Origin of the sequence: Amycolatopsis sp. cmx-11-51, assembly GCF_047608665.1 — a bacterium.
Lineage (GTDB): Bacteria > Actinomycetota > Actinomycetes > Mycobacteriales > Pseudonocardiaceae > Amycolatopsis.
In genome coordinates this window covers 230,685-286,406 of the sequence record NZ_JADNQO010000007.1, presented here as the reverse complement: position 1 = coordinate 286,406, position 55,722 = coordinate 230,685, and the positions used below count along the sequence as shown (strand labels likewise).

The 55,722-nt window shown below is 68.0% G+C and carries 55 protein-coding genes and 1 pseudogene (1 of these 56 cut by a window edge); 34 read left to right on the top strand and 22 right to left on the bottom strand.

What is annotated here, in order from left to right; all coding sequences use genetic code 11:
- Positions 1-111: the end of a formimidoylglutamate deiminase gene (locus ACM6LU_RS24725; RefSeq protein ID WP_414940134.1), read on the top strand. The gene continues 1,194 nt to the left of window position 1, outside the view; 111 of the gene's 1,305 nt are visible here — the last part of the coding sequence; its start codon lies beyond the left edge, outside the window; the stop codon is at positions 109-111.
- Positions 99-1,253, top strand: coding sequence for an imidazolonepropionase (gene hutI / locus ACM6LU_RS24720; RefSeq protein ID WP_414940133.1), 1,155 nt, complete (start codon positions 99-101; stop codon positions 1,251-1,253). The genes ACM6LU_RS24725 and hutI overlap by 13 nt, the downstream gene beginning before the upstream one ends.
- A gap of 76 nt (positions 1,254-1,329) precedes the next feature.
- On the opposite strand, the gene ACM6LU_RS24715 is transcribed toward hutI, so the two are convergent.
- Positions 1,330-2,088: a hypothetical protein gene (locus ACM6LU_RS24715; protein WP_414940132.1), complete on the bottom strand. Its 759-nt coding sequence runs from the start codon at positions 2,086-2,088 to the stop codon at positions 1,330-1,332.
- On the bottom strand, positions 2,085-2,294 hold the full coding sequence (locus ACM6LU_RS24710) for a hypothetical protein (RefSeq protein WP_181775064.1): 210 nt from the start codon (positions 2,292-2,294) through the stop codon (positions 2,085-2,087). The genes ACM6LU_RS24715 and ACM6LU_RS24710 overlap by 4 nt, the downstream gene beginning before the upstream one ends.
- Positions 2,295-2,419: 125 nt before the next feature.
- Between ACM6LU_RS24710 and ACM6LU_RS24705 the strand changes: the two genes are divergently transcribed.
- The gene (locus ACM6LU_RS24705) at positions 2,420-4,024 is read left to right on the top strand and encodes a histidine kinase (RefSeq protein WP_414940207.1); all 1,605 of its coding nucleotides are present in this window, start codon (positions 2,420-2,422) and stop codon (positions 4,022-4,024) included.
- Positions 3,999-4,673, top strand: coding sequence for a response regulator (locus ACM6LU_RS24700; protein WP_414940206.1), 675 nt, complete (start codon positions 3,999-4,001; stop codon positions 4,671-4,673). The genes ACM6LU_RS24705 and ACM6LU_RS24700 overlap by 26 nt, the downstream gene beginning before the upstream one ends.
- Here ACM6LU_RS24700 and ACM6LU_RS24695 read toward each other — a convergent pair.
- A complete protein-coding gene (locus ACM6LU_RS24695) occupies positions 4,618-5,739 on the bottom strand; it encodes an FAD-dependent monooxygenase (RefSeq protein WP_414940131.1) in 1,122 nt (373 codons plus the stop codon). The two genes, ACM6LU_RS24700 and ACM6LU_RS24695, sit on opposite strands and share 56 nt — an antisense overlap.
- A gap of 43 nt (positions 5,740-5,782) precedes the next feature.
- Here ACM6LU_RS24695 and ACM6LU_RS24690 point away from each other — a divergent pair, with 43 nt between their 5' ends.
- Positions 5,783-6,328 (top strand): TetR/AcrR family transcriptional regulator, encoded by a 546-nt coding sequence (locus ACM6LU_RS24690; RefSeq protein ID WP_414940130.1) that lies wholly within the window; start codon positions 5,783-5,785, stop codon positions 6,326-6,328.
- Positions 6,329-6,548: 220 nt separating this feature from the next.
- On the opposite strand, the gene ACM6LU_RS24685 is transcribed toward ACM6LU_RS24690, so the two are convergent.
- Genes ACM6LU_RS24685 through ACM6LU_RS24675 form a run of 3 tightly spaced genes read right to left on the bottom strand, consistent with a single transcriptional unit; the run spans position 6,549 to position 9,240 of the window.
- Positions 6,549-7,295, bottom strand: a complete 747-nt coding sequence (locus ACM6LU_RS24685) for an ABC transporter permease (protein WP_414940129.1) — start codon at positions 7,293-7,295, stop codon at positions 6,549-6,551.
- The gene (locus tag ACM6LU_RS24680) at positions 7,292-8,326 is read right to left on the bottom strand and encodes an alpha/beta hydrolase family protein (RefSeq protein WP_414940128.1); all 1,035 of its coding nucleotides are present in this window, start codon (positions 8,324-8,326) and stop codon (positions 7,292-7,294) included. The genes ACM6LU_RS24685 and ACM6LU_RS24680 overlap by 4 nt, the downstream gene beginning before the upstream one ends.
- Entirely contained in the window at positions 8,323-9,240 is a 918-nt protein-coding gene (locus ACM6LU_RS24675) for an ABC transporter ATP-binding protein (RefSeq protein ID WP_414940127.1), read from the bottom strand. Before ACM6LU_RS24675 ends, ACM6LU_RS24680 begins: the two co-directional genes overlap by 4 nt.
- 135 nt (positions 9,241-9,375) lie before the next feature.
- On the opposite strand from ACM6LU_RS24675, the gene ACM6LU_RS24670 reads away from it, so the two are divergent.
- Positions 9,376-10,164, top strand: coding sequence for an ion transporter (locus ACM6LU_RS24670; RefSeq protein ID WP_414940126.1), 789 nt, complete (start codon positions 9,376-9,378; stop codon positions 10,162-10,164).
- A gap of 31 nt (positions 10,165-10,195) precedes the next feature.
- Here ACM6LU_RS24670 and hrpB read toward each other — a convergent pair whose 3' ends face one another.
- Positions 10,196-12,586, bottom strand: a complete 2,391-nt coding sequence (gene hrpB / locus ACM6LU_RS24665; protein WP_414940125.1) for an ATP-dependent helicase HrpB — start codon at positions 12,584-12,586, stop codon at positions 10,196-10,198.
- Complete coding sequence (locus ACM6LU_RS24660; RefSeq protein WP_414940124.1) at positions 12,583-13,410, bottom strand: glutamate ABC transporter substrate-binding protein; 828 nt, start codon at positions 13,408-13,410, stop codon at positions 12,583-12,585. Before ACM6LU_RS24660 ends, hrpB begins: the two co-directional genes overlap by 4 nt.
- A 91-nt stretch (positions 13,411-13,501) precedes the next feature.
- Here ACM6LU_RS24660 and ACM6LU_RS24655 point away from each other — a divergent pair, with 91 nt between their 5' ends.
- Positions 13,502-13,990 carry a MauE/DoxX family redox-associated membrane protein gene (locus ACM6LU_RS24655; RefSeq protein ID WP_414940205.1) on the top strand — a complete coding sequence of 163 codons (489 nt, stop codon included), beginning with the start codon at positions 13,502-13,504 and terminating at the stop codon, positions 13,988-13,990.
- A 2-nt stretch (positions 13,991-13,992) separates the two neighbouring features.
- Entirely contained in the window at positions 13,993-14,787 is a 795-nt protein-coding gene (locus ACM6LU_RS24650) for a DsbA family protein (protein ID WP_414940123.1), read from the top strand.
- Between the two features lie 63 nt (positions 14,788-14,850).
- Here ACM6LU_RS24650 and ACM6LU_RS24645 read toward each other — a convergent pair whose 3' ends face one another.
- Positions 14,851-15,726: a LysR family transcriptional regulator gene (locus tag ACM6LU_RS24645; RefSeq protein WP_414940122.1), complete on the bottom strand. Its 876-nt coding sequence runs from the start codon at positions 15,724-15,726 to the stop codon at positions 14,851-14,853.
- A 276-nt stretch (positions 15,727-16,002) separates the two neighbouring features.
- Positions 16,003-16,710, bottom strand: coding sequence for an RraA family protein (locus ACM6LU_RS24640; protein ID WP_414940121.1), 708 nt, complete (start codon positions 16,708-16,710; stop codon positions 16,003-16,005).
- Between the two features lie 179 nt (positions 16,711-16,889).
- Here ACM6LU_RS24640 and ACM6LU_RS24635 point away from each other — a divergent pair, with 179 nt between their 5' ends.
- Genes ACM6LU_RS24635 through ACM6LU_RS24615 form a run of 5 tightly spaced genes read left to right on the top strand, consistent with a single transcriptional unit; the run spans position 16,890 to position 21,462 of the window.
- Entirely contained in the window at positions 16,890-18,080 is a 1,191-nt protein-coding gene (locus tag ACM6LU_RS24635; protein ID WP_414940120.1) for a lipid-transfer protein, read from the top strand.
- Positions 18,077-18,532 carry an SRPBCC family protein gene (locus ACM6LU_RS24630; RefSeq protein ID WP_414940204.1) on the top strand — a complete coding sequence of 152 codons (456 nt, stop codon included), beginning with the start codon at positions 18,077-18,079 and terminating at the stop codon, positions 18,530-18,532. Before ACM6LU_RS24635 ends, ACM6LU_RS24630 begins: the two co-directional genes overlap by 4 nt.
- Positions 18,529-19,374: a MaoC/PaaZ C-terminal domain-containing protein gene (locus tag ACM6LU_RS24625; RefSeq protein WP_414940119.1), complete on the top strand. Its 846-nt coding sequence runs from the start codon at positions 18,529-18,531 to the stop codon at positions 19,372-19,374. Before ACM6LU_RS24630 ends, ACM6LU_RS24625 begins: the two co-directional genes overlap by 4 nt.
- A 10-nt stretch (positions 19,375-19,384) precedes the next feature.
- Positions 19,385-20,254, top strand: coding sequence for an SDR family oxidoreductase (locus ACM6LU_RS24620; protein ID WP_414940118.1), 870 nt, complete (start codon positions 19,385-19,387; stop codon positions 20,252-20,254).
- Positions 20,251-21,462, top strand: coding sequence for an acyl-CoA dehydrogenase family protein (locus tag ACM6LU_RS24615; RefSeq protein WP_414940117.1), 1,212 nt, complete (start codon positions 20,251-20,253; stop codon positions 21,460-21,462). Before ACM6LU_RS24620 ends, ACM6LU_RS24615 begins: the two co-directional genes overlap by 4 nt.
- A gap of 199 nt (positions 21,463-21,661) precedes the next feature.
- Here ACM6LU_RS24615 and ACM6LU_RS24610 read toward each other — a convergent pair whose 3' ends face one another.
- Both ACM6LU_RS24610 and ACM6LU_RS24605 read right to left on the bottom strand, forming a co-directional pair.
- Complete coding sequence (locus ACM6LU_RS24610; protein ID WP_414940116.1) at positions 21,662-24,148, bottom strand: DNA gyrase/topoisomerase IV subunit A; 2,487 nt, start codon at positions 24,146-24,148, stop codon at positions 21,662-21,664.
- A gap of 29 nt (positions 24,149-24,177) precedes the next feature.
- Entirely contained in the window at positions 24,178-26,229 is a 2,052-nt protein-coding gene (locus ACM6LU_RS24605) for a DNA gyrase/topoisomerase IV subunit B (RefSeq protein ID WP_414940115.1), read from the bottom strand.
- Between the two features lie 278 nt (positions 26,230-26,507).
- Between ACM6LU_RS24605 and ACM6LU_RS24600 the strand changes: the two genes are divergently transcribed.
- The 3 genes from ACM6LU_RS24600 to ACM6LU_RS24590 all read left to right on the top strand — a co-directional run bounded on the left by ACM6LU_RS24600 (position 26,508) and on the right by ACM6LU_RS24590 (position 29,308).
- Entirely contained in the window at positions 26,508-27,401 is an 894-nt protein-coding gene (locus ACM6LU_RS24600; protein ID WP_414940114.1) for a hypothetical protein, read from the top strand.
- A gap of 246 nt (positions 27,402-27,647) precedes the next feature.
- Positions 27,648-28,727 (top strand): LLM class flavin-dependent oxidoreductase, encoded by a 1,080-nt coding sequence (locus ACM6LU_RS24595; protein WP_414940113.1) that lies wholly within the window; start codon positions 27,648-27,650, stop codon positions 28,725-28,727.
- Entirely contained in the window at positions 28,724-29,308 is a 585-nt protein-coding gene (locus tag ACM6LU_RS24590; RefSeq protein ID WP_414940112.1) for a CE1759 family FMN reductase, read from the top strand. The genes ACM6LU_RS24595 and ACM6LU_RS24590 overlap by 4 nt, the downstream gene beginning before the upstream one ends.
- A gap of 273 nt (positions 29,309-29,581) precedes the next feature.
- Here ACM6LU_RS24590 and ACM6LU_RS24585 read toward each other — a convergent pair whose 3' ends face one another.
- Positions 29,582-29,923, bottom strand: a complete 342-nt coding sequence (locus ACM6LU_RS24585) for a YciI family protein (RefSeq protein ID WP_414940111.1) — start codon at positions 29,921-29,923, stop codon at positions 29,582-29,584.
- A complete protein-coding gene (locus tag ACM6LU_RS24580) occupies positions 29,923-31,152 on the bottom strand; it encodes an MFS transporter (protein ID WP_414940109.1) in 1,230 nt (409 codons plus the stop codon). The genes ACM6LU_RS24585 and ACM6LU_RS24580 overlap by 1 nt, the downstream gene beginning before the upstream one ends.
- Before the next feature lie 145 nt (positions 31,153-31,297).
- On the opposite strand from ACM6LU_RS24580, the gene ACM6LU_RS24575 reads away from it, so the two are divergent.
- The 3 genes from ACM6LU_RS24575 to ACM6LU_RS24565 all read left to right on the top strand — a co-directional run bounded on the left by ACM6LU_RS24575 (position 31,298) and on the right by ACM6LU_RS24565 (position 33,370).
- Complete coding sequence (locus ACM6LU_RS24575) at positions 31,298-31,711, top strand: PGPGW domain-containing protein (protein ID WP_414940108.1); 414 nt, start codon at positions 31,298-31,300, stop codon at positions 31,709-31,711.
- 29 nt (positions 31,712-31,740) lie between these two features.
- Positions 31,741-32,424 carry a TetR family transcriptional regulator gene (locus ACM6LU_RS24570; RefSeq protein WP_414940106.1) on the top strand — a complete coding sequence of 228 codons (684 nt, stop codon included), beginning with the start codon at positions 31,741-31,743 and terminating at the stop codon, positions 32,422-32,424.
- A gap of 88 nt (positions 32,425-32,512) precedes the next feature.
- A complete protein-coding gene (locus ACM6LU_RS24565; RefSeq protein ID WP_414940105.1) occupies positions 32,513-33,370 on the top strand; it encodes an oxidoreductase in 858 nt (285 codons plus the stop codon).
- 235 nt (positions 33,371-33,605) lie between these two features.
- Here the strand turns inward: ACM6LU_RS24565 and ACM6LU_RS24560 are convergent, their stop codons facing one another.
- Together ACM6LU_RS24560 and ACM6LU_RS24555 are read right to left on the bottom strand one after the other, a co-directional pair.
- Positions 33,606-34,430, bottom strand: a complete 825-nt coding sequence (locus ACM6LU_RS24560) for an ABC transporter permease (RefSeq protein ID WP_414940104.1) — start codon at positions 34,428-34,430, stop codon at positions 33,606-33,608.
- On the bottom strand, positions 34,420-35,316 hold the full coding sequence (locus tag ACM6LU_RS24555; RefSeq protein ID WP_414940103.1) for an ABC transporter ATP-binding protein: 897 nt from the start codon (positions 35,314-35,316) through the stop codon (positions 34,420-34,422). Before ACM6LU_RS24555 ends, ACM6LU_RS24560 begins: the two co-directional genes overlap by 11 nt.
- A gap of 154 nt (positions 35,317-35,470) precedes the next feature.
- Here ACM6LU_RS24555 and ACM6LU_RS24550 point away from each other — a divergent pair, with 154 nt between their 5' ends.
- On the top strand, positions 35,471-35,929 hold the full coding sequence (locus tag ACM6LU_RS24550; protein WP_414940102.1) for a hypothetical protein: 459 nt from the start codon (positions 35,471-35,473) through the stop codon (positions 35,927-35,929).
- Between the two features lie 91 nt (positions 35,930-36,020).
- Here ACM6LU_RS24550 and ACM6LU_RS24545 read toward each other — a convergent pair whose 3' ends face one another.
- Both ACM6LU_RS24545 and ACM6LU_RS24540 read right to left on the bottom strand, forming a co-directional pair.
- A complete protein-coding gene (locus ACM6LU_RS24545; RefSeq protein ID WP_414940101.1) occupies positions 36,021-36,344 on the bottom strand; it encodes a hypothetical protein in 324 nt (107 codons plus the stop codon).
- Positions 36,345-36,384: 40 nt separating this feature from the next.
- A complete protein-coding gene (locus ACM6LU_RS24540) occupies positions 36,385-37,035 on the bottom strand; it encodes a hypothetical protein (protein ID WP_414940100.1) in 651 nt (216 codons plus the stop codon).
- 643 nt (positions 37,036-37,678) lie between these two features.
- On the opposite strand from ACM6LU_RS24540, the gene ACM6LU_RS24535 reads away from it, so the two are divergent.
- From ACM6LU_RS24535 to ACM6LU_RS24515, 5 genes and pseudogenes are all read left to right on the top strand, one after another.
- Positions 37,679-40,291: a CHAT domain-containing protein gene (locus tag ACM6LU_RS24535; RefSeq protein ID WP_414940099.1), complete on the top strand. Its 2,613-nt coding sequence runs from the start codon at positions 37,679-37,681 to the stop codon at positions 40,289-40,291.
- A 229-nt stretch (positions 40,292-40,520) separates the two neighbouring features.
- Positions 40,521-41,036: a lytic polysaccharide monooxygenase auxiliary activity family 9 protein gene (locus tag ACM6LU_RS24530; RefSeq protein WP_414940098.1), complete on the top strand. Its 516-nt coding sequence runs from the start codon at positions 40,521-40,523 to the stop codon at positions 41,034-41,036.
- Between the two features lie 70 nt (positions 41,037-41,106).
- Positions 41,107-42,054: a DNA polymerase domain-containing protein gene (locus tag ACM6LU_RS24525; protein ID WP_414940097.1), complete on the top strand. Its 948-nt coding sequence runs from the start codon at positions 41,107-41,109 to the stop codon at positions 42,052-42,054.
- Positions 42,055-42,217: 163 nt separating this feature from the next.
- Positions 42,218-42,959, top strand: a pseudogene (locus ACM6LU_RS24520) (FAD-dependent monooxygenase).
- On the top strand, positions 42,956-43,216 hold the full coding sequence (locus tag ACM6LU_RS24515; protein ID WP_414940096.1) for a hypothetical protein: 261 nt from the start codon (positions 42,956-42,958) through the stop codon (positions 43,214-43,216). Before ACM6LU_RS24520 ends, ACM6LU_RS24515 begins: the two are co-directional and overlap by 4 nt.
- On the opposite strand, the gene ACM6LU_RS24510 is transcribed toward ACM6LU_RS24515, so the two are convergent.
- From ACM6LU_RS24510 to ACM6LU_RS24500, 3 genes are all read right to left on the bottom strand, one after another.
- On the bottom strand, positions 43,123-43,803 hold the full coding sequence (locus ACM6LU_RS24510; protein ID WP_414940095.1) for an AAA family ATPase: 681 nt from the start codon (positions 43,801-43,803) through the stop codon (positions 43,123-43,125). The two genes, ACM6LU_RS24515 and ACM6LU_RS24510, sit on opposite strands and share 94 nt — an antisense overlap.
- 65 nt (positions 43,804-43,868) lie before the next feature.
- Positions 43,869-44,534, bottom strand: a complete 666-nt coding sequence (locus ACM6LU_RS24505; protein ID WP_414940094.1) for a DUF998 domain-containing protein — start codon at positions 44,532-44,534, stop codon at positions 43,869-43,871.
- Between the two features lie 97 nt (positions 44,535-44,631).
- Complete coding sequence (locus ACM6LU_RS24500; protein ID WP_414940093.1) at positions 44,632-45,783, bottom strand: beta-ketoacyl synthase N-terminal-like domain-containing protein; 1,152 nt, start codon at positions 45,781-45,783, stop codon at positions 44,632-44,634.
- A 134-nt stretch (positions 45,784-45,917) separates the two neighbouring features.
- Here ACM6LU_RS24500 and ACM6LU_RS24495 point away from each other — a divergent pair, with 134 nt between their 5' ends.
- From ACM6LU_RS24495 to ACM6LU_RS24485, 3 genes are all read left to right on the top strand, one after another.
- Complete coding sequence (locus ACM6LU_RS24495; RefSeq protein WP_414940092.1) at positions 45,918-48,515, top strand: EAL domain-containing protein; 2,598 nt, start codon at positions 45,918-45,920, stop codon at positions 48,513-48,515.
- 540 nt (positions 48,516-49,055) lie between these two features.
- Positions 49,056-49,619, top strand: coding sequence for a TetR/AcrR family transcriptional regulator (locus ACM6LU_RS24490; protein WP_414940091.1), 564 nt, complete (start codon positions 49,056-49,058; stop codon positions 49,617-49,619).
- Between the two features lies 1 nt (position 49,620).
- A complete protein-coding gene (locus ACM6LU_RS24485) occupies positions 49,621-49,983 on the top strand; it encodes a tautomerase family protein (RefSeq protein WP_414940090.1) in 363 nt (120 codons plus the stop codon).
- On the opposite strand, the gene ACM6LU_RS24480 is transcribed toward ACM6LU_RS24485, so the two are convergent.
- Positions 49,984-50,688, bottom strand: coding sequence for a CDP-alcohol phosphatidyltransferase family protein (locus ACM6LU_RS24480; RefSeq protein ID WP_414940089.1), 705 nt, complete (start codon positions 50,686-50,688; stop codon positions 49,984-49,986).
- Between the two features lie 140 nt (positions 50,689-50,828).
- On the opposite strand from ACM6LU_RS24480, the gene ACM6LU_RS24475 reads away from it, so the two are divergent.
- The 6 genes from ACM6LU_RS24475 to ribA are packed head-to-tail and all read left to right on the top strand — an operon-like array spanning position 50,829 to position 55,688.
- Positions 50,829-51,809 carry a zinc-dependent alcohol dehydrogenase gene (locus ACM6LU_RS24475; protein WP_414940088.1) on the top strand — a complete coding sequence of 327 codons (981 nt, stop codon included), beginning with the start codon at positions 50,829-50,831 and terminating at the stop codon, positions 51,807-51,809.
- 22 nt (positions 51,810-51,831) lie between these two features.
- Positions 51,832-52,230 (top strand): 6-pyruvoyl trahydropterin synthase family protein, encoded by a 399-nt coding sequence (locus ACM6LU_RS24470; RefSeq protein WP_414940087.1) that lies wholly within the window; start codon positions 51,832-51,834, stop codon positions 52,228-52,230.
- A complete protein-coding gene (locus ACM6LU_RS24465) occupies positions 52,227-53,294 on the top strand; it encodes a glycosyltransferase family 4 protein (protein ID WP_414940086.1) in 1,068 nt (355 codons plus the stop codon). Before ACM6LU_RS24470 ends, ACM6LU_RS24465 begins: the two co-directional genes overlap by 4 nt.
- Complete coding sequence (locus ACM6LU_RS24460) at positions 53,291-54,109, top strand: methyltransferase domain-containing protein (RefSeq protein ID WP_414940085.1); 819 nt, start codon at positions 53,291-53,293, stop codon at positions 54,107-54,109. The genes ACM6LU_RS24465 and ACM6LU_RS24460 overlap by 4 nt, the downstream gene beginning before the upstream one ends.
- A complete protein-coding gene (locus ACM6LU_RS24455; RefSeq protein WP_414940084.1) occupies positions 54,106-55,083 on the top strand; it encodes a lysylphosphatidylglycerol synthase transmembrane domain-containing protein in 978 nt (325 codons plus the stop codon). Before ACM6LU_RS24460 ends, ACM6LU_RS24455 begins: the two co-directional genes overlap by 4 nt.
- Positions 55,080-55,688, top strand: coding sequence for a GTP cyclohydrolase II (ribA, locus tag ACM6LU_RS24450; RefSeq protein WP_414940083.1), 609 nt, complete (start codon positions 55,080-55,082; stop codon positions 55,686-55,688). The genes ACM6LU_RS24455 and ribA overlap by 4 nt, the downstream gene beginning before the upstream one ends.
- Positions 55,689-55,722: the final 34 nt, after the last annotated feature.

The following is a 55,722-nucleotide window of genomic DNA, read 5'->3' as shown; positions in this document are numbered from 1 at the left end:
CGGAATGTTGTCGTCGCCGGGCGTGAGATCGTCCGCGACGGCGCACACCAGCTGATCGACCGGCCGGAAACGGTCTTGGCCAAGGAGATCGAGGCATTGTGGCAGTCCTGATCACGGGCATCGGCGAGCTCACCACGAACGACGCCGGGCTGGGCAAGCTTCACGACGCCGCCGTCGTCGTCGAGAGCGAAAAGATCGCCTGGGTCGGCGCGGCGGCCGACGCGCCGGACGCGGACGAGCGGGTCGACGTCGACGGCCGGGCGGTGCTGCCCGGATGGGTCGACAGTCACACGCACCTCGTCTTCGCCGGGGACCGCACGGCCGAGTTCGAAGCGCGGATGGCTGGGAAGGCGTACAGCGCCGGGGGTATCGCGGTCACCGTCGACGCGACGCGGTCAGCGTCGGACGAGCAGCTGGCGGCCAACCTGCGGCGTCACGTCGACGAAGCGGCGAAGCAGGGAACGACCTGCCTGGAGACGAAGACCGGATACGGGCTCAACGTCGAAGACGAGGTGCGCTCGGCGCGGATCGCCGCCGACGTGGCCGACGAGGTCACGTTCCTCGGCGCGCATCTGGTGCCGCCGGGTGCGGACGCGGAGTCGTATGTGGACCTGGTGTGCGGTGACATGCTCGACGCCGTGGCGCCGCTGGTGCGGTGGGCGGACGTGTTCTGCGAGACCGGCGCCTTCGACGAAGCGCAGTCCGGGCGGGTGCTGAAGGCGGCGCGGGAGCGCGGGCTCGGGCTGCGGGTGCACGGGAACCAGCTGGGGGAGGGGCCGGGCGTGCGGCTCGCCGTCGAGTTGGGGGCGGCGAGTGTCGACCACTGCACGTACTTGAGCGAAGCGGACGTAGAGGCTCTCGCTGCTTCGGAGACCGTCGCGACCTTGCTGCCCGCGTGCGACCTGTCGACCCGGCAGTCGCTGGCGCCCGCGCGGCGGCTCCTGGACGCGGGGGCGACGGTCGCGCTGGCCAGCAACGCGAACCCCGGTAGTTCGTACACGACGTCGATGGCGTTCTGCGTCACGACCGCTGTGCTGCAGATGCGGATGACGATCGACGAGGCCGTGTGGTCGGCTACCGCGGGTGGCGCGCGGGCGCTGCGGCGTGACGATGTGGGCGTCGTGCGACCGGGGGCGCGAGCCGACCTTCAGGTGCTGGAGGCGCCTTCGGTCACTCACCTCGCGTACCGGCCTGGAGTGCCGTTGACGGCCGCTGTTTGGCGGCGGGGGACGCGCCTGACCTGCGGGAAGTAGCAAGGGACCTTTGCTATCACTTACTTAGGCATACTAAGCGAGTGATAGCAAAGGTCCCCTGCTCTCCCCGCCGGGATCAGGAGGTGTGACCGAGGGTTTCCTCGATCCGCTCGCGCAGCGCGGGCGGGAGTTCGCCGAGCAGGTGCGACCACTGCTCGATCCGCTTCTCGCTCAGGTGGGTGAGCAGGTCGAGCAACGGCGGCCACAGGTCCTCGTCGGCGGCCGCGGCCCGCAGGAGACCGCGGAACCGGGCCTCGGAGAGCAGGCCGAGGACGTGGTCGATCCGGCTCTTGTCATCGAGGACGAACGCGATCCGGATCAGCGGCTCGTCGCCGATGACGTCGAGCGCCTTCCGCACCGTCGGATCGGGCAGGTGACCGACGAACCGGCCGACGGTGATCCAGTCCTCACGGCGCACCAGTTCGCCCGCGACCGCGACGACGGTGTCGAGCGGGATCCGCGCGATGATCGCGCTCGCCCGGCGCGGGTCCAGTTCGGCCGCGACGTCGGACAGGAACTGCGGCCTCAGGCGTTTCGCGACGTCGACGCCACGGGAGACGTCCACCAGCCCGGCGATCCGGGCGCACAGAAGCGGGCCGAAGACCTTCTCGGCGATCTTCGCCAGGATCGGGCTCGGGACGAGCTTGCTCGCCATCGCCATCCGCTCGAGGGCGGCGCGGTTGGCGTCGAACAGCTTGTTCGTCACCTGCTCACGGAACGCCTGGAGTTCGACCGCGTCCACGTTTCCCAGGTAGGAAAGCCGTTCGGGAGTGGTGCCGAGGACGCGGGCCAGTTTGAGGATCTCCGCCTGCGACGCGAAGTTTTCGGTGGTCACAGGCCCACCACCTTGCGGATGGTGCCACGCAGAAGCGCGGGTACGTACTTCAAGCCCTCTTCGCCCGCCTCGGCCAAGGCCTTGGCCTGGCGGTGGCGCGCGTCGCGCAACGCGTCGGAGAGGTCCTGTTTCTCGTCGTCGGCCAGCGCTTCGATGCCTGCCGGGACAGGACCGCCTAGCTGACCGGAGAGTGTGCGCTCGGCCATGGTCGATCATCATGCCTCATTGCCCGTGCGGAGGCCGAATGATCGGACCATCTTGACTTTCGCCTATGGCGAAGCGGTCGGCGCGGCTTGTAGCGTCCGGTCCTGTGAAGGATCCTGAAGAGCCTGTGCGGCGCGGGCGGCGACTGGCCATGGACCTCGCGCTGTGGCTCGGGCTCTGCGGCTGGGTCGTCATCGACGCGGGATCGAGCACGAAACACTGGGAACTGTTCGCCGGGCTCACCGCGACCACGGCCGCGATCGCGGTATCGCGCCGGTACCCGGTGGTCTCGCTCGCGATCGCGATGGTCGCGAGCTTCGTCATCTTGGGCAGTTTCGGCGGCAGAGTGCCGGTCTGGGAAGGGTTCGTCCTGGTCGCGGTGAGCTACCTCGCCGGCTACCGGCAGCCGATCGCGAAGCCGATGTTGCGTGTCTTCGCCGTCGTCTCCTTGGTCGCGATCCCCGTGGCGCTGGTGTGGGCTGACGACGGGTTCGCAGACTGGGGCGCTCTGCTCGGGCTCCTGGTCTTCGCGTCGGTGACGCCGTGGCTGCTGGGCAAGTACATCCGACAGCGCGAGGACATGGCGCGCGACGGCTGGCGTCGCGCCAAGGAAATGGAGAGCCGTCAACGGCTCGTCGCCGACCGGGCGCGGCTGCGCGAGCGCACCCGGATCGCCAGTGACATGCACGATTCGCTGGGGCACGAACTCAGCTTGATCGCGGTCCGTGCGGCGGCACTCGAGGTCTCTGGCGGCCTCGACGAGAAGCAGCGGGAGGCCGCCGGTGACCTGCGGCAGAGCGCCGCGACAGCGACCGAGCGGCTGCACGAGATCATCGGGGTGCTGCGTGAGGACGACGCGCCGACCGAGCCGGTGCACGAGAGTATCGACGAACTGCTCGACCGGGCCAGGGCGTCCGGCGTGCTCATCGAATCCTCTGTGGACAGTCCGATCGACGGCGAGCCGCAGATGGTCGATCGCGCGGCCTATCGGGTGGTGCAGGAGTCGGTGACGAACGTCGTGAAGCACGCGCCCGGCGCCGCCGTCACCGTCCGGGTCGTGCGTTCGCGAGGGCGGACCGACGTCGTGGTCACCAACGTGCCGCCGCCCGCGGGACCCTTGCCCGGCCAAACTTCGGGACGGCGCGGGCTGATCGGCCTGCGTGAACGGGTCCGCCTTGTCGGCGGGACCCTGCGGGCGGAACCGCGCGACGGCGGCTTCGAGGTCAGTGCGAGCTTGCCGCATGATGCCGCGCCGTCAGAGGAATCGCCGGAAAGCCAGGCGGCGATGGACGCCGAAGTGGGACAGTCGACGTCGGCGAAGGAACTTGAACGTGCTCGCCGGGATGTGCGACGCAGCCTGATCCAGGCGATCGTCGTGCCGATCGGGCTCTTCGGCGTGCTGGTCGGGATCAGCGGGGTGGTGTTCCTCTTCCAGTGGTACGGCTCCGAACTCCCCAAGGGAGACTATGACCGCATCCGGCTGGGCCAGACGAGGGCGGAGATCGCGTCCGTCCTGCCCGGCGGTCAGCGGATCGCGCGACCGCGTCAGGTGGAACCGCCGGTGACAGCCGGGGCGACCTGCGAGTACTACGGCACCGAGCGCAGCCTGTTCAACAGGTACTACGAGGCCTACCGGCTGTGCTTCGCCGAGGGGAAACTCGTGGCGAAGGATGTGATCAATGAACACGAGCAAAAGGGGGATCCGGATGATCCGGGTGGTGCTGGCCGATGACGAGGCGATGATCCGGGCCGGGGTGTCGGCGATCCTGGCCGCGGACACCGGGATCGAGGTGGTCGCGGAGGCCGCGGACGGCCGCGCAGCCGTCGAACAGGCTCGTGTGACGAGGCCGGATGTCGTGCTCCTCGACATCCGGATGCCGGTCATGGACGGGCTCAAGGCGGCCGAGGAGATCCGGCGGCTGCTGCCCGACATCGGCGTGATCATGCTGACGACGTTCGGCGAAGACGCCTACATCGAACGCGCGCTGAGCCTCGGCGCGAGCGGATTCCTGCTGAAGTCCGGGGATCCGCGGGAACTGCTGGCCGGGATCCACGCCGTCGCCGACGGAGCGGCGTTCCTTTCGCCGAAGGTCGCGCAGCGGGTCATCGCGCGGTTCTCCGGCAACCAGGTGTCCCGAGCCGAGGAGGCGAGGGCGTCGATCGGCAAACTGACCCCGCGTGAACAGGAAGTGCTGGCGCTGCTGGGTTCCGGACTGTCCAATGCGGACATCGCCGGAAAGTTGTTCGTGGTCGAGGGCACGGTGAAGGCCTACGTGAGCACCATCCTCAACCGGCTCGGCGTGCGGAACCGGGTGCAGGCCGCGATCACGGCGTACGAGGCGGGGCTGGTCGGCGGGGAACGGGAGGAGCCCAGCCGCTGACGCCGGCGCCGATGCGGGCGGTGAGCGTGCCGGGGAGCAGGCGGAACACGCCGTTGCGGATCGCGACCGCGAGGGGATTCCTCAGCTGTGGTCCCATTCTTCCGGCCTGGACCGAGGATTTGACGACCGCTTGGCTACGTGGGCGGCGCTGCTCGTCGTAACTCCTCAATGCCGCGTCGACGTCCTCGGCGGTACTGAGCGTGGCGGCGAGGACGACGGCGTCTTCGATCGCCTGGCAGCCGCCTTGGCCGAGGAACGGCGGCATCGCGTGTGCCGCGTCGCCGAGGAGCGCGACGCGGCCACGCACGTACGACGGCAGGGGGGTGCCGAGCAGGTACAGGTCGTGGTGGAGCAGTGCCTCGGGCGTGGTCGCTTCGATGAGCTCGGGGATGGGTTCGTGCCAGCCTCCGAAGCGCCTCCGCAGGTACGCCTTCGGGTTCTCGCACCGGATTCCCGCTTCGGCGACGTAGCTCGCCCACCAGTAGACCCGGCCGTCGTGCAACGGGATGACGCCGATTTCGGCGCCGTCGTCCCAGCTCGTACTCAGCTCCGTGGGGTGCGGGAGCGTGGTCACCGCGCGGAAGGCGGTGCTGCCGCTGTAGACCGGTCCGGGGTGCCGCGGCCACAGCTGTTTCCGGAGTCCACTGTGGATTCCGTCGGCCGCGACGATGACGTCCGCGTCCAGGTCTTCGAGGTTCGTGACCTCGATGCCGGTGCGGACGCAGCCGGTGGGCAGGGCGTCGTGGAGTGCGGCGATGAGGTCGGCACGGTGGATGGCGGCGAGCGGACGGCCGTGGTGACGGCGGAACGCGTCGGCGTCCCAACGGGTGATGCGGCGGCCTTCGCGGTCATGGAGGCCGCCGGACTCTTGTTCTCGCAGCTTGCCGAGGTGGATGCCCAGTGTTTCGAGTGAGCGCAGGGCGTTCGGCCACAGGGAGATGCCTGCGCCGACCGCGGTGAGTTCCGCGGCCTTTTCCAGGACGGTGACCTCCCAGCCGATGCCATGCAGCCCGATGGCGGTGCTCAGTCCGCCGATTCCTCCGCCGACCACGATCGCTTTGCGCATGTCGACCTCCTCTACATCTGTAAAGTACTACTACACTTGTAGAGTGCGAAAGGCGATGATCGGGGACGCGGCCATCGAGGTGATCGCGGCGGAAGGAATGCGCGGGCTGACGCATCGTGCTGTCGACCGGTTCGCCGGGTTGCCGTCGGGTTCGACGTCGTATTACGCGCGGACGCGGGCGGCTCTGCTGGAACTGGCGATCTCACGGATGGTCGAACTCGACGAGGTCACCCTCGACCCGCCGCCCGGCCGGCTGGCCGAGTACGTGGCGGGGTTCGCCCACGCGGCGATCACGAGTGGGCGGACGCGGATGCTCGCGCGGTACGAGTTCGCGCTGGAGGCGACGCGGCGGCCGGAATTGCGCGAGGCCTACGACCGCGGGGGTCTGGTCATCCGGCGGCGGTGTGCCGAGGTGCTGGCCGACCGTGGCTCGACGGAGCCGGAGCGGCACGCGCGGATGCTCGTCGCTTGGCTGGACGGGACGATCTTCGACGCTTTGGCCGGGACCGGCTCGCTGCGGCCGCCTGGGCTGACGGAGCTGACGCGGGGGGCTCGGGAGGTGCTGGCGGGGCTCGGGGTGGCGGGGTAGCAGGGGACCTTTGCTATCGCTTGGGGCTCTGACCTGCGGTTTATTAGGGTAGAGAGCAAGGGGCCTTTGGTGCCGCCTGCTTGGGCTGTGGCGCGGCGGCCGTGGTGGGCCGGTCCGGAGGCGGGGTGTCGCGAAAGCCACTTTCGGGACGTCTGGTGTCCCGAAAGTGGCTTTCGCGACCTGCCCGAGGGGCAAGCGGAAGCAAAGGTCCCTTGCTCCCTCAGGCGTCGCGGCGCCGGAGCACGGTGGAACCGGTGGCGAGACCGGCCGCCGCCCACGCCGCACAGAGCACGATGCCGACCCAGGGCGCGTAGGGCGCGATGCCGCCGAAGATGGGGTTCGGCTCCCCTGAAGTGAACATCGCGTTGACGCCCGCGAAGCCGGGGAAGTAGTTCACGATGTCCTCCCCGCCCAGCGAACCGGCGAACATCGGGATCATCACCAGCAGCACGAACACCGTCACGATCGTCCCCGCCGTGCTCCGTAGCGCCGTCCCCAGGCCGAGGCAGAGCAGACCCAGCAGCCCGAAGTAGCCACCCATGCCCGCGGCGGTCGTGAGAACGTCGCCCACCGTGGAATCCCGCGCGGAAATCAGCGGCGCCGAGATCGCCACGCCGGCGAGCGTGTTCAGGACGCCGTAGCCGAACAGTACCGGCAGCAGGACCGCCGACTTCGCCGCGAGGACCCGGTTCCGCACCGGGACCCACTGCAGGGTCGAGCGGATGCTGCCACTGGCGTATTCGCTCGTGATGAACAGCGTCGCCAGCGCGACCACGGCGAACTGCGTGAGATAGAACGCCGCCCCGGTCACCACGGCGTGCGGAGTCATCGGGCGTTCGGCGCCCGCGTTCGCGGCCAAGCCCAGCGCGCCGGAGTAGGCGAGCATCAGCACGAGACCACTGATCAGGGACCACCAGGTCGAGCGGACCGACCAGAACTTGGTCCATTCCGAGGAGATCGCGTTCATCGTGCGCTCCACTGCTTGAAGAAACCGGTCAGCCGGTCACGGAAGAAGTCCAGTGCCTGCCGCGAATCGATCGATCCGTACTGGTTCTCGACCTCGGCGGGCGGCAGGTGCGGTCGCAGCCCCAGCTGGTCGACCAGGATCGCCGCGTCCGTCACCGACGAGTGGCCGCTGTCCTTGACCAGGAACCGCTCCTTCGGCCCGGTGAGCCGCGGCCAGGTCTCGTCCCAGGTCGGGCCGAAGTGCTTCTCGCCGATCGGGCTCGCCAGGAGAAGCAGCGGCCGGTCGAGGGAAACGGTGCCGTAGAAGGGACCGTCGACGTTCACGCCCGCTTTGATCCGCCGGTCGGCGACCATCGCGGCGGCGGTGGCCGAACCGCCGGCGGAGTGACCGGCCATCCCGATCTTCCTGGCGTCGATCGACCAGCGACGGTCCTTCAGCAGGGTGTCGATGACGAACGACGTGTCGATCGCGCGGTTCGCGATCGCGGCGGGCCAAGGGTTGTTCGGTCGTGTGCAAGCGACGCACTGGCGCAGTCCGTCGGGGAACTCCGTCGCCCAGGCTTCGTAGGCGTGGTCGATCCCGGCGACCACGAAACCCTGTGCGGCGAGGCGTTCCGCCACCGAGGTCAGGGTGATCCGGTTGTTGCCCGCGCCAGGCGACAGCAAGACGAGCGGACGACGTCCTGGCAGCGAAGGCGCGTTCTCCCTCGAGTGGACCCGTACCTTGCTCAGCGTGTCCGGCGGCACGTCGATCTTCCGCCCGGCGACCGCCGCCGCCGACTCCGCGTGTGTCATGTACAGCGGCGCGCGCCCGACCGGGACGGCCGGGTACCAGATGTTGACCATCAGCTCACGCCGCTTCTCGGGCACCCAGGGGTCGGCTCGCTGCTGGTCGGTGAGGTGCAGCGTGCGCAGCCCGATCGGCAACGGGCCACCCGGCGTCGGCAGCGACAGATTCGGCGCCGCCGACGCGGCCGTCGGTATTCCCAGCAGGCCGGCGACCACCGCCACCAGGACAATGAGTGACTTCATGCCGCTACTCCCGTTCCGTATTCGACCGAAGACGCGGTCAATTCCATGTAGGCCTGTTCCAAGGACGCGGTCTGTTCGGTCAGTCCGTGTACGCGGATCCCGAGTTCGTGCACGGCGTCGCCGACACTGTGCACGGGCAGCTCGTGCACGATCAGTTCGTCCCGATCGGATTCCGTGGTCGCGCCAAGTGCGCGCAGACGCTGTTCGAGCGCGCGCAGTTCGACCGGAACGGGCACCCGCACCGCGACCGACGTCCGCGAATTGCCCGCGATGAATTCGTCGACCGGGGCGTCGGCGAGCAGCTTTCCCTTGCCGATGACGACCAGCCGGTCCGCGGTCAGCTGCATCTCGCTCATCAGATGGCTCGACACGAACACCGTGCGGCCTTCCGCCGCGAGCGAACGCATCAGGTGCCGCACCCAGCGGACGCCGTCGGGGTCGAGGCCGTTGACCGGTTCGTCGAACATCAGCACGCCCGGGTCGCCCAGCAGCGCGCCGGCGATGCCCAGCCGCTGTCCCATGCCGAGCGAAAACGTCCCGGCTCGTTTGCCCGCGACGTCGGTGAGACCGACCGTCGCGAGCACCTCGTCCACCCGGCTCGCCGGGAGCCCGTTGCTGCGCGCCATCGCCAGGAGGTGCTTGCCCGCGCTCCGGCCGGGGTGCAGCGCCTTGGCCTCCAGGAGCGCGCCGACCTCACACAGCGGATACCGCAGGTCCGCGTACTTCTTGCCGTCGATGTGGACCTCGCCGCCGCTCGGCGTGTCGAGACCGAGTGTCATCCGCATGGTCGTCGACTTGCCCGCGCCGTTGGGGCCGAGGAAGCCGGTCACCTTGCCCGGCTCGACGGTGAAGGTCAGGCCGTCGACCACCGTCTTCTCGCCGTAGCGCTTCGTGAGTCCTCGAAGCGTGATCATCCGCGTCCTCCTTCGTGTCCCTGAATCCTCCGATGCGGGGACACTTCGGGGCAGTGCCCCGAAGTCATCGGCCACCCCTTACTTTCGACAGGTGCCGCTCGGCACGAGTCACCGCGGAAAGGCAGAATCGGCGCCATGACCACCCGCGAACAACGGCGCGTGAATCCGCTCGACCTGGTGATGCTCGTCCTCGCCGTGTTCTCCGTCGGGCTGCTCGTCTACGTGACGTTCTTCCCGCATTCGGACGAGACGGCGCACACCGTCTTCGTCATCGACACGACGGTGTGCGGGATCTTCGCGCTGGAATTCCTGTGGCGGTGGCGGCGCAACGGCTGGGAGAAGTGGTTCCCGCTGCGCAACTGGTACGAAATCCTCGGCATGATCCCGATCGCACATCCGGCGCTGCGCGGGTTCCGGCTGCTGCGGATCCTGGTCGTGCTCGTCCGGCTCGTGCGTACGGCCGACCGCGCGTTCGGGGAGCGGTTCACGCAGCGGCTGGTCGAACGGCTTTCGCGGCCGATCGTGCTGGCGATCAAGAAACCGATCACGATCGCGGTGCTCGACGAGGTCGTCAAGGTGCTGGAAACCGGGAACTACCCGCAGAACCTCGCGCGGTCACTGGGCGACAACCAGACGCTGCTGCGGGGGATCATCGCCGAGAAGCTCAAGAACGACCCGCAGGCGGGGCGGCTTTCGAAGCTGCCGTTCCACGACGAGGTGGTGCGTTCGGTGATCGACACCGCGATGCGCGTGATCCTCGAAGTGCTGACGGACCCGCGGACCGACGTGTTCTTCGCGCATGTCGTGCGGGAGAACCGGGAGCAGATCCGGAGCGCGGTGCAGCTGGGGTTGAGCGAGAAAGAGGACGACGAGGAGCTGGCGGCGCGGCTGCCGACCCGGCCTCAGCACCAGCTGATGGACTGATTGGATCCTGGAAGTGTCCTGAAAGCCCCTTTCAGGACATCCGGCGCCGCGCGGTCCGCCGGGTCGGAGCGGCGCTCAGCGGGTCTTCCGGCCAGGGATGCTTCGGGTAACGCCCGCGGAGATCGGCACGCACGGCCGCGTAACCGTTGCGCCAGAACGATTCCAGATCGGCGGTGACCGCCGCGGGCCGCCCGGCGGGCGAAAGCAGGTGCAATACGACAGGGACGTCCGCCAGCTCCGGCGTCGCGAGCCATCCGAAGGTCTCCTGCAGTTTCACGGCCAGCACCGGCTGTTCACCCGAGTAGTCGACCCGGATCCGCGAACCCGACGGTACCTCCAGCCGGTCCGGCGCCAGTTCGTCCAAACGCGACGCTTCGGGCCAGGGCATCAGCCCGCGCAGCGCGGCACCCGCGTCCAGCGCGGCCAGGTCCGACCGTCGCCGGGCGGACCCGAGATCGAGCCAAGAGTCCAAAGTAGACAGCAGGACGGCTTCGTCGACCGAGGGCCAAGGCGGGCCCAGCATTCGATGCAGGAAGGAAAGCCGCTCGCGGAGGCGTCGCCCGTCCTCCGACCACCGCAGCAGGCCGAGCCCTTCGGCGCGCAGACCGTCCAGCAGCGCGGCGCGGATCGCGTCCGGCGAGGGGGAGCGCAACGGCCTCTCCGACAGCAAGATCGACCCGAGCCGCCGCACCGAACGTGCCACCACGTCCCCGCCCGCCCAGTGCACTTCTTCCACCGTCGAGACCAGATTCGGCGCCGCGCGCACGGCGAGGGCCTCGTCGGCGGGCGCGGCCAGCCGGATGATGCCTTGCGTGCGGCCGGGATCGCGGGTCGCTTCGGCCACCGCCAGCCATTCGACGTCCGCCAGCCCGCTGCCACGCGGCAGTTCCGCCGCCGTGCCACCGGCCATCAGATACACCGGCGTCCCCGCGGAACGCCGTCGCGCGAGCCGTTCGGGATGCGCCAGAGCGACGACCAGCGCCGGATCGGACGCGTTGCCGCCGTCGGGCACCAGCTTGGAAAGGCGCCGTACGTCGGACTTCCAGCGCCCGTCGTCCCGCACGCGCCGCAGTTCGGCTTCGAGATCGGTCAGCGTGCCGCCACTGTCCAGCAGCGCGACGACCTCGGCCGCCGAACGCGCGTTGGTTCGCGCCGCGCCGTCCAGCAACGCCCGTGCCAAGCGCGGATGCAGGCCGAGCCCGGCCATCTTCCGGCCGCGTTCGGTCACCTTCCCGTCTTCCGAAGTCGCCCCGAGTGTGGTCAGCAACGCGCGACCGGCGGCCAGCGCGCCTTCACCCGGCGGATCCCACCAGGCGAGGCCGGAACCGTCCGGAGTGGACCAGCACGCGAGTTCGAGCGCGAAGCGCGCCAGTTCCGCCGTCCTGATCTCGGGCTCGGGGTAGGCGGGAAGGGAACCCTGTTCGTGCGCCGCCCAGCACCGGTAGGCGCGCCCCGGCGCCTCACGTCCGGCCCGGCCGGCGCGCTGTTCCGCGACCGCGGCCGAGACCCGGACCGTCGCCAGCCCCGGCAGGCCGCGCCGGTGATCGACGCGAGGTACCCGGGACAGCCCGCAGTCCACCACCGCGCGTACGCCCGGCACGGTCAGGCTCGACTCGGCGACCGACGTCGAGAGCACCACCCGGCGGCGTGCGCGCGGGCGCAGCGCGTCGTCCTGGCTCGCCGCCGAGAGCCGTCCGTGCAGCGGCAGCACGTCGGCGTCCAGGCCGTTGAGCATGCCGCTCACTCTGGCGATCTCACCCGCGCCGGGCAGAAACGCGAGTACGTCTCCGTCCCCTTCGGACAGTGCTTTGTGGATCGCGCGGACCACGGTCGTCTCGATCCGCTCGCCGCGCGCGGGTGGTGAGTACGAGACATCGACCGGGTAGGTCCTCGCGTGCGCGGTGATCACCGGCGCGTTCCCGAGCAGCGCCGCCAGCCGTCCGGCCGCCACGGTGGCGGATGTCGCGAGCAGGCGCAGGTCGTCCCGCAGCCCGGCGCGCACGTCCAGCAGCAACGCGAGCAACAGGTCCGCGTCGAGATGGCGCTCGTGGCATTCGTCGAGCAGGACGGTCGAGACGCCGGCCAGTTCGGGATCGCCCTGCACCCGCCGGACCAGCAGCCCCGAAGTGACCACTTCGATTCGCGTCGAAGAAGACACTTTCCGGTCTCCGCGCACCGAGTAGCCGACCGTCTCGCCGACCCGTTCACCCAGCAGGGACGCCATCCGCGCCGCCGCGGCCCGCGCGGCCAGCCGCCTCGGTTCGGCGACGATCACCCTGCCCTCGCCGTTGTCCAGCGCGAGCGGGACCAGGGTGGTCTTGCCAGTCCCAGGGGGCGCGACGAGCACAGCGGTGCCATGGGCGTCGAGAGCGGCTTGGAGTTCGGGCAGGACGGCGCGGACCGGCAGATCGGGGAGGGTCACCGCTCGGTGACCTGCGGCGGAGGCGGGATCCGGTAGCCGGACGGGCCGATGTTGCGGTTCAGCGATTCGAGCCATTCGCCCGACGAGATCATCTTCTGGATGGCTCTGGCCACCGCCGCCCGCCCCTCGTTGTCACCCTTGCGCAGACCGACACCGTATTTCTCAGCGGAGAACGGCTTGCCGACGACCCTCAGCAACTCCGGGTTCTGCGCTACGTAGCCGGCCAGGATGACGTCGTCGGTGGTCACCGCGTCGACCTGTTGCGCGAGCAGCGCCGTGACGCAGTCCTGGTAGCGCGGGTACTCGACGAGCTGGACGGCCTGGGCGAACTTGTCGCGCACCTGCTCGGCCGAGGTGGTGCCGCCCACGGCGCACAGCTTGCGGCCGTTGAGGTTCTCGGGGCCGGTGATGTCGGTCGACCGGAGCCGGACCAGCAGATCCTGGCCGGTGTCGAAATAGGGCCCCGCGAAAGCGACCACCTGTTTGCGTTTTTCGGTGATCGAATAGGTCGCCACCATCAAATCCGTGATCCCCGATGTTATGTCGGTCTCACGGGAGGATGGTTTGGAGTCGTGCCAGGTGATGTGATCCGCGTCGACGCCCAATTCGGCCGCGACGTACTTCGCGACATCGACGTCGAAGCCGACGTACCGGCCGTCGACCGTCCGCTTGGAGAGACCCGGCTGGTCGGCGCGGATGCCGATGGTGAGCTTGTTCGAGCCGACGGCCCGCGCGACGAGAGAATCCGACGGACCGGTCTCCTGGCTGCAAGCCGCCGTTGTGACCAGCATCAAGCAAGCTGTCAGCAGGGCGCGTCCCCTCATCGGGTGCCTCCGTCCGCCACCTCACGTTGTTCTCAGGGTTGGCGGCTAGCCTAGGCCCGTGCGTAGACCGCCCCAAGTCGTGCTCGACGCCGTGGGCACACTCGCCCGGCTCGGACTGGCCGCCGTCTGGTTGATTTCCGGAGCGCTGAAGATCAGCGATCCGGGGCAGACTTATATCGCCGTGCAGGCGTTCGACGTCCTGCCGGACGGGCTCGTCCGCCCGGTGGCGATCGGGATGCCGATCGTCGAACTGGCGCTCGGCCTGCTCCTGCTCGCCGGGTTCGTCACCCGCTGGGCGTCGGGGCTGTCGGTACTGCTGCTCGCGGTGCTCATCGCCGCCATCGCCCAATCGTGGGCGCGTGGCCTCAGCATCGACTGCGGCTGCTTCGGCGGTGGCGGTCAGATCGCCGCGGATCAGACGCAGTATCCGCAGGAGATCGCCAGGGACCTCGGGTTCGCCCTGCTGGGTGTCTGGCTGATCGTGCGGCCGCGGACCTGGCTGTCGGTGGACGGCTGGCTCGGGAACTTTGGGGCCCCCGCCGACGACGACTATGTGGGTATCGCTGAAGGGAACGGATAATCGTGGGTGGAGCTGAGCGCAACGCTCGGAAACGCAAGCAGCAGCAGACGGCGTCGCGTTCGGTGGCACAGGCCAGGGGCGTCGTCGGCGGCGACAAGAAGAAGGTCGTCGCGATCACGGTCGCGGTGGTCGTGCTCGCCGCGCTGGTGATCGGCGGCGTCGTGTGGACGACGTCCAGCAAGGACAGCACCGAGGGCAAGGTGATCGCGGCGCGGACGGATACTTGGGCGCCAGGTGTCGTCGAGAAACGCGACGGGGTTGTCGTGAGCGTCGGCAAGCCCGAGGCGGCGAAGAGCATCGACGTCTATGCCGACTTCCTGTGCCCGGTCTGCAAGCAGTTCGAGGAATCTTTCAAGGGGCAGATCCAGGAGCAGGTCAACAACGGCGTCCTGCAGGTCCGCTATCACATGCTGCCGATGCTGAACCAGCGTTCCGACCCGCCGGGTTACTCGCTGGACTCGGCCAACGCCGCCCTCGCCGCGGCCGACGCTGGCAAGTTCCTCGCCTTCCACGACGCGCTGTTCAAGGACCAGCCGGAGGAGGGCGCGCGCGGGTTCGACAACGCGCAGCTGATCAAGCTCGGCCAGGACGTCGGCATCACCGACCCGGCTTTCGCCACGGCGATCAACACCGATGTCTACGAGCAGCAGATCCAGGACGCGTACAAGAAGACCTCCACGGATCCGGCGCTGCAGCAGGACTTCGGCCGGGGTCCCGGTTTCGGCACGCCGACCGTGGCGTCGAACGGGCAGGTCGTGAAGCTCGACGAAGGCTGGCTGCAGAAGGTCATCGGCTAGCCCTCCGCCGCGTTTCGTCCTCTAGTTGCGGTAGTTGCACGTGCAAGGACCGCAACTAGAGGACTAATTGCGGGCGAGGGTCGCGAAGGCTCGGACGCGGGCGGTTTCGGCGGAGCGCGGCCAGACGAGGCCCCACTCGCCGTCGGGTGAGCCCGCGAAGGGCACGAAGCGGATCCGGGGATGGCTGAAGTACTCCTGCGCGTGCGCGGCGAGCGGGCAGATCCCGGCGCCGGTGGCGATCGCGGCGAGCAGTTCCTGGAACGTCGCGAAAGACTTCCCGCGGGTCACCGGATGCCCGGCGGGCGTCAGCCACTGCTTCGGCTCTTCGACCCAGTACGGCTCCGGCGGATGCGCCGCGCGGAGGACGGTGTCCCGCGCGAGGTCGTCCAGAACGACTGACTTCCTTCGCGCGAACGGATGTTTCGACGACACCGCGAGCACCATCGGTTCGGAATACACGACCGGTCCGGTCGTGAGATCGGCTTCGTCGGCCGGGAGCAGGGTCACCAGTACGTCGATCTCACCCGATCGCAGCATCGCGAACGGATCGGCGAACTCAGCCTCCCGGATGCGCAACTCCGTTTCCGGGTATCGCTGCCGGAACTGGTCCAGTAAGCCTTCGGTGAGGTCGGCGACGCCGGGTGCCTCGAAGCCCAGCCGCAGGACGCCGCCGATCCCGCGTCCGGCCGCGACCGCGCGTTCGATGCCTTCGTGCAGCGCGCGGTAGGCGGGGCCGAGGTCGTCCCGCAGCCGCTCGCCGATCGGCGTGAGCTGGACCCGCCTGCTGGTGCGGGCGAACAGTGGCGCGCCGATCCGGCGCTCCACCTGTTTGATCGTCTGGCTCACCCGTGCCTGCGAGACGTGCAGCCGTTCCGCGGTGCGGCCGAAATGCAGCTCGTCGGCCAGCGCCAGGAAGATCTCGATGTCCCGCAGTTCCATAATCCCCAGGTTATCGATTCGGGCGGTGTCGGTCAGCGGGAATCGTTGTCTCGCAGGTCTAGAACGTGGAATCTCTGTCACGCATTAATTCAAGCCTTGAGCTTAAGCAGGGTGTCGAGGAGGACCAGAATGCGGAGATTTACCGATGAACTACGAGACGAACCAGCCGTTGTCGTCGGCGTTCGGCAGTGAGGCGCAGAACCGCTTCGTCATCGACGGCCTGATCAGGGTGCGTTTGCCCTGGTCAGGCCGTCGAGCGAGAGCAAAGGTCCCTTGCTACTCCTCGATGGCGCCGCCAACCGCCCGCAGGTGCTCGCGGAACGTCAGCGAAGGCGTCTTCGCGCGCTCCGTGAGGAAGTCGGCGAAGCGCACCTGCTCGCGAAGGGACTCTCCGGCGCGGATCCGATCGGCCTGCAGGCGTTCGGTGTCGCGGATGGCCTCCGCGCGGTCCAGGACCTCGTCGGCGCGGTCGGCCGCGACGAACAGGACACCGTCCTCGTCGCCGAACACGAGGTCCGCGCGGCTTACGGTCCACTCGCCGACGACGGCCGATTCCAGTGCGCCGTCCGGGCGGTCGGTGACCGAGAGCGGACCGGTCGGGATCGAGCCGAGGCTGAACACCGGCAGCCCGATCTTCTTGATGTCGGCGGTGTCGCGGTGCAGTCCCCAAATCACGACACCGCCCAGCCCGGCCGACTGCGCTTCGAGGACCGCGAGGTCTCCGACGCAGCTTTCGTCGAGCCTGCCGCCGTTGTCGACGACAAGGATGTCACTGGGGTTCGCGGTTTCGTACGCCTCCAGGAAGACGTCGACGCTGCCGACGTGCCGGGCGGGGGTGACCCGCCCTGCCAGCCTGCTGCCGGGAACGACCGCGTGCGTTCCTGTGGGCGCGCACCGGACCGGGACGCCGGCGCGGACGCAGCCGTCGGTCAGATGTGCGGTGGTCAGCAGTTCGAACCGCTGCCGAAGCTCCTCGGGATCCATGCCTCGACTTTAGCCACGGCGCCACACCACTGGAGTGTTGTCGGCAGGTGATCAGTCGCCCTGGGACTCAGCGTGCCCCAAGTAACATCCGTGCAGGATTGTATGTAAGGGGTTGATAAATACAGACCTGTCTGTATCTTCAGGTTCAACAGGATCCGGCAACGACAAGGAGCGTCGCGGTGGCGAACAAGGTGTACGTCGTCGGCGTGGGCATGACGAAGTTCGAGAAGCCCGGACGCCGCGAGGACTGGGACTACCCGCAGATGGCCAAGGAGTCCGGGACCAAGGCGCTCGCCGACGCCGGGATCTCCTTCGACGAGGTGCGGCAGGCCTACGTCGGCTACGTCTACGGCGAGTCGACCTCGGGGCAGCGCGCGGTCTACGAACTGGGCATGACCGGTATCCCGGTGGTCAACGTCAACAACAACTGCTCGACCGGGTCGACCGCGCTGTACCTGGCCGCGGAGGCGATCCGGGGTGGCCGCGCGGACTGCGTGCTCGCGCTCGGTTTCGAGAAGATGCAGCCTGGATCGCTCGGCTCGACCTACGACGATCGCGAGCAGCCGATGGGCAAGCACCTCCAGGCGCTCGCGGAGATCTCCGAGGTGCTCTTCCCGCCCGCGCCGTGGATGTTCGGCGCGGCGGGCCGCGAGCATATGAAGACCTACGGCACGACCGCCGAGCACTTCGCCAAGATCGGCGAGAAGAACCACCGGCACTCGGTGAACAACCCGTACGCGCAGTTCCAGGAAAGCTATTCGCTGCAGGACATCCTCGACTCGCGGATGATCTACGACCCGCTCACGAAGCTCCAGTGCTCGCCGACCTCGGACGGTTCGGGTGCGGCGATCCTGGCCAGCGAGTCCTTTGTGGACTCGCATGGGCTCGCGGGACAGGCTGTCGAGATCGTCGGGCAGGCGATGACCACCGACTTCGCCAGCACCTTCGACGGTACCGCGAAGAACATCATCGGCTACGACATGAGCGTCCAGGCCGCGCGTCAGGTGTACGACCAGGCAGGGCTCGGCGCGGAAGACTTCCAGGTCATCGAGCTGCACGATTGCTTCTCCGCCAACGAACTCCTGCTCTACGAAGCGCTCGGGCTCTGCGCCGAAGGGGAAGCCGGGAAGCTCGTCGACTCCGGCGACACCACCTACGGCGGTAACTGGGTCGTCAACCCGTCCGGCGGGCTGATCTCCAAGGGACACCCGCTCGGCGCCACCGGTCTCGCGCAGTGCGCCGAACTGACCTGGCAGCTGCGCGGGACCGCGGACAAGCGTCAGGTCGACGGCGTTGAAGCCGCGCTGCAGCACAACATCGGACTCGGCGGCGCCGCCGTCGTCACCGCCTACCAGCGCGCCGAGCGCTGATCCCACCGAAAGGAAGAACCATAGGCAAAATCAGTGCCTCCGTCGAACTCCCCGCCGCTCCCGGCAAGGTCTGGGCGGAGTTCTCCAACCCCAACAACTTCGAGAAGTGGCTGACCATCCACACCAAGTGGAAGGGCGAGGTCCCGGCCGAATTCTCCAAGGGCGCGCAGGCTTCCGAGGTCGTCACGATGCTCGGGATGCCGAACACGATCACCTGGACCGTCGACGAGTTCGAGGCGCCTTCGAAGCTGGCGATCTCCGGGACCGGGATGGCCGGGGTGAAGGTCAAGTTCGAGCTGTCCGTGGAGGCGTCCGGAGAGGGTTCGCTCGCCAGCATCGACGCCGAGTTCGCCGGCCAGATGATCGTCGGCGCGCTCGGCAAGGCCGTCGAGAAGGACGGCAAGAAGAACCTGGACGCGTCGCTGGAGAACTTCAAGGCGCTGGTCGCGTGACCGAGGAGCGGTTCGATCCCGGCGGGCTCGGCAAGTGGACCGACGAGTTCCGGTTCGAGGTGACCCGCGAGCGGCTGATCGAGTATGCCAAGGCCACCAACGACCCGATCCCGGCGCATCTCACCGGGGACGTCGCGAGCCCGGTGTTCGCGATCGTGCCGGTGTTCGAGTCGCTGATGGAACCCGCGCTGGAGGTCGTACCGGTCGGGTTGTTCGGCCGGATCGTGCACGGGGAACAGGAATTCCGGTTCCACCGGCCGATCCGTCCCGGCGACAAGCTCGTTTCGCGGGCGCGGATGACCGGCTACGAAGGCCTGTCGAACGGCACGCGCGGCACCATCCACCTCGAGTGCCGCACCGAAGGCGGCGACCTCGTCAACGAGCAGTACGTGACGCTGTTCGTGCGCGGATTCGACACCGGTGAGACGCGGGGCGAACTCGGGCCGGAGCACAAGTTCGACGACACGCTGCGCTCGCGGGCGCCGGTGGCGGAGGTGCGTCAGCACGTCGACGACGACCAGACGTACCGGTACGCGCCCGCCGCGGGCGACCCCATGCCGATCCACCTCGACGAAGAGGTCGCGAAGGATTCGGGACTGCCGGGGATCATCGCGCACGGGCTGTGCACCATGGCGTTCACGTCCTGGGCGTTGCTGACCGAGGTCGCCGGGTCCGAAGTGGGCAGACTGAAACGGTTCGCCGTCCGGTTCGCCAAGCCGGTGCTGCCCGGCCAGGACCTGACGACGCGCGTCTGGCACGCGGGAGCCGGTAGCTACGCGTTCGAAACCACCGTTGGGAAGACCGTCGTGATCAAAGACGGTCTCGCGGAATTCGCGGAGTAGGAGCAAAGCCATGGGAGCACTCGATGGGCGGGTCGCCGTCATCACCGGCGCCGGTCGCGGGATCGGCCGCGAGCACGCGCTGCTGTTCGCGGCCGAAGGCGCGAGCGTCGTGGTCAACGACCTCGGCGGGGCGAACGACGGAAGTGGTGCCGACGTCGGCCCGGCACAGGAGGTCGCCGACGAGATCCGGGCGGCAGGCGGGAAGGCCGTGGCGAACACGGCCAACGTCGCCGACTGGGCCGGTGCCGCCGAACTGGTCGCGCAGGCGGTGGACGAGTTCGGCAGGCTCGACGTCGTCGTGAACAACGCTGGCATCCTGCGCGACGCGTTCATCGCCGGACTGGAGGAGTCCCAATGGGATTCCGTGATCGCGGTGCACCTCAAGGGACACGCGGCGGTGCTGCGGCACGCGGCCGCGTACTGGAAGACGGCGAGCAAGGCCGGTGACCGGGTGGCCGGTTCGGTGATCAACACCGCCTCGGCGTCCGGGGTCACGCTGCCGAACGCGGGGCAGGCGAACTACGGCACGGCGAAAGCGGGGATCGCCGCGCTGACCCTGGTCGCGGCCGAGGAACTGGAACGCTACGGCGTGCGGGTCAACGCGATCGCGCCGATCGCGCGCACGCGGCTCACTCTGGCGACGCCGGGTATGGGCGCGATCTTCGCGCAGGAGGTCGAAGAAGGAGAGTTCGACGCGTTCTCGCCTGCCAACATCTCCCCGCTGGTGGCCTATCTCGCGACCGAGAAGTGCCCGCTCACCGGCAAGGTGTTCGCGGTGCAGGGCGGCGCGATCTCGGAACTCGCGGGCTGGCACGACGTCAAGGTGATCGAAACCGAGGAAGCCTGGGAGATCGACGACATCGCGGCCAGGCTGCCGTGATCGAGTGGTCCGAGACCGAACTGCTGATCCGGGACGCGATCCGCGAGTTCGTCGACAAGGAGATCCGGCCGCACCTCGACGCGCTGGAAAGCGGGACACTGCCGCCGTACGACCTCATCCGCAAGATGTTCGCGGCCTTCGGCATCGACGCGCTGGCGCGGGAATCGGTGACGAAACTGCTGTCGAAGGAGCGTGGCTCCGGTGACGGCGGTGGGCTCGCGTTCGGCGGGCAGGAGGCGATGGCGCTCATCGCGGTGAGCGAACTGGCCGGGGTCAGCCTCGGCATCGTCGCCTCGCTCGGGGTGAGCATCGGGCTGACCGCGCAGACGATCCTGACCAAGGGCACGCAGGCGCAGAAGGAACGCTGGCTGCCAGGGCTGGCGACGTTCGAGAAGGTCGGCGCGTGGGCGATCACCGAACCCGACTCCGGCTCGGACGCTTTCGGCGGCATGAAGACGTCGGTGCGGCGTGACGGTGACGAGTATGTCCTCAATGGACAGAAGACGTTCATCACGAACGGGCCCTGCGCCGACACGATCATCGTCTACGCCAAGCTGGACGACGGCGAGGACGTCCGCGATCGCAAGGTGCTGACCTTCGTGCTGGACAAGGGGATGCCCGGCCTCACGCAGGGCAAGCCGTTCAAGAAGATGGGCATGATGTCGTCGCCGACCGGCGAGCTGTTCTTCAGCGACGTCCGGCTCGGACGGGACAGACTGCTCGGCGAGTCGGAGACCGGCCGCGACGGCGACAGCAAGGCCGAGGTGAAGTCCGGGTTCGCCGTCGAGCGGATCGGTGTCGCGGCGCTGGCGCTCGGGATCATCAACGAATGGCACCGGCTTTGCGTGGACTACGCGAAGAACCGGAAGCTGTGGGGCCAGGAGATCGGGCGGTTCCAGCTGATCCAGCTGAAGCTGGCGAAGATGGAGGTCGCGCGGATCAACGTGCAGAACATGGTGTTCCAGCTGATCGAGACACTGCGCGCGGGCAAGTTGCCGACGCTGGCCGAGGCTTCGGCGATGAAGCTGTACTCGTCGGAGGCGGCCACCGAGGTCGCGATGGAGGCCGTGCAGTTGTTCGGTGGCAACGGGTACATGGCGGAGTACCGGGTGGAGCAGCTGGCCCGGGACGCGAAGTCGCTGATGATCTACGCGGGGAGCAACGAGATCCAGGTGACGCACATCGCGAAGGGCCTGCTGTCCTCGTGAGACCCGGCCCGTGCGGTCCTGTCGCGAGGTTGCCTACTTCGGATCGAGTTTCGGCTGAGCCGCTTAGGGGCCCTTCACGCGCCAACGTAGTGACTGGTGGGGCCACTGGGGCGACCGGCCGAATGTTCCAAGTCCGTGAAGGACTCCTTGAGGGACCCAGAGTCCCTCAAGGAGTCCTTCACGGACCGCGATTGAGCGGTCAGCTGCGTTCGATCAGGTGGCCGACGACCTCGGGACCGGGGTGGGCGTGGCCGGAGCCGTCGCGCCGCGGGTCGATCTCGGGCAGTTCCACCGGGTCGCCGTTGCGGGCGGCACCGGCCGGGCGCGGGCCGATCCAGCCGACGACCAGCCGCGTTTCGCCCTTGAGGAGCCGTTGCGCCCGGACACCGCCGGTCGCGCGGCCCTTGGCCGGGTACTCGCTGAACGGCGTCACCTTCACGCTCGCACCGGTCGCGGTGACGACCATCGGCTCGCCGTGCTCCGCGTCGTCGGTGCGGATGGCGGCGAAGAACACCACCTCGGCGTCACCGTTCAGGTTGATCCCGGCCATGCCGCCGCCCTTGAGACCCTGCGGCCGTACCAGTGAAGCGGCGTAGCGCAGCAGCGATGCTTCGGACGATAGGAACGCCAGTGCCTCGTTGCCGTCGGTGAGCCAGGTGGCGCCGACGACCTCGTCGCCGTCCTTCAGGCTGATCACGTCGAACTCGTCCGAGCGGACCGGCCATTCCGGCGCGCACACCTTCACGACGCCGAGTTTCGTGCCGAGCGCGAGACCGGGGGAGCCGGCGGCCTGTTCGCCGAGCGGCGCCAGCCCGATGACGTGTTCACCCTTGTCCAGCGGCACCAGTTCCTTCGCGGCCATCCCACCGCGCAGGGAGACGGTGCCCGCCTGTTCGGGCAGCACCGGCAGTGGCAGGACGTCGGTCTTGAACGCGCGGCCGCGGTTGGTCACCAGCAGCACCTGACCACGCGCGGTCGAGTGCACGACGGCGGACACCGAGTCGTGTTTGACGCGGCCGTTGCGGCGCCGCACTTCCGACGCCTCCTCCGATTCCGCCGCGGTCCGCGCGACCAGCCCGGTGGCCGACAGGATCACCTGGCAGGGATCGTCGGCGACCTCCAGCGGACCCGACGGCTTCGACGCGGCGAGGACCTCCTTGAGATCGCCGTCGATCAGCGCGGTGCGGCGTTCGGTCGGGGAGTCCTTGGCGACCTTCGCCAGTTCGGCCGAGACGACCTTCTTCAGCACCGTCTCGTCGTCGAGGATCTTCGACAGTTCGGCGATCTCCTCGCGCAGCTTGTCCTGCTCGGCTTCGAGTTCGATCCGGTCGTACTTCGTGAGCCGTCGCAGCGGAGTGTCCAGGATGTAGGTCGCTTGGATCTCCGAGAGCTTGAACCGCTTCATCAGGCCGTCCTTCGCGGCCGCGGCGTTCTCGCTCTCGCGGATCAGCTTGATCACCTTGTCGATGTTGAGCAGGGCCGCCAGCAGGCCCTCGACCAGGTGCAGGCGCTCTTCACGCTTGCGGCGGCGGTAGCGCGTGCGACGGGTGACGACCTCGTAGCGGTGGCTGAGGAAGACCTCCAGCAGCGCCTTGAGTCCCAGCGTCCGCGGCTGCCCGTCCACCAGCACCAGGTTGTTGATGCCGAAGGACTGCTCCAGCGGCGTGAGCCGGTACAGGTCCGCCAGCAGCGCCTGCGGGTTCACGCCGACCTTGCATTCGACGACCAGCCGCGTGCCGTTCTCGCGGTCGGTGAGGTCCTTGACGTCGGCGATGCCGGTGAGCCGCTTGGACTTGTTGACCTCGTCGGTGATCTTCTCGATCACCTTCTCCGGGCCGACGCCGTACGGCAGTTCGGTGACGGTGATCGCCTGACGGCCGCGGCTGCCCTCCAGCGGGCCGGTTTCGGCGCTGGCGCGCATGCGCACCACACCGCGGCCGGTCTCGTAGGCGCGGCGGACCTCGTCAAGGCCCAGTAGCGAACCGCCGGTCGGCAGGTCGGGGCCGGGGACGAACTCCATCAGCTTGTCGAGGGTGGCGTTCGGGTGGTTGATCAACCACCGCGCCGCACCGATGACCTCGGTGAGGTTGTGCGGGATCATGTTGGTCGCCATCCCGACCGCGATCCCGGAAGTGCCGTTGACCAGCAGATTCGGGAACGCCGCCGGCAGCACCGTCGGCTCTTCGAGCGAACCGTCGTAGTTGGGCCGGAAGTCGACCGTGTCCTCGCCGAGTTCGCCGACCAGCAGCATCGCCTCGGAGGACAGCCGCGCCTCGGTGTACCGCGAGGCGGCCGGGCCGTCGTCGGGGGAGCCGAAGTTGCCGTGCCCGTCGACCAGCGGGACGTTGAGCGAGAAGTCCTGCGCGAGGCGGACCATGGCGTCGTAGATCGCCGTGTCGCCGTGCGGGTGGTACTTGCCCATCACGTCGCCGACCACGCGGGACGACTTCACGTACGCGTGCGTCGGCCGGTAGCCGTTCTCGTTCATCGAGTACATGATCCGGCGGTGTACCGGCTTCAGCCCGTCCCGCGCGTCCGGGAGCGCCCGCGAGTGGATGACCGAGTAGGCGTACTCCAGGTACGAGTCCTCGATCTCCGTCTTCAGCGAGTTGTCGAAGACGTTCGCGCCGGGCTGGTCGAACGCGGAGGGGTCGACCTTGGTGGTGGTGCCCTTACGGCGTGCCATTGCTCAAAGCTCCTTGAATAGCAACGAAATCAGGCGTCGATGGCTTCGCGGTCGACCCGGTCGGAGGACTCGACCAGCCAGTTGCGGCGCGGTTCGACCTTCTCACCCATCAACAGTTCGAGCGCGTTCTCCGCGGCTTCGACGTCGTCGAGCGTGATGCGGCGGACCGAGCGGGTGGCCGGGTTCATCGTGGTGTCCCACAGTTCGTCGGCGTCCATTTCGCCGAGGCCCTTGAACCGCGGCACCGGCGTGACGATCTGCTTTCCCGCCCGTTCCAGCGCCGCGAACTTGGTCTCCATCTCCTTTTGGCTGAAGGTGAAGTGGGTCTCCGGGTTGCGGCCCTTGGTGACCAGTTTGTGCAGCGGCGGCATCGCGGCGTACAGCCTGCCGTCCTCGATCACCGGCCGCATGTACTTGGCGAACAGCGTGATCAGCAACGTCCGGATGTGCGAACCGTCGACGTCCGCGTCGGCCATCAGGATCACCCGGCCGTAGCGCATGGTCGTCAGGTCGAACGTGCGCCCGCTGCCCGCGCCGAGCACCTGCACGATCGAGGCGATCTCGGCGTTCTTCAACGTGTCGCCGAGCGACGCCTTCTGGACGTTGAGGATCTTGCCGCGCAAGGGAAGCAGCGCCTGATACTCGGAGACGCGCGCCATCCGCGCCGAACCGAGCGCGCTGTCACCCTCGACGAGGAACAGTTCACTGCGGGAGACGCCGGTGGTGCGGCAGTCGACCAGCTTCGGCGGCATGGCCGCGCCTTCGAGCGCGGTCTTGCGCCGGGCGGCGTCCTTCTGCTGCTTCTGGGTGAGCCGGACGCGGGCCGCGTCGACCACCTTCTGCAGCACGACCTTGGCCTCGGACTTGGTCTTGCGCTCCTCGGTCCAGGCGCGGATGTGCTTGTCGACGACGCCCTGGATGACCCGGGTGATCCCGGCGGTGGACAACTCGTCCTTGGTCTGCGACGTGAACTGCGGCTCCGGCAGCCGGACGTGCACGACCGCCGTCATACCCTCCAGGACGTCCTCGACGGTCGGCATGTCTTCCTTGGGCTTCAGTAGCCCGCGGGTCTTGGAAATGGCGTCCTGCAGGGATTTCAGCACCGCGCGGTCGAAACCGCGGCGGTGCGTGCCGCCGTGCACGTTGCGGATGGTGTTGGTGAAGCACTCCACCGTGCGCTCGTAGCCGGTGCCCCAGCGGAGCGCGACCTCGATCTCGGCGTGCCGCTCCACATTGGACTGCATGACGCCGCTGGCGTCGGCGGCGTTCTCCTTGTACGTGCCTTCGCCGTTGATGATCAGCGTGCCGCAGACGGGTTTCTCGCCGGACGGGGCGAGGAAGTCGACCATGTCGGCGAGGCCGTCAGGGAAGTGGAAGGTTTCTTCGCTGATCGAGTCGTCGACGGCGGTGCGCAGCACATACGTGACGCCGGGGACCAGGAACGCGGTGTTGCGCATCTTCGCGCGGACGCCCTCGACGTCGAGCACGGCGCCCGTCTCGAAGTAGCGCGAGTCGTACCAGTACCGGATCGAAGTGCCGCCGCGCTCGCCGCGCTTCATCTTCCCGGTGATGTTCAGCCCGGACTTGCGAGTGAACTTCGCCTTCGGGCCGGGCCCGTCGAAGACACCGGGCACGCCGTGCGCGAACGACATCTGGTGGACCTTGCCGTCTTGCTTCACTGTGACGTCGAAGCGGTGCGACAGCGCGTTCACCGCCGAAGCGCCGACGCCGTGCAGGCCGCCGGAGGTCTTGTAGCCCGAGCCGCCGAACTTGCCGCCGGCGTGCAGCCTGGTCAGCACCAGCTCGACACCGGACAAACCGGACTTGGCGTGCGTGCCGGTGGGGATGCCGCGGCCGTCGTCGTCGACCTGGACACTGCCGTCGGCGTGCAGGGTGACCACGATCTTCGCGGCGTGACCCGCCACACCTTCATCGGTCGAGTTGTCCACGACCTCGGAGAACAGGTGGTTGATACCGCGGCTGTCGGTGGAGCCGATGTACATCCCGGGACGCTTGCGGACCGCTTCCAGACCCTCGAGATGCGTCAGGTCGTCGGCCCCGTACAGGGTCTCAGCAGTCACTGGGTCTTTCTCCTGGAGTCGTGGCTCGCGAACTTGCTCGTGACGGTGGCGTTCAACGCGACACCGTACTGGAGGATATCCGGCGGCCCCGACAGTTAGTCTTCTCCAAGGCCCTCGGTGTGGCGAACCACCTGTCCCGATGGCCGGGCCATCGCTGCGGAAAGCGGCTTCCCGGCACCTCGGATGAGGCGTTATCGTTCTCGGTGTCACAGGGTGACGGGGGGAAGAAGGTGGCCGTCGGAACCGGTCCCACACGCGTCTCGACCGCACGACGCGTCGTGAGTCTCTGGTATTTCGTGGTGGTCGTCGGGTCGTTCGGCATGCTCGCACTGTTACCGGTCGCGCACGCCGCGATCCGATTGCGGCGAGGCATCCTCTGGCTGTTCGTGCCGGGCTACGGCGGCATCGCCGTCGCGATGACGTTCCTGCTCGAGCGGGCGGCCGCGGAGGGCGAGTCGGAGGCGATGCTCTCGTTCGCCTGGCTCTTCGGCACGGTCCTGTTCGTCACCGTGAGCTGCGTCCACCTCGCCCTGCTGCGGAAGAAGATCCTCTACCCGCCGCCGAAGGCGTGGGTCGAGTCCGGGATGCACTGCGGCCTGTTCTCGATCGACATCGCCGGGTTCGGCCAGGTCGGGCGCAGCAGCGAGATCTTCGTCCAGGTCCGGCGGATGCTGTTCGGTTTGATGGCCAGCGCCTTCGAGGCCAGCGGGATCGCCTGGGAAGCCTGCCTGAAACGCGACACCGGGGACGGCATGATCGTCGTGGTCCCGCCACACTTCCCGAAGTTCCGGCTGCTGTATCCACTCCTGTCCCAGCTCGCCGCGGAGCTCGCCCGGTACAACGTGGTCACGGCGCCCGACCTCCGGATCCGGGTGCGGGTGGCGATCCACGCCGGCGAGATCACGCTCGACGAATACGGCGTGACGGGACGGCCGAAGGTGCTGCTCGCGCGGCTGCTCGATTCACGGGTGCTGCGCGACGCGCTGGCCGAGGCGCCGGACGGCTCGCCCGTCGTCGTGCTCGTTTCGGACCGGTTCCACGAGGACGTCCAGGACCAGGGCGGCCCCGGTCTCGACACGATGAGCTACCGGCAGGCGCTCGTGCACGAGAAGGAGACCGAGGTCCGCGCCTGGCTGCACGTCCCGGATCCGGTGGTCAGAGGGCTGCTGTGAGCACCTCCGCACAGCGCGGGCCGTGCTGGTCGAGCGAGGTGCGGTTGTTCGCGATCGTCGAGTTGGGCCAAGGCGGGATCGCGGCTGTCGCAGCATTTCGCGCAGATGGTCGCGGTGATGGAGGGTTCGGGAGTGGCGGTGGCCGGCGTGAGTCACCCGTTCAGCTGGCCCCGATGGTCCGGAATACTTCTTGCGCGCGTGAGGTTGAACGCTCAAGCAACGGTAATCCGGCCCAGGGAGCAGGTCATGCAGTTCGGAATCTTCACGGTGGGCGATGTGACGACCGACCCGGCCACCGGGGAGGCGCCCAGCGAGTACGAGCGGATCAAGGCGATGGTGCGGATCGCGCTCAAGGCCGAAGAGGTCGGCCTCGACGTCTTCGCGACCGGCGAGCACCACAACCCGCCCTTCGTGCCTTCTTCGCCGACGACGATGCTCGGCTACATCGCCGCGCGGACGTCGAAACTCATCCTTTCCACCTCGACCACGCTGATCACCACGAACGACCCGGTGAAGATCGCCGAAGACTTCGCGATGCTCCAGCACCTCGCCGACGGCCGCGTCGACCTGATGATGGGCCGCGGCAACACTGGCCCGGTGTACCCGTGGTTCGGGCAGGACATCCGGCAGGGGATCCCGCTCGCCATCGAGAACTACCACCTGCTGCACCGGTTGTGGCGCGAGGACGTGGTCAGCTGGTCGGGCAAGTTCCGGACACCGCTGCAGGAATTCACCTCGACCCCGCGGCCGCTCGACGGTGTCCCGCCGTTCGTCTGGCACGGCTCGATCCGCAGCCCGGAGATCGCGGAGCAGGCCGCTTATTACGGCGACGGGTTCTTCGCGAACCACATCTTCTGGCCGAAGGAGCACTTCCAGTCGCTGATCGGCCGGTACCGCGAGCGGTACGAGCACTACGGCCACGGCAAGGCGGACCAGGCCATCGTCGGACTCGGCGGCCAGGTGTTCCTGCGGCCGAAGTCGCAGGACGCGGTGCGGGAGTTCCGGCCGTACTTCGACAACGCGCCGGTGTACGGGCACGGGCCGTCGCTGGAGGAGTTCACCGAGCAGACGCCGCTGACCGTCGGCAGCCCGCAAGAGGTGATCGACAAGACGCTGACCTTCCGCGAGCACTTCGGCGACTACCAGCGTCAGCTGTTCCTGATGGACCACGCCGGGCTGCCGCTGAAGACCGTGCTGGAGCAGCTCGATCTGCTGGGAGAACACGTGATCCCGGTGCTGCGCAAGGAACTCGACTCTCTTCGTCCTTCTCACGTGCCTGAGGCTCCTACTCACGCTTCGCTCAAGGCTTCGGAGGTTTTGGCATGACGACGATCGCTGTCGTGACCGCGGGGTTGAGCCAGCCGTCTTCGACGCGGCTGCTCGCGGACAAACTCGCCGCGGCGGCTTCTGCGGTGCTGCCGGACGTGGAGATCGAGGTGATCGAACTCCGCGACCTCGCCCTCGACGTCACGAAGAACATGCTGACCGGGTTTCCTTCCCCGGCCCTGCGCGCGGCCATCGACACGGTGACCGCCGCGGACGGTTTGATCGCCGTGACGCCGGTGTTCACCGCGTCGTACAGCGGGCTGTTCAAGTCGTTCTTCGACGTGCTGGACCAGAAGGCACTCGACGGGAAGCCGGTGCTGATCGGCGCCACCGGCGGGACAGAACGGCACTCGCTGGTGCTCGACTTCGCGCTGCGTCCGCTCTTCGCGTACCTTCGCGCCGAGCCTGTCGCGACGGCGGTGTACGCGGCTTCGTCGGACTGGGCGTCTCCGGGCGATCTCGACACGCGGGCTTCGCGGGCTGGGCGGGAGTTCGCCACTCGGCTGTCTTCGGAGGGGGCGGTCGTGGCTCCGAGCAGCGGGTTCGTGCCCTTTGAGCAGCTGTTGGCCGCGGGGGAGTGAGCAAGGGACCTTTGCTACCACTCACGAGGCCCTTATGTCGGGCTGGCCGTTTCGCGTGATTGGTTGGACGGCACGTGTGAGCCGACGGACGACACGCGTGAAGGAGCGGACGACACGCGCGCGGCCGGGTGTGCGTCGAGTCGTCCCCCGGACACGCGTGTCGTCCATCCCGTCACGCGAGCCGTTCCTCTAATCACGCGAAACCGCCACCCGCGCACCGCGGCAGGTACCTGAAACACGCTCGGCTCCAACCGTCCTTGCCACTCACGACGCTTAGGGAGTCGGCCAGATCGGCCGGATCTCGATGGTCGCGAATTTCGTGACCGGATGCTTCGACGCGACGTCGATCGCCTCGTCGAGATCGGCGCACTCGATCAGGTCGTAGCCGAGAATCTGTTCCTTCGTCTCCGCGAACGGCCCGTCCGAGACGAGCAGTTCGCCCTCCCGGTGGCGCACGGTGGTCGCGGTGGCCGTCGACCGGAGCCTGCTGCCGGACAGCCGCACCCCGCGAGCGGTCATCTCGTCGACCCACGCCTGCGTCTTTTCGTCGAGCGGGTCGTCGCAGCCGTCCGTGCCGGGGTGCGGGCTCCCGCAGATCAGCAACATGTAGCGCATCAGTCCTCCATCGCCAGGGCTTTTTCGGGCCGCAGTGCCGAAAGCGCGATTGCCAGGCCCAGTGCCGCGAAGCAGGCGGCGGCCGCGAATCCCGCGCGGAAGCCGCCGGTCACGGCTTCCGCCGACGTCGCGGCCCCGGTGACGGCCGCCGACACGGCCGAGGCTACCGAGACACCGAGCGCGCCGCCGAGTTGGAAGGCGGCGGTGGTGATGCCGGACGCGAGCCCGGTGTCCCCGGCGTCGACGCCGCCCAGCGCGGCCATCGGCCCGGCGACCGTGGCCGCGCCCAGTCCGAGTCCGAAGGCGGCGAGGCCGGGCAGCAGATCCGTCAGGTAGGCGCCGTCCGGTGAGACACCGGCCAGCGTCAGGCAGCCGGCACCGAGCAGCACCGTGCCCGCGGCCGCCAACCCCCGGACGCCGATCTTGGGGATCAGCGCCTGCCCGCCGTACGCCCCGACGACCGCCATCACCGGCAGCACCGCCGTCGCGACGCCGAACAGCAGCGGTGAATAGCCGAGCACTTCCTGTGCGTAGCGCGAAATCAGGAACGAGACCGCGAACGCGCCCATCGCGCTGGTGAGCATCACCAGGTTGCCGCCGGTGAGCATCCGCGACGAGAAGATCCGCAGCGGGATCAGCGGCGCCCCGCGCCGGGACGCGTCACGGCTCTCCTTCAGCAGCGCCGGCGTGGACACGAGCAGGATCAGCGCGACCGGGATGTTCAGGAAGAACACCCACTCCCAGCCGAACGCCCGCGTCAACGTCCCGCCGATGAGCAGCGCCGCCGTGGCGCCGAAGCCGCCGACTCCCGACCACGCGGCGAGCGCTTTGGTGCGTTCGCCGTCGTCGGTGAACGTCGTCATCACCAGCGAAAGCGCGCTCGGCGCCATCAACGCGGCCGAAACCCCCTGCAGGACGCGGGCGGCGATGAGGACGTCGTCGCTCCAGGCGAACCCGCACAACAACGAGGAGAGGAGGAACAACACCGTCCCCGCCGAGAACGTCCGGCGGCGGCCGAGCAGGTCGGCGGCGCGGCCGCCCGGCAGCAGCAGCAGACCGAAACTCAGCAGGTACGCGCTGAGGACCCAGTGTGTCCCGCCGCCGTCGAAACCGAGGTCTCGTTCGATCGACGGCACCGCGAGCACGACGATCTGCGAATCCAGGATGACCATGAAGTTGGCCGTGCAGAGCAGGGCCAGCGCTCGCCATCGGCGGGGGTCGGGGTGCATGCGTGCCTCCGTCCTTCGGGGGTGGTTCACCACCCCGACGAACGGCTTCACCCGGAACAGACAGGACCGGCGAAAAGTTTCGAACCGGGCAGGACCAGCGCGTTACCGGCACAATCGGAGTGAACACGACGGCGAGGAGATAACGGTGGGCATCGGAAAACCCGTGAGGAAAGTGCTGATCCTGATCGCGGGGGTCATTCTCCTGCTGGTCGGTATCGCGCTCCTCGTGCTGCCAGGACCGGGCCTGCTGCTCGTACTCGCGGGTCTGCTGGTGCTGGCCTCGGAGTTCCCGGCGGTGGAGAAGTTCGTCGATCCGATCCGCGACAGGGCGATGAAGGCGGCTGAGGACAGCGTTTCGTCTCCGCTGCGCATCGCCGGTTCGGTGCTGGCCGGGCTGGGCCTGCTGGCCGCGGGGATCGTCTGGGGACTCGTACCAGATCTGCCACTCGGCGGCTGGAGCACCGGTTCGAGCCTGATCCTGTCCGGGCTCATCCTGTTCGCTCTGCTGATCTGGAGCTACAAGCGGGTTCAGGCTCGGAGGGTCGCGAAGGCCGAATAACAGCCGGGTGGTCTGGTACCGTGCGGCGCGTGTCCCCCGATTTCCTGCGCGCCCGGCGGCCGGAACAGGTGGAGGCCCGGCGCACGGCGATCCTCGGGGCGGCGCGCGAACTCCTGGCCGAGCGGCCCGTATCCCGGATCAGCCTGCGAGAACTGAGCGATCGTGTCGGCCTGGCGAAGTCGAACGTGTTGCGGTACTTCGACAGCCGTGAGGCGATCTTCCTGGAGGTCCTCGACTCGATCTGGGTAGCGTGGCTCGACGAACTCGAAGGTGAGTTAAGCGCTCCTGACGAGGCGAAGGCTGGTTACGAGCGCGAAGTGCGCGTCGCGACCGCCATCGCGACGTCGATCTCGCGGCAGCGCCTGCTGTGCGAGCTGATCAGCACGATGGCCGCCGTACTCGAACGCAACATCTCCGTGGAGACCGCCCGGGCGTTCAAGACCCGGGCGGGTGAACGGACCGAACGGCTCGCGGACGTCGTCCGCTCCCAGGTCACCTTGGACGCCGAAGCGGCCGGACACTTCGCGAAGGCCGTCTTCATCCTCGTCGCGGGACTGTGGCCCTACGCGAACCCCGGGGAGGCTGTCGCGACGGTCCTGGCCGAACGGGGAGCGCCCGCCGGCCGCGAGATGTTCGTCGACGGGCTGACCGAAGGGCTGACGAACCAGCTGGTCGGACTGGTTGTTCGCGCAGGTCAGAGCCCCAGGCGATAGCAAAGGTCCCTTGCTCCCTCCCGGGCGAGCCGAGCCGCGTGATCATGCATAGGGTGGGGCAGGGGACCCACGTGTACAAGGAGCGATCATGAGCCCAGGCGGCACCTTCACCCTCGGCGACCTCACCGTGAGCCGGGTGGGCTACGGCGCCATGCGGTTGTCCGGCCCCGGCATCTGGGGGCCGCCGAGTGACCGCGAAGCCGCGATCGCCGTCCTTCGCGAGGCTGTCGAACTGGGCGTGACCCACATCGACACCAGCGACTTCTACGGGCCGCACACGGTCAACGAGCTGATCCGCGAGGCGCTGCACCCGTACCCGGAGAACCTGCACATCGTCACGAAGGTCGGCGCGAAGCGGACTCCGGACAAGGGGTGGCCTTCGGCGCTCTCGCGTGAGGAGCTGACCTCCGCGGTCCACGACAATCTGCGCAACCTCGGCGTCGATGTGCTCGACGTCGTCAACCTGCGGCTCGTGGGGGAGCACGGCGTCTTCCCGATCCCGGTCTCGATCACCGAGCCGTTCGAGGTCCTCGCCGAACTCCAGCAGCAGGGCCTGATCCGGCACCTCGGGCTGAGCCACGTCTCGGCGGAACAGGTCAAGGCAGCCCGCTCCATCGCGCCGGTCGTCTGCGTCCAGAACGAGTACAACGTCGCGAACCGTGCCAACGACGGCCTGCTCGACGCTCTCGCGGCCATCAACATCCCGTTCGTGCCGTACTTCCCGCTCGGCGGGTTCACCCCGCTGCAGTCCGGCGTGCTCGACGACTGCGCCCGCCGCGTCGACGCGACGCCCATGCAGGTGGCGCTCGCGTGGCTGCTGCAGCGGTCGCCGAACATCCTGCTGATCCCGGGGACTTCGTCGGTACTGCACCTGCACGAGAACATCGCCGCCGCGAAGCTGGAACTGCCCGCGGACGTCGTCGCGGACCTCGACGCCCTCGCCTAGCGGGTCCGTGAGGGCCTCCTTCACTGCCCTCAAAATCAGGGTCCCGGCAAAGTCGCAGAGCTGCTGGTGGTAGTCCGGACTTGGCGTCGCTAGTACTCGGGTGTATGTCCGTGTACCTCTGTTGATCAAGCCTCGCAACCGGTGTGACCTCGCGACGAGGTAGGAATGGGGACACTCAACGTCCCCATTCCTTCATCGTCAGCCTCACACAGCGACTACTAGCCGCCTCGGCCTTTCAGAGCACATCCCGGCGCCGAAGCAGCCAGCCGCCGAGACCGGTGAAGACCACCAGATATCCGGCGACCACCAGCGTCGCCTGGGAGACACCGACGAGTTCCCCGACCCCCGGCGTCGCACCCGAGGCGCCGAGCGACGCGGCCAGCGAACCGGCGTTGGCTCCAGGCAGGGCCCGCTGGAGGGTGTCGACCCAGTCCAGCAGCGGGGCCGCGACCCCGAACAGCAGGTTCTGGACCACCAGCAGCCACACCAGACCGAGCCCGATCGGCAGCGCCACCCCGCGCATCGCGATGGCGAGCGCCGCGCCGAGTACCGCCCAGGTCATCGCGATCAGCCAGCCCGCGCCGATTCCCGTGAGCAGCGAGCCCGCCGACGGCCAGTTCATCGGCTCGCCCTCCGAGGAAGCGATGATCGCGCTCGTGACCGCACCGGTCGCGAAGCACATCAGCACGACGGTGAGCGTCGCGACGGCCAGCGCGAACAACTTTCCACTGTAGACGGTCAGTCGCGAAGGACCCTGTGTCAGCACGGTCTTCCACGTGCTCCAGCCGTATTCGGTACCGACGGCCAGCACGCCGATCACGAGCAGGATCGCGCCGAGGAACACCGGCAGCCCGCCGATCGAGTTGCCGACCAGGTTCGAGGGCAGGGTCGCGGCCAGTCCGCGATCCGTGCCGGGCGCCCCGCTCGACGAGCCCGCCGCGCCCGCCAGCGGCAGTAGGTAGGTGAAGGTCAGCCCGAGAACGACCGCGATCCCCAGCATGAACCAGTTCGCCGGACGCCGGACGAGTTTCGCCAGCTCGGCGATGCAGCTACCCCACACGACCTGCCACCTCTCCGGTGAGCTCGAAGAAAACCTGTTCCAGATCCCGCTCGCGGACGTGCAGTTCGCGCACCGGGATCCCTTCCGTGACGAGTTCGCGGTTCAGCCACGACGCGCGTTCCGGATCGACGGTCAGATCGAGCCCGGTCCCGCTCGTCCGCACGTTTTCCGCGCCGATCCAGTGCTTCACCAGGTCGGCGGCACGCAGGATCTCGTCGGTTTCGATGTGCAGCACCGTGCCGCCGCGGAGTTCGGCCACCGTGTTCTCCGCGACCAGCCTGCCTCGGGAGACGACGCCGACGCGGTCGCAGATCTGCTGGACCTCGCCCAGCTGGTGGCTCGACAGCAGCACGGTGCAGCCTTCCGCGCCGAGCCGCCGGATCAGCACGCGCATGTCGGCCATCCCCGCCGGATCGAGCCCGTTGGTCGGTTCGTCGAGGATCAGCAGCCTAGGGTCCTTCAGCAGCGCCGCCGCGACACCCAGCCGCTGCTTCATGCCGAGGGAGTAGGTCGAGTACCGGTCTTTGCCGCGATCGGCGAGATCGACCAGCGCGAGCACTTCGCCGACGCGGAGCGGATCCGTCCCGCTGTACCGGGCCAGCACCTTGAGATTGTCCGAACCGGACAGATACGGGTAGAACCCTGGCGATTCGATCAGCGCGCCGACCTCGTCGAGGGCGCCCGGCGGCCTGCCGAACAGCCGCACGCCGCCGGACGTCGGCCGGACGAGCCCCAGCAGCATCCGCAACGTCGTCGTCTTGCCTGCCCCGTTCGGGCCGAGGAAACCGTAGATCTCACCGGGCAGCACGGTCAGATTCATCCGGTCGACGGCGAGGTGCTCGCCGTACCGTTTCGTGAGTTCGTCTGTGTCCACGGGAATGTTCATGGTGACAGATGGTGACCCGCGCGAGGCCCCACCACATCCGTTCACAGGCGGCACTCGGCGTACGTCGCCGGACGTAGGGCATGGCCGGAATCCTGCGACATCTGTCGAAAACACCCGTACCGGACGCCGGGGTGCCGATCATAGGCTCGACCGCGTGTCGAAAGTACTTTTGATCCTTCATGTACTGGCCGCCGTCATCGCGATCGGCCCGGTGACCGTCGCGGCGAGCATGTTCCCGGCGGCCGCCCGGCGCGCGTACGTCGAACCGGGTTCCGGGTTGTCCGTGCCGCGCCTGCTCAACCGGATCTGCCGGGTCTACGCGATCTTCGGCCTGGCGGTGCCGTTCTTCGGGCTGGCGACCGCGGGCAGCATGCGGGTGTTCGGTGACTTGTGGGTGCTCGCGTCGATCGTCCTCACCGCCGCGGCCGCCGGCGTGCTGGCATTGCTCGTGCTGCCGGGGCAGAACGCGATCCTCGCGGCCCTGGACGCCCAGCCACCGTCGGAACCGCTGACGGCCGGGCGCGTGGCGATGTACACCGGGATGTTCAACCTGCTGTGGGCCGTGGTGACGGTACTGATGATCGTGCGGCCGGGATCGACCACAAGCTCGTGAGACCCGACCCATGCGGTTGCCTGCCGGAAGTACGTGAAGGCCCCTTCCTCGCGCCAGGCGCGAGGAAGGGGCCTTCACGTACTTTGAGGGATCAGGCGCTGAGGAGCTGGTTGAAGAACGAGCGGTAGCGGCGCAACGCGATCCGGAGATCCTCGGTGGCCGGTTCGCCCTGGCTCCACGCGGATTCCAGTTCCTTCTTGTGGTCCGCGAACGTCGCGGCCAGGTTCTGGATCACGACGGCGACCAGTTCGTCGGCTTCCTTGACCGCCCGCTGCGGATCGTCCACAAAGGCCGTCTGGATGCCCTGCCAGCTGTCACGGAACCGGTCCACGTCGACGTTGTCGAACAACGTCTGCACTTCGTCCTCTTGGGGCTCGGCGGCCGCTTCGGTGGTGCGCGAGGGATCCGTCGCCACCAGGTCCTCGGTGCTCAGCGTGTGCCCGGAGTCGCCGTTGTCAGCGGTCCGTTCCTCGTCGAGCCTGTCCGTCGTCCCGACGACGCTCTCCGTGGTCCGCGGTTCCGTTCCCTCGGTTCCCAGAGGCCTGCTTTCCATGACTCTTCGCTCCTTCGTCACCGTCGTCGGTCAAAAGATCTTCGAAAACCTCGCGATAGTGTTTCATCGCTTCACGCATGTCCTCTGTGGAAATTTCGGATTCCCGATGACGCTCCAACGTGTCGTGCCCGGCGCGGTAGTGCCGCAACGCGTTCGCGTGCCGGACGGACAGATCCGCGAGCTGCTGGTCGTACCCTTCGGTCGGGTAACCGCGCTCGGCCATCAGGGAGACCAGCACCCGGTCCGCGTCGACGACGGCGCCGGACGGACGGTCGACGAACTGTTCCTGGATCAGCGCCCACTCCTGCGCGTACCGGTCCTTTGTGGACGACGGCAGTGGCCGGATGTCGAGATCCGAGTGACGCTTCATCCGCGACGTGAGGTCGCGCTCCGCTTCCCGCGGGTTCTCGTGTTCCTTGACGGCCCGCTCGTACTCGGGGCCGAACGTCTCTTGCAATCGCCGCCTGCGCTGTCCCTGGATGACGAACCAAGCAGTGGCTCCCACCACCAGGACCGCGGCGATGACGATGATGATGACCAACCACGTTGGCATCGTTATCTCCTCCGGATGTTTGCCGGTCAACCCCCGACAGGCCGTGAGTGCCCCGGTATGTGCGGCCGGAAACCCTTGTGGCACAAGAATCTTGCGAGATTAGGCCGGATGGCTCAGTGGTCTTGGCCGTACCGTCGCGGCACTCGCGGAACGAGGCAGGCCGCGCTCCGCCATTTGGCGTAAGTCGTGAGGTTTGCTAACAAAGCGTCCCTCTTTTGGATGCCTGAGATGACTCAGTGTAGGTAAAAGCTCCCGATCACTGCTCCGTTGTGGCACTATTGCCCCATTCGCGGGAAGAGGGCCTGCGATTCGAGGGGACTCGGTGCGACGGGGTCGCCTGGCACGACAAAAGAAGGATCATCAGGGGAGGAGATCGTTATATGTCGACGCCTACGGACGTCATGGATCCCATTGGCGAAGAGGAGCCGGTCGACCCGGCTCGGCCCACGCCTGACCTGCCTCCACACGAGCACAGCCCGGATTGTGAGCACTACCTCAACCGGCTGATGGATTGCTCCGGCGGCTGCATCCAGACCCCGCCTCCGGGGAACTGACCGGGTGAGCCGAAATTTCGCTCCGCCCGTCGAGGTGATCCTCGGCGGGTGGGCGGCTTTTCGGCTACGGACTGTGCTGTCATAGGCCAGTGGCTGTAACAGAACTCGGCGTCACCGAGGCCATCCGCAAAGCGCGTGCCCTCCAGCGGGCAGGCGTCGACGCTGTCTGTTCCTCGCGGCCACGTGAAGGGTTGAAGCTGCTCCACCGGGGTATGTCGGTGCTCGATTCGGTGGATCCCGCCGATGAAGGTGCTCGGCGGGAATGGCTGGCCGCTCGTATCCGGCTCACGAACTCACTCGTCGCGCTCGGTACCGAGACCGGGGGCGCGGTCGCCGCCGGGCTGGCCGAGCTGGACGAAGTGCGGTCTCTCCTCGACGAGGTGGGCGATCCGAAACTGCGCGCGGAACTGAGCGGCGCCATCGATCACAACTATGGACTCCTGCTCATGGCCGTCGGCCGGAACGAAGAAGGCATCGCTTACTTCGACACCTCGATGGAGCACAAGGAGTTCGTTCTCGACTCGGCGCCGGATCCGGTTCCCCTGCTCGGCCCGTACCTGGGCACGATGATCACTCGCGGGCTCGCGTATACGCGTCTGGGTGATGTCGGCAGGGCTCGCGAGGATCTGACTCACGCGATGGATATCGCGGAGAAGTACGAACTGCGATTGCAGGCGGCGGACGTCCGGCGGCCGCTCGGTTCGCTCGAGCTGAGGATCGGAAATGTTCCCGTCGCGCTGAGACTTTACGAAGAAAGTGAAAGAATCTATCGGGCTCTCGACGTCGAAATCCACCCGATTCTACGTCTCGAGCAGGGAAAGGCGCTGCTCGCCGCGGGGCTCGCCGACGAGGCGGCCAGTCACCTCGATGACGTACTGGTGATGATGCGTGAGCAGACCAGTATCACCCGCGACCTCGCCGACGTGGAGTTGTACCGGGCCTCCGCCGCCCTGATGAGCGACGATCTCGAACTCGCCCGTGGTTACGCCGCGTCGGCGCGGCGCAGGATGCTCCGCTGGGGATGTCAGACCTGCGTCGCCAACGCGACGATCGTCGGTCTTCGCGCTGACGTACGGGATGCTTTGCGTACCAACGAAATCCCGCTCACCCTGACCGCTCGCGCGGTGCGCGCGGCGAACGGGATGCCGATGCCGCGGCTCGCCGATCAGGCGGCGCTGGCGCGCATGCTGGCCGTCCGGGTCGAGCTGCGGAAGGGAAAGCGCAAGCGTGCCGCCGACTTGATGACGCGGATTCCGCGGCCGGGGCGGCTGACTTCCGTCGACTACCGGATGCTGCGGCGCCTTTGCCGTGCGGAACTCGCGGTCGCGGAGGGGGACAAGACCAGGGCGCTGGCCGAGATCCGGGCCGGGCTCACCGAACTCGATCGGGTCCGCGACCGGATGGGCGGCCTCGAGCTGGTGTCCGGGACGGCGTTGCACGGCAGGGAGCTGGCGGACCTCGCCGTCAAGATCGTGCTCGAGCGGGCCGACGCGGCCCGGTTGTTCGGCTGGACGGAACGGACTCGCGCGCAAAGTTACCGGTACGAACCTGTTGCGGCGACCGATCCGGATCTCGCCGAGCGGGTCGGTGAGGTCAGGGGTCTCGACCAGGCGATCCACCAAGCGCAGCACGACGGGCATCCCACGGCGGCCTTGCGGGCGAAACACGCCGAGCGGTTGCGTGACGCGCATCGGCACGGGTGGCACACCGGACGCAGGGGCAGGCCGAGGCCGATCGCGCGGCTCGCGGAGGTCGCCGACGAGCTTGGCGAACGCGCGCTGGTGAGTTTCGCGTCCTCCGGAGACGACCTGGTGGTCGTGGTGGTCGCCGGCGGACGGTGCGAACTGGTGCGGCTCGGCTCGGCGGCGCGGGCGGCGGAGTCCGCGCGGATGCTGAACGTCGACCTCGACGCCCTCGCGCCGGATCAGCTGGCCGCGCCACTGGTCCAGTCGGTGCTCGGTTCGGCGCGGAAGCAGGCCGAGCGGCTCGACGTCCAGCTGATCCGGCCACTGGAGGAGCTGCTCGGGGACCGCGGCCTGGTCGTCGTGCCGACCGGGCCGTTGTACGCCGTCCCGTGGGGGGTGCTGCCGTCGTTGCGGTCGCGGCCGATCGTCGTCGCTCCGTCGGCGACGGCATGGCTGGGCGCGGAGCGCTCGACGGCGTCACGCGCGCGGAAAGTCGTTCTCGTGCGCGGTCCCGGCCTCGTCGGGAACAGGGGTGAACTGGACAAGCTCGCCACGCACTACCGGACGGCGCACACGTTGACCGGTGCCGAGGCGACGGTGAAGTCGGTCCTGCGCGCGCTGGACGGCGCGAAGCTCGCGCACCTCGCCGCGCACGGCGCGCACGAGCCCGAGAACGCTTTGTTCTCCCGGCTGGAACTGGCCGACGGCACCCTCTTCGCGCATGAGATGGCCGGGCTCGCGCAGCCGCCGTCGCAGGTCGTCTTCGCGGCGTGTGAACTGGCGCTGAACCGGATCCGTCCCGGCGACGAAGTCCTCGGATTCGCCAGCGCGCTGCTCGCGAGCGGCTCGCGGACGGTGATCGCGCCGTTGAGCCGAGTCGGTGACGAGGCCGCCGCGGCCGCGATGGACGACTACCACCGCGGACTCGCCGAAGGCGCCGGACCGGCGACGGCCTTGGCGGACACCGTCGCGGTTGATCCGTTCCGGCGACCGTTCGTCTGTTTGGGTGCGGGCTGATCGCACGCCTTGACAACCCCTGTTCGATCTTCACGAGGGCGAGTGCCCGGTTGGTTACTCTTGACCAAGTCGTCTGAACCAATTATGGTCTAGACCACATCCGCCTGCTTGATGCTTTGGCGGATGTGGTCCCAACCGTCATATGGTTTTCGCTCGCTGTGGCCCAAGAACCTCGTGTCAGCTGACGGTTCTGCCACCGGGTCAGCGGTGGGTGTCGAAAGGGGTAGGCATGAGCTTCAAACGAAGGCTTTTGACCCTGGCGGCAGGTGCGGCAATGGTGCCGGCTGTTCTGGTCGCGATCCCGGCGGGAACCGCCAGCGCACACGGCTACGTTTCCTCACCGGCTAGCAGGCAGGCGCAGTGCGCCCAGAACACCGTTTCCTGTGGTTCCATCAAATGGGAACCGCAAAGTGTCGAAGGGCCCAAGGGGCTCACGAGCTGTCACGGTGGCGTCGGCCGTTTCGCTGATCTCAACGACGACAGCAAGGGCTGGAAGGTGCATTCCCTCGGCCGTACCACCACGTTCCGGTGGACGATCACGGCTCGCCACCGCACCAGCACGTGGGAGTACTTCGTCGACGGCGCCAAGGTCGCGACCGTCAACGACGGCGGTGCACAGCCGGGTGCCACGGTCACGCACAGCGTGAACCTTCAGCAGAGCGGGCGGCACAAGATCCTCGCCCGCTGGAACGTCTACGACACGGCGAACGCGTTCTACGCCTGCATCGACGCCAACATTAGTTAAGGGTTGAATTCGTGAGCGGTAAGGACGGCTCCAACCGTCCTTACCGCTCACGAGCCTTTAGGCTCACCCCATGAGCGATGACGAGCGCGACGGGGTCAAGCTGACCAACCTCGACCAGCCGTTGTTCGAGGACGCGACCAAACGCGACCTGGTCGACTACCTGGACGCCGTCGCGGGCCGCATTCTCCCGGTACTGGAGAACCGGCCGCTGTCGGTGATCCGCGTCCTGCGCGGCCAGGACCCGTTCATGCAGAAGAACCTGCCCAAATACACACCCGACTGGGTGAAGCGGTACGGGATGTGGGCGGAGACCTCGAAGCGGCAGGTGTCGTACGCCCTGTGCGACGACCGCCGCACATTGTTGTGGTTCGCGAACCAGCGTGCCGTCGAGTACCACCCGACGCTGATGCACGCGGGCGACGTAACGGGCCCGACCCATCTCGTCCTGGACCTCGATCCGCCCGCGGGCGACGATTTCGCGCACGTCGTGAAGGCCGCGGGGCTGGTCCGGCTGGCCCTCGCGGATTCCGGTCTCGACGGGGCCGCGAAAACCAGTGGGTCCAAGGGAGTGCACATCTTCGTCCCGCTGGTGCCGGGGCAGGCCTTCGACGACGTCGCGGCCGCGACCCGTGCGCTCGCCGCTCGCGCGGAACAGGTCGATCCTGCCGTCGCGACGACCGCGTACATCGTGGAAGACCGCGAGGGGAAGGTGTACCTCGACTCGACGCGGGCGGGAAGCAACACGGTCGCGGCGGCGTACAGCCCGCGGTTGCGGCCGGGGTTGCCGGTGTCGTTCCCGGTGGCCTGGGACGACCTGGCGAACGTGCTCCCCGCCGACTTCACCGTCTTCACGGCGCCCGCTCTTCTCGGGGACAGGGATCCGTGGGCCGAGGCGATGCCCGAACCGCAGGCCCTGCCCGCCGATCTCGTCGAACAGGGGCACACGATTCCCGTCGCCCGTGTCGTGGCGATGCACGAAGGGAAACGCCGGGCACGATTGCGTGCCCAGAAGGGCTGAACACGCACCCGCTCAAAGCGTTTTGTGTACCTCGGACCGCAGGGCGGTTCTGGGGGCCTTCGTGGGAAAGAACGACGCTGATGTGCTGATCGTGGGTGCGGCAGAGCCGTGAGCATGTCGAAAAGCGTGCCAGGGCAGGGTTTCTTGCCGCGAACAGTGTTGTGTGCTTGAGGAGAACGGACTCGCCGACGGGCTTCTCCGTAACGGTGTCCGGCACGACACCTGCGCTTTCCGTAATGAGCAGGCGGAATTCGAACTCAAGTACAGCGAGCTGGGCGCGGGCGAGGTGCACTCCGTCTATCCGCAGCAATTCCCGGTCATCGATCTGATCGCGGAATTCCTCGCCCGCGGTGGGGAGATCAAGTTCGGGGCCGAGGTGTCGTCGGTGTCGGGGACGGACGCCACCGTCATCGCCGATGAGGTTCTCTTGCGTGCCGAGTACATCGCCGGTTGCGACGGTCGGGTACGCGATGCACGAACGCGGATTCGCCGGGCATATGGCGAGGACGTCGACGGTGACGCGCTACTACCTCGAAGTCCCGCGCGGCGGCGAGGATCCGGAAAGCTGGACGGACGACCGGATCTGGGACGAACTGCACCTGCGGATGCGCGCCGATCACTACGGCCCGCTGAAACAGGGCGCCATCATCGAGCGCCGCATCGTGGACCTGGGTTCGCACGTGATGGACACGATCCAGCGCGGGAACCTGTTCCTCGCGGGTGACGCGGCGAGCCTGATCAGCCCTTCGGCGGCGAAAGGCGCGAATCTCGCGCTGATGGAGGCCGAGATTCTCGCCAGTGCCTTGATCACCGCTCACGACGAGGGCGACACGACACCGCTTGATCGGTATTCCGCGGCGTGTCTGCCGCGGATCTGGCGGGCGCAGAATTCTCGCACTGGATGATCAACCTCCTGCACACTCCGGCAGGTTACGACGACGAGGCCGTCTTCCAGCGAGCCCTGCGGGACGCGCGGCTGGAGAGCCTGCGGATTTCCCGTGCGCACCAGGACTTCTTCGCCGAAAGCTCGTGGGTATCTGACGGCGGCCGCGAGCGCGCCACCGGGCACTATCGCGGGCTGCCGGCGGGCGCGGGGTTCGAACTGAACTCGGTGCACGGCCTGCCGCTGGACGTCGCGCTGCTGCGAGCCACCCGCCGGTGAGGCGCGAGCCGGATGTCGTTCGAGCGGTCTCTCCCCGGCTCTTCCTCGGTGACGAACCGCAGTGCCCCGGTGACCTCCCTGGTCACCATTCGCGCGCCGTGCCAGCCCGCCGGGACCCAGCCGTTCCGCAGTTCACGGCGCAGCTTCTCGGCCCTTCTGACGTGGCGGCTGAACGAATGCGGCCGGATGACGCGCCCGCGCGCGATCTGGCCCGCACGGGCCTCCTCTGGCGAGACGTCGAGCCACAGCAGCCGCACCGGGCGGCGGCTCAGCAGGCCGAGCAGGGCCAGCAGCCCGCGGGTCGTCGCACGGGTCGACGGCTCGTGCACGACCAGCGGGCCGTTGTCCGCCAGCGCGAACCCGACGACCCGCGCGCGATGCCACAGATGGACGAGCGGCCGGTAGAACCGGTACGGCAGCGCGGCGGGTAGTCGTTCGCGCAGCTTCGCGCGGACCCGGTCGGAATCGAGCACCGGCATCGCGCCGGTCGCCGCCCTGGCCAGCAAGGTGGTCTTGCCCGCCCCGGGAATTCCCGCGACCACCAGGAGATCGCGGCGGCCGAGCTGGAGTGCGATGCGCTCAGTCATAAGGCGTCAACGACCCGGCCGATGACAAAGGTTCCTTACCTTGATCCGTTCGGCTCCGGTGCAGGTCAGGCCGTTACCCGCGTCCCCGCCTTCGCTGTCTTGTCCGGCAGCAGCGTCCCGCCCTTGGCGAGCCAGGCGACACCGAACGCGAGGATCGCCACCGATTCCAGCCACAGCGCCGGGTAAAGCGCCTTCGTCATGTCGTCGAAGATTAGGCCGCAGAGCACGATCAACGCGAGGCACACCAGCATGATCACGCCCGAAGCGACGTACAGCCGGTTCCGTTCGAGCTTGCGGGCGCCGGGGATCTCCTTGTCGGACTTGGTGAACAGCACGATGCAGAAGAACGCCAGTGTCAGGAAGAACACCGAGGCGGAGGCGAGATGCAGCAGGCCGATGATCTCGTCCGTGCGGTCGCCGTTCGACGGCGTGGTGGGGAAGAGCGCCACCCCGACCGCGGCCACCGCCGCGATGTTCCCGGCGATGTCGTCGATCCGGCCGTAACCCCGGTAGGACAACAGGAAGACGCCGATGGCGCACATGATGCCGACCCAGACGTCACGCATCCCCGAGTAGTAGTAGCCGCTGATCGAGTTGAGCAGGCCACCGCCGTCGACGGCGAGCTTCCCGAAGATCAGCACGAAGGGCAGTCCGATCCCGAGGAAACCGATGGCACGCCGCAAGAACAGGTAGTTGTGGACGAGATTGTCGGATGCCGTTTTCGCGCTCATGGCCGCCTCCGTGCTCAGTGCTTGTCGCTACCGAGGAGTATTGACCACTTCAGCACGGATAATGACACTTCGTGACTATGTTGGTACCGTGTGTTATCTACGCGGTGTCCAAGACGACAGCGGTGACGTAGCCGCCCATCCCGATCGACGTCTTCACGGTGAGCCCGCTTTCGGGCCGGGACGGCCCGTCCATCAGCTGCGGATGCCCGTCCGCCACCGGTTTCGGTGCCGGGATCAGGTCGCGCTGCGCGGCGAGACAGGTCGTCGCGATCTCGGTCAGCGCGCTGGCCGACTGGGTGTGGCCGGTCAGCGGTTTGATCGAGTAGATCTCCGTGCTGCGCGGGAAGACCGCTTCGAGGATTTGGGATTCCGTGCGGTGGCAGAGTTTCGCGCCTGTTCCGTGCGAGTTCATGTACCGGACGTCCGTCGCGGCGGCGTCCGCGTTCTCCAGTGCGTCGGTCACCGCGGTGATCGCGGTCGTCGGGTCGGGGTCGAGCGCTATCGCGTTATGCGCTTCGTGCGCCATGGCGCCACCCCGCACGGTCGCGTACGAGTCGGACTTCTGCCGGGTCAGCACCATCGCGACCGCGGCCTCGGAGAAGGTGAAACCCCGCGTGCCCTCTTGGAAAGGGCGGCACGCGTCGAGTGGCGGCGCGTCGGTGACCGCCACCCCGCAGTGCACGAAGTTGCGCACCATCGGCCGGAGTGCGGACAGATCGGTGGTGACCACCACGACATCGTCGGCGTATCCCGCGTCCAGCCACATCTTCGCGGTGAGCATCGCGGCGCCTCCGGTCGCACACATCGCGGACGTGATCATCGAGGGGCCGCGGAAGCCGAACTCCGCCATCAGCACGGAGATCGGGGTCGAGGGCATCATGCCGATGAATTCCCGGCGGAACATCAGCTTTTCGCCGAGCAGGACGAACCTGTCCCAAGTCCGCTGGTCTTCCCGGACACCGCCGGAAACGACGCCGACCCGTCGGCCGGGTGACCAGCCCCGCGCACCGGCGTCTTCGATCGCTTCCCGTGCCGCGGCGAGCAGGGCGCGGCCGTGCAGATTGCCGTCCCTCGGCCTGCCGCCGTCGGCGATCCGCCCGACCCAGCCTGGCAATTCCGGGGTCTCCCCGAAGCCTTCGGTGAATTGGGGGCCGGGAACGCCGCTCGCGAGGCCTTCCCACAACGATTCGCGCCCCCAGCCGTAGGCGGTCACGGCGCCGATGCCGCAGATGTCGGTTTTGCTCCGCACGTGTTTCCCTTCAACTACATTTCGTCGGCGCCGGTGTGGATAAGCCACACCGATCAGCTGGCCGAGGAGGACGACTACGTCGATTTAGTGATCTAATCGGAAGCTACATCAGTTGAGTAGGGGGTTTGGATCACATGGATCCTGACGATCTCGACGGTGGGACTCCCGACACCCACCGGCCTTCGGATCAGGATTCCTCGCCAGCGAACGGCACCACGACCTGCACGGTTGGAAAGCCCGACCCGGCCTGTGGGGCGGCTGACCGGCATACGTCGCTCGTCCGTTTGCTGACCGAGTTGTCCGCCGAGAGGGATCATCGCGGCGACCCCGCCCTTGCCTTTCTCGGCAAGGGGTACCGCCTTTTGGAGCAAAATTCCGACGGCGGGACTTTGGGCACCCAATACTTCACGATGGTCGAGGCGAGCCCCTATGGGATCTGCGTCCATCAGCGCGGCAAATTCGTGTTCGTGAACTCGGCCACGATGCGGTTCCTCGGTGCGAAGGTGTCCACCGAACTCATCGGGCTGCACATCATGGACGTGGTCGACGCCGGCTCGTTGGACGCGCTGCTGGAGCGGATCGGCGCGCTGGCCGAGCCGGGTTCGTTCAGTGAGCCGACCGAAATGACACTGCGGACCCTGCAGGGCCGCAAGTTCGATGTCGAATCCCAGGCGGTGCTCACCACCTGGGAGGGCAAACCCGCCTATCAGGTGATCATGCGCGATCTGACCACGCAGAAGGCGGCTGAAGCCGGTTTGCGGTTTCAGGCCGCGCTGGTCGGTCACGCGAGTGACGCGATCATCGCGACCTCGCCCGACGGGCTGGTGACGAGCTGGAACCCGGCGGCCGAGGCCGTCTACGGACATGAACTCGACCAGGTCATCGGTGTCCCGGTGGCCGAGGTCGTCGGCGCGCCGATGAGTCCGCGGCAGGTCGTCGCGGCGGGCGGTGTCGTACAGGCCACGCATTTCAGCGCCGACGGCACGGCACTGGCGGTGCGGGTCTCCGCGGCCGAGATGTTCGACGGCTACGTGCTGCTGTGCGCCGACGAGACCGCGCAGCGCCGGGCCGAAGCCGAATTCGCCACCGTGGTCGAAACGCTCGACGAAGGGGTGCTGGTGGTCGGCCCCGGCGGGCGGATCGAGCTGGCGAACTCCGCGGCGCACCGGATCTCCGGCGTGCCGGCGGGATCCCTGGTCGGCCTGGAGAGCCGGGCGTTGCGGTTGTACGACGAGTACGGCGTCCCGGTGCCCGTCGACGACCTGCCGTCCGCGCGCGTGCGGCGTTCCGGGAAGGTCGAAACCGGACGGGTCGTGCAGGTGCGGCGGCGCGACGGCGCACACCGGTGGCTTTCGCTGACCTCCGGCCCGCTGATGGCGCCGGGGCAGAGCGTGCCCTCGGTGCTGACCTCTTTCGCCGACATCACCGAACGGCGCGCGATCAGTGAGCGGCTGGCCTACGAGGCGACCCACGATCCGCTGACCCGGCTCGCGAACCGCACGTTCGCGCTGAACCATCTGCGTCGCACGATGGCCGATCCGGCACGCACGACCACGGTGATGTTCATCGACCTCGACAAGTTCAAGATCATCAACGACTCGCTCGGCCATACCGTCGGCGACCAGGTGCTGCGCATCATCGGGGAGCGGCTGCGGGCCGTCGCCGGGCCTTCGGACCTGGTCGGGCGGCTCGGCGGGGACGAGTTCCTGGTCATCACCACCGGGTTTGCCGAAGACGCCGAGGTGCGGGCGCTGGCCGATCACCTCCAGCGCCATCTCGCCGAATCGCTCACCGTGTACGGCCGCGAACTGTATATCAATACGAGTATCGGAATAGTGATCGCCGAACCCGGTGATACCCGCAGTGCCGATGAATTGCTGGAAGACGCCGATTTGGCGATGTATCAAGCGAAAACATTCGGACCCGGCCGCTACGCGTTCTATGCGCCGATCATGCGGGAACGGGTACAGGACCGTTTCATCCTGGAGCAGGATCTGCGGAACGCCGTCGCGGAAGGCCTGATCGAGACCGTTTATCAGCCCGTCGTCGATTTGCGGACCGGCGACATGGTCGCGGTGAAGGCGAAGTCCCGCTGGGATCACCCTGTCCGCGGACCGATCGATCCGGCGGAATTGGTCGAGATCGCCGACGACGGCGATCTCTTGACCATCATCGGTGCGGAGGTCCTTTCCACGGCCGCCGGTGAGATCTCCCGATGGCGTGTCGATCATGGTGTGCACTGTAATGTGAACGTGAGCCTGTCGGTGCGCCAACTGGGTGATCCCACGTTGCTGCAACTGGTCCAGACAACTCTGGAGGCCGCAGGGCTGGTGCCGCAAGATCTCTGTCTCGACGTCGACGAAACGGCACTGAAGGACGCGGCCGACGCCGTCGACGCGTTGCGGAAGACCGGGGTCAAGGTGACCGCGGAACGGTTCGGCACCGGGTATTCCTCGCTCGCCCAACTGTGCCGCCTCGATCTGAACGTGATCGAAATCGATCGGTCGTTCGTGGCCGATCTGGGAAGGTCGACTGACGCCGAGCCGATCGTCGCCGGAATCATGGCGATGGCGCACGCCGTCGACCTCGTGGTGGTCGCCGAAGGCGTCGAGACCGCGCGGCAACTGGAAGTGCTGCACGAACTCGGCTGCGACTGGGCGAAAGGGCCGCTGGTCGCGCCGGCGGGTCCGGTGGAGGACCTGAAGTCCGCGTACGCCCACGTCGTGCGATGAACCAGGCGGCTCGCCTCCGTCGCCGTCGTCGATCCGCCGGTGATGCTGTCAACGTGTCGCCCAGGTAGGTGAAGGGGCTTCCCGCGACTCGGTCGTGACACTTGGAATCACGGAGGCCGATGTGGCGAACTCGTGGTTCGTGAAGACCTCCTTCCCTACTTCGAGGGTAGGGGTCCCGGCAAAGCCGAGGTCTTAAAGGTCGGGCGGTTATTCGTCGCGGAGTTCGATCAACAGAGCCTGAGGGACATGCCTCCCCCAAGGAACCCCGGCACAAGCCGAGCGGGGAAGATTTCGGACGTTCAACGTCCCCAATCCTCCCCACTGACCCTGGCAGGCACTGGCGATATCAAGTCCGGACTGCCGAGAGCAGCGCTGACCAGCAGCTGCGACTTTGCCGGGACCCTGACCTTGAGGATGGGGAGGAGGCCTTCACGGACCGCGAGCACCCGGACCTGCGGATGAGCGCGAAGTGATAGCAAAGGTCCCTTGCTGCAGCGCTGTCGGCTTGTCTCTGTACCTACTAGTATGTACGGTATCGGGGTGGACAAGAGGGAACAGCTCATCGAGAGCACTCGCGAGCTCCTGTGGGAGCGCGGGTACGTCGGCACCAGCCCGAAGGCGATCCAGGAGCGCTCCGGCGCCGGCCAGGGCAGCATGTACCACCACTTCCAGGGCAAGTCCGAACTCGCGCTCGCCGCGATCGGCCGCAACGCCGACGATCTGCGGGTCAAGGCGGAGGCCGAGTTCAGTGGGCCCGGCACGGTCATCGAACGGATTTCCGCCTACCTGCGCCGCGAGCGCGACGCACTCAAGGGCTGCCCGGTCGGCAGGCTCACCCAGGACCCCGACGTGATGGCCGATCCGGACCTGCGAAGGCCGGTCGAGGAGACCTTCGGCTGGGTCACGGGCCGTCTCGCCGAACTGCTCGACGAGGGCCGCGCGACCGGCGAACTCGACGCCTCGCTCGACCCCGCCGCCACGGCGACCGCGCTGGTCGCGGTCTTGCAGGGCGGTTACGTCCTCGCTCGCGCCGCCGGGTCCCCGGACGTGTTCGCGAAGGCCGTCGAGGGTGCACTCGGACTACTCGCCGCCAAGGAGAACTGACATGCCCTTCGTTCGCATCGACGCACTGGGAACCGAAAAGCTCGAAGCCCTCGGCAACGCCGTCCACGACGCGATGGTCGAGACGCTCGACATCCCGGCCGACGACCGCTTCCAGGTCCTGAACGGCCGGAGCACCCTCAAGTACGACGACTACCTGGGAATTCACCGGGACGAGGGGGTCGTGTTCGTCGCGATCACCATGCGACCGGGCCGCACCGACGAGCGGAAGAGGGCGCTGTACCGGCGGATCGCGGAACTCGCCGAGGAGTACGCGGGGACGGAGCCGCGGAATGTGCTTGTGACGATCAACGAGACGGAACTGATCAACTGGTCGTTCGGGAACGGCGAAGCCCAGTACGCGTGATCACGCGACCTCGGCGGGAGTGGCGGCGAAGGCGTGCCGCTCCAGCAGCCACCACGTGTCGCGCCCGAAAGACCACGTCAGCAGTCCCAGCGCGCCCAGCGTGACCGCGAAACCGGCCCAAAGTGGCAGGATCGTCGAAACCACCGCGACCAGCGCGATGCCCTGCACCGCCGCGACCGTTTTCCGCGCCATGTTCGGCGGCAGCGGGCTGTTCAACCACGGCCACAGCCGGCTCGCGGCGACGAAGACGTAGCGCATCGCGCCGATCGTGAGCACCCAAGGGCCCAGCGACTGGGCGACGACCACGCTCAGGATCAGGATCAGATACGCGTCGATTTCCATGTCGAAACGCGCGCCGAGGGGTGACGCCGTTCCGGTACGGCGCGCTACCTGGCCGTCGACGGCGTCCAGTGCGAGCGCGACCGACGCGATGACGACCATCGTGACGGTCTCCCGGCCCGCGGTGTCGACGACGAGCGCGGTCACACAGCCGACCAGCCCGGAGCGCCCGAGCGTGACGGCGTCGGCCGGGCCGAGGGAGCGCGCGGTGCTCCGGTTCAGGCCGTAGGTCAGGAATCCGCCGACGGCGACGCCGTAGGCCGCTCCGGCGATCCAGCCCAGCGGGCCCAGACCGGTGACGGCGTCCAGCGTCCCCAGCAAGGCCAGCTGGACGAAAATCCCCAGGAAGATTCCGGGGTTGATCACGAGGCCTCCTCGTTATGGTGACGGCGAACCCGTTTCCAGGGTCCGATGTGAATGGACAAGATGGAAGACCCGTCTCGAAGGTCCGATGTGAATGGACAAGATGGAAGACCCGTCTCGGAGGTCCGATACGAGAGGACACGATGGAACGCGCCTTCTGGTTCAGTGGTTCCGGTGACGGCGAGCTCAGGCCGGTCACGCTCCCTTCGGTCGGAGACGGCGAGGTGCTGGTCCGCACCCTGTACTCCGGCGTGAGCCGGGGTACCGAGACGCTCGTCTTCCGCGGCGAGGTCCCGCCGAGTCAACGAGAAGCCATGCGCGCGCCGTTCCAGGAAGGCGATTTCCCCGGTCCGGTCAAGTACGGCTACCTCAATGTCGGTGTGGTCGAACAAGGTCCGGACGGGCTCGTCGGGCAAGTCGTGTTCTGTCTCTATCCGCATCAGACCCGCTACGTCGTGCCCGCGTCGGCCGTCACGCCGGTGCCGCGCGGGGTGCCGCCGGAGCGCGCGATCCTCGCCGGGACGATCGAGACCGCGGTCAACGCCGTCTGGGACGCGGCGCCGAAGCTCGGCGACCGGATCGCGGTGGTCGGTGCCGGCATGGTCGGCAGCAGCGTCGCGAAACTGCTGGCGGGTTTCCCGGCGACCCGGGTCCAGCTGATCGACGTCGACCCGGAGCGCGCGAAGATCGCCGAAGCGCTCGGTGTCGACTTCTCGGCACCGGAGGACGCGCTGGGCGACTGCGACCTCGTCGTGCACGCCAGCGCTACCGAGGCCGGGCTGGCGCGCTCGCTGGAACTGCTCGCGCCGGAGGGCGAGGTCGTCGAGCTGAGCTGGTATGGCGACCGCCGCGTCAGCATCCCGCTCGGCGAGAACTTCCACTCACGACGGCTGGCGATCCGCTCCAGCCAGGTCGGCATGGTCTCGCCCGCTCGCCGCACGAACCGAAGCTACGGCGACCGCCTGGCTCTCGCTTTGCACATTTTGTCGGACCCCGCCTTTAAGGTGCTGGTCAGCGGGGAATGCCGGTTCGGTGAGCTGCCGGACGTCGTGGGGCGGCTGGCCGCGAATGAACCAGGAACGCTCTGCCTCCGTGTCACGTATCACGGGGAGGACACGCGGTAGCCGCACTATCGGAGGAGGTCCGTTGTTCAGCATCACCGTCCGCGACCATGTCATGGTGGCCCACAGCTTCCAGGGCGAGGTCTTCGGACCCGCGCGGAAACTGCACGGCGCGACCTTCGTGGTGGACGCGACGTTCCGCCGGTCCACACTGGACGCCGACAACATCGTCGTCGACATCGGCAAGGCGACCGAAGAGCTCAAAGCGGCGCTCGCCGACCTGAACTACCGCAACCTCGACGACGTGCCGGAGTTCGCCGGGATCAACACGTCGACGGAGTTCCTGGCGAAGGTCATCGCCGACAGGCTCGCCGGTCGTGTCCACGCGGGAGCGCTCGGTGAGAGCGCCCGCGGGCTCGAGGGGATCACCGTCGCGCTGCACGAATCCCATGTCGCGTGGGCGAGTTACGAGCGTGCGCTGTGAGTGGTCTCCACGTCGTCCTGCCCAACGACATCGACGACCTGAGCGCGCCGAGCGGCGGCAACGTCTACGACCGCCGCCTGTGCGACGGTCTCGCCGCGACAGGCGTGGAGGTCCACGAGATCGCCGTGCGCGGCAACTGGCCGCGGCCCGACACCGAGGCGCGCAAGGTACTGGCGCGCAAGCTCGCCGGACTGCCCGAAGGTTCGGCCGTCCTTGTCGACGGGCTGGTCGCCTGCGGGGTGCCCGAGGTGATCGTGCCCGCGTCGCGGCGGCTGTCGATCGCGGTGCTGGTGCATCTGCCGCTGGCCGACGAAACGGGACTTTCGCCTTCGCTCGCCGCCGAACTGGACCGGCTGGAGCGGGAGACGCTTGGCGCGGTCGAGACCGTGGTCGCGACCAGTGATTGGGCGGCGCGACGGCTGATCGAGCACCACGACCTCGCCCCGCATCGCGTGCACGTGGTGCCGCCTGGTGTCGACAAGGCCGAAATCTCGTCCGGGAGCCTCGACGGCACGCATCTCGTCTGCGTCGCCAACGTGACTCCGCGCAAGGGACAGGGACTGCTCGCGGACGCGCTGAAGTCGTTGAAGGATCTCCCGTGGATCTGTGAATGCGTCGGCGCTGCCCGCCGCGAGACCCGCTATGTCGAGCGCCTGCGGCGACACACTCTCGGCGACAGGTTCACTCTCACTGGTCCTCGGACCGGCGAAGCGCTCGAAGCGACATACGCCGCCGCAGACCTCCTTGTGTTGCCTTCGCGCGCGGAGACCTACGGCATGGTCGTCACCGAGGCGCTCGCGCACGGCATCCCGGTACTGGTGACCGCTGTCGACGCCCTGCCGGACACGCTCGGTCAGGCGCCCGACGGCAGCGTGCCCGGCCTGCTCGTCCCGGGGGAGGACGTCAGCGCGCTGGCCGCGGCCCTGCGACGCTGGCTGACCGAACCTGAACTGCGAGACCGGCTTCGCGCCTCCGCTCGCCTCCGCCGCGAGACGCTGACCGGCTGGGACGCGACCGCCCGCGGTGTCGCCGCCGTGCTGCTGAACGAAAGGACGGCGGCATGACCAAGTACGCCCCCAGTTGGCTGCGACTGCGCGAAGACGCCGACGCCGCCGCCCGCGCGACCGAACTGGTCGAGCCCGTGCGCGCGTTCCTGCGGACACAGGACGAGGTCGTGATTTGGGACCTCGGCTGCGGTACCGGGTCACTCGGCCGCTGGCTGGCCCGGCGGCTGCCCGGCCGTCAGCGCTGGATTTTGCACGACCGAGACGAAGACCTGCTCACGCACGCGCTGGCCCGCACGAGCCGTCCGGAGCACGCGTTGGACGGAAGCGAGGTCGATGTCGTCACCGAACGGCGGGACATCACCGAGTTGCGAGCGGCAGACCTCGCCGGGACGTCGCTGGTGGCGGCCTCGGCGCTGCTCGACCTGCTCACCGCCGAGGAGATGACCAAGCTGGCGGAAGCGTGTGTCGAAGCGGGCTGCGCGGTGTTGTTCACGTTGAGCGTTTCGGGCCGGGTGGTGCTGTCGCCCAAGGAGAGTTTCGACGTCGAGATCTCCGACGCCTTCAACGCGCACCAGCGCCGGGTGACCGGCGGCCGGTGGCTGCTCGGCCCCGACGCGGTGGACGTCGCGTTCGGGGTCTTCGAACGGCTCGGTGCCACCGTGCGGCGTGCCCCGAGCCCGTGGCGGCTCGGCGCGGATCAGGCCGCGCTGACCGCGGAATGGCTCACCGGCTGGGTCGGGGCCGCATGCGAGCAGCGGCCGGAGCTTTCCTCGGACGGCGACGCCTACCTGCGGTGGCGGCTCGCGCAGTGTGCGGCAGGCGAGCTGAACGTGCTGATCCAGCATGAGGATCTGCTGGTGGTACCGGCATGAAGCGGCTCTGGCCTCGGTTGCGGATCCTCGGCGCGCTCGGCATCCTCGCCGTGCTCGTCTGGCAACTGGGCACCAAGGCGTTCCTGGACGGGCTACGCGAGGTCGACGTCACAGGTGTCGCCGCCGCGCTCGGAATCGGTTTCGCCACCACGCTTTTCAGCGCCTGGCGATGGTGCCTGGTCGCGCGGCGGCTGAGTCTCAAGCTGTCGCTGTGGAACGCCGTCGGCGAGTACTACCGCGCGTTGTTCCTCAACGGCGTCCTGCCGGCGGGGATGCTCGGCGACGTCGACCGCGCCGTGCGGCACGGCCGCCAATCCGGCGACGTCCTGCGCGGCGTCCGCGCGGTGGTGCTGGAGCGGACGGCCGGGCAGATCGCGGTGATCGGCGCTTCGGTCGCCGTCGTGCTCAGTACGCCTTCCGTGGTGCCGCCGCCGATCGACGGGGTCGTCATGACCGCCGGGATCGTGATCGTCGTTCTCGCCCTCGCGGCCGTCATCACCGGGCTGACAGCGGGAAAGCACTGGATCCACAGTGGATCGAAATGGCGCCGCGGTTTCGCCGTCACCCTCGCCGACGTCCGGCTCGGCCTGCTGACCAAGGAGACCTGGCCCGGCGTGAGCCTGCTTTCGGCGGCCACCCTCGCGGGGCATCTCGCCCTGTTCGTCGTCGCCGCGCGGGCCACCGGGGTCACCGCGCCGGTCGGGGAACTGGTGCCGCTCATGATCCTCGCCCTGCTGGCGATGGGGTTGCCGCTGAACATCGGCGGCTGGGGCCCGCGCGAAGGCGTTTGCGCGCTGCTGTTCGGCGCGGCCGGGCTCGGCTCGGCGCAGGGCGTCACCGTGGCCGTCGTCTATGGCGTGCTCGCGCTCGTCGCGAGCCTTCCCGGCGCGGCCGTGCTAGTCCGTTTTGTCAGGCTTTACGCGCCCGCCGCACCGCGCCTCGGGGTACCCGTACGGATAGGAGAAACGCGATGACAGTGGAGAGGGTCGTAGAGACCAGACTGCCGACCCGTTACGGCCTTTTCCGCGCGTACGGGTACCTGGACGCCGACGGCACCGAGCAGATGGCGTTGGTGCACGGCGAGGTCACGGGCTTCGACACGCTGGCACGGGTCCACTCGGAATGCCTGACCGGTGACGTGTTCGGCTCGATGCACTGCGAATGCGGTGACCAGCTCGCCGCCGCACTGCGGGCGATCGTCGAGGCAGGCGCCGGAGTCCTCGTGTACGCCCAGGGGCACGAAGGGCGAGGCATCGGCCTGCTCGCGAAGCTGAAGGCGATGCGGCTGCAGGACGAAGGGCTCGACACCGTCGAGGCGAACATCGCGCTCGGACTGCCGGTGGACGCGCGCGACTACGGTGCGGCGGCGGAGATCCTGACCGACCTCGGCGTGCGGTCGGTGCGGCTGCTGTCCAACAATCCGACAAAGGTCGACGAGCTGAAGCGGCATGGTGTGCGGATCAGCGAGCGGGTGCCGCTGCTGGTCATGCCCAACGACGAGAATTTGCGGTACCTGCGGACGAAACAGGAGCGGATGCATCACTTCCTGCCGCACCTGGACGCGATCGTGGGGAGCTGACGGGGACTTTCCCCGCGTCTCACGCGGTGAAGGG

Excerpts from the sequence above, each read along its gene's own strand:
- ACM6LU_RS24590 (WP_414940112.1), top strand. The coding sequence starts at position 28,724 with ATGACGACGATCGCTGTCGTGACCGCGGGGTTGAGCCAGCCGTCTTCG.
- ACM6LU_RS24640 (WP_414940121.1), bottom strand. The coding sequence starts at position 16,710 with ATGGATCCCGAGGAGCTTCGGCAGCGGTTCGAACTGCTGACCACCGCA.
- ACM6LU_RS24460 (WP_414940085.1), top strand. The coding sequence starts at position 53,291 with ATGACCAAGTACGCCCCCAGTTGGCTGCGACTGCGCGAAGACGCCGAC.
- ribA (WP_414940083.1), top strand. The coding sequence starts at position 55,080 with ATGACAGTGGAGAGGGTCGTAGAGACCAGACTGCCGACCCGTTACGGC.
- ACM6LU_RS24660 (WP_414940124.1), bottom strand. The coding sequence starts at position 13,410 with ATGAGGGGACGCGCCCTGCTGACAGCTTGCTTGATGCTGGTCACAACG.
- ACM6LU_RS24620 (WP_414940118.1), top strand. The coding sequence starts at position 19,385 with ATGGGAGCACTCGATGGGCGGGTCGCCGTCATCACCGGCGCCGGTCGC.
- ACM6LU_RS24610 (WP_414940116.1), bottom strand. The coding sequence starts at position 24,148 with ATGGCACGCCGTAAGGGCACCACCACCAAGGTCGACCCCTCCGCGTTC.
- ACM6LU_RS24540 (WP_414940100.1), bottom strand. The coding sequence starts at position 37,035 with ATGCCAACGTGGTTGGTCATCATCATCGTCATCGCCGCGGTCCTGGTG.
- ACM6LU_RS24525 (WP_414940097.1), top strand. The coding sequence starts at position 41,107 with ATGAGCGATGACGAGCGCGACGGGGTCAAGCTGACCAACCTCGACCAG.
- ACM6LU_RS24700 (WP_414940206.1), top strand. The coding sequence starts at position 3,999 with ATGATCCGGGTGGTGCTGGCCGATGACGAGGCGATGATCCGGGCCGGG.
- ACM6LU_RS24475 (WP_414940088.1), top strand. The coding sequence starts at position 50,829 with ATGGAACGCGCCTTCTGGTTCAGTGGTTCCGGTGACGGCGAGCTCAGG.
- ACM6LU_RS24515 (WP_414940096.1), top strand. The coding sequence starts at position 42,956 with ATGATCAACCTCCTGCACACTCCGGCAGGTTACGACGACGAGGCCGTC.
- ACM6LU_RS24680 (WP_414940128.1), bottom strand. The coding sequence starts at position 8,326 with ATGAAGTCACTCATTGTCCTGGTGGCGGTGGTCGCCGGCCTGCTGGGA.
- ACM6LU_RS24455 (WP_414940084.1), top strand. The coding sequence starts at position 54,106 with ATGAAGCGGCTCTGGCCTCGGTTGCGGATCCTCGGCGCGCTCGGCATC.
- ACM6LU_RS24685 (WP_414940129.1), bottom strand. The coding sequence starts at position 7,295 with ATGAACGCGATCTCCTCGGAATGGACCAAGTTCTGGTCGGTCCGCTCG.
- ACM6LU_RS24565 (WP_414940105.1), top strand. The coding sequence starts at position 32,513 with ATGAGCCCAGGCGGCACCTTCACCCTCGGCGACCTCACCGTGAGCCGG.
- ACM6LU_RS24695 (WP_414940131.1), bottom strand. The coding sequence starts at position 5,739 with ATGCGCAAAGCGATCGTGGTCGGCGGAGGAATCGGCGGACTGAGCACC.
- ACM6LU_RS24580 (WP_414940109.1), bottom strand. The coding sequence starts at position 31,152 with ATGCACCCCGACCCCCGCCGATGGCGAGCGCTGGCCCTGCTCTGCACG.
- ACM6LU_RS24645 (WP_414940122.1), bottom strand. The coding sequence starts at position 15,726 with ATGGAACTGCGGGACATCGAGATCTTCCTGGCGCTGGCCGACGAGCTG.
- ACM6LU_RS24710 (WP_181775064.1), bottom strand. The coding sequence starts at position 2,294 with ATGGCCGAGCGCACACTCTCCGGTCAGCTAGGCGGTCCTGTCCCGGCA.
- ACM6LU_RS24595 (WP_414940113.1), top strand. The coding sequence starts at position 27,648 with ATGCAGTTCGGAATCTTCACGGTGGGCGATGTGACGACCGACCCGGCC.
- ACM6LU_RS24670 (WP_414940126.1), top strand. The coding sequence starts at position 9,376 with ATGACCACCCGCGAACAACGGCGCGTGAATCCGCTCGACCTGGTGATG.
- ACM6LU_RS24555 (WP_414940103.1), bottom strand. The coding sequence starts at position 35,316 with ATGAACATTCCCGTGGACACAGACGAACTCACGAAACGGTACGGCGAG.
- ACM6LU_RS24510 (WP_414940095.1), bottom strand. The coding sequence starts at position 43,803 with ATGACTGAGCGCATCGCACTCCAGCTCGGCCGCCGCGATCTCCTGGTG.
- ACM6LU_RS24495 (WP_414940092.1), top strand. The coding sequence starts at position 45,918 with ATGGATCCTGACGATCTCGACGGTGGGACTCCCGACACCCACCGGCCT.
- ACM6LU_RS24485 (WP_414940090.1), top strand. The coding sequence starts at position 49,621 with ATGCCCTTCGTTCGCATCGACGCACTGGGAACCGAAAAGCTCGAAGCC.
- ACM6LU_RS24585 (WP_414940111.1), bottom strand. The coding sequence starts at position 29,923 with ATGCGCTACATGTTGCTGATCTGCGGGAGCCCGCACCCCGGCACGGAC.
- ACM6LU_RS24505 (WP_414940094.1), bottom strand. The coding sequence starts at position 44,534 with ATGAGCGCGAAAACGGCATCCGACAATCTCGTCCACAACTACCTGTTC.
- ACM6LU_RS24675 (WP_414940127.1), bottom strand. The coding sequence starts at position 9,240 with ATGATCACGCTTCGAGGACTCACGAAGCGCTACGGCGAGAAGACGGTG.
- ACM6LU_RS24530 (WP_414940098.1), top strand. The coding sequence starts at position 40,521 with ATGAGCTTCAAACGAAGGCTTTTGACCCTGGCGGCAGGTGCGGCAATG.